Raw genomic sequence first — 47,731 nt, 5'->3', positions numbered from 1 at the left:
AGTGATCCCACTCCGCCGCTGACACCGGCTAAGCTGCTCCCGCCACCTGGGGAAGTTGATCTAGTACAGGTGGGGCGTTTCGATTAGCGCCGTCAACGTAGCAAGTACTGGCGTATTGACGAAAGCTACAATTTCGGCACCTGATTCCAGGTCGGACAGTCGCCAGACCTGCAGCAACGGACGGAAGCGTCGCTGAGCCACGCGAGAGTGGAAGTCCGGACGAGCAGGTCCGCATCCTCAGCGTAGGCCCGTAACGACTGCAGACCAGGATGGGGCGCGGCAGCGGATCCGCCAGCGCGACCAGGTGGAGCACGCAGAAGTAGCAGGGGCCAGCCCGCGGCCGCCGAGTGCAGGTCGCAGTCGAGGGGGTAGTCGACCGCGAGGACCAGCGTCTCCCACGTCGTGGCCGGCTGAACCACGGCAGCAACGCTTCGGGCCCCGCATCGAGATAGCGCTGGGCGCCGGCCACCCGACCGGCGCGCAACCCGCCATCGACGCCAGCCGCATGATCGTCTTGGATCAGCGGCCCTGGCGAGATTGACTTCATCCGGCCGGGGTGCAGCGGGTAGAGACGGTTTGCGCCGGTGCCGGTTCTCAGCAAACGTCCTTCCAGCTTAGCGTTCCGCCTCGTCGCCGCCGGGGGCCAGCGCCAAGTCGCTGGCCACATCCTCGAGAGTCCACGGCAGACTCGGCTTGCCCTCGATTGTAACGCCGTACATCCGCAGCTCGGCGAGTGTCGTGACGTCACCACTAGCTGTCAGGATCCGCTCGACTTTGTCCCAGACTTCTTCGCACCCACGGCAGTAGGCGATGAGGTAGTGCTCCAAGGCCATGTCATACCGGTTTTGCCGCGCCTGCCGGTCCGCCAAGATAACCCGGGCCGATACGTTCCCGGCGTCGACAGCACGTGACAGCAAGCGCATCGCGTCTTTGGTCCGCTCGACTCGGAACAGAGCTGATACCACATCACCGATCAGTGCGGTCTCTCCTACGTCCAACTCCGACTCGATCATGGCAAGTGGTTCATCAAAGTGCTTCTCCCGGATCAACGCGACGAGAAGTCGAGGATCGGTCTTACGCAGCAGGCCTGTCGACTGAACCTCCCGCAGCAGTACTAACGCCTCGTGCGTGCGATCGAACTCCAACAGCAGCTCCGCGGCTCGCACCCGTGCGGCCGGATAGCCGTTGCACGCCGCTTGCTCGAACCAGTACACCGCGCCGCCAGACTGTCCGATCGGCGACTGCCCGATGCACTTGGCAGTATTAGTATTTTGCTGCAACGAGGCGTTCGCCGCAGCGGCCTTCCTCGCAGCCAGCGCAAACCCTTCGGCAAGCCAGTTCATCGCTGCACCCAGGTCGACGCCGTGCCGAGCTGAGTACGCCTCAAGCGCGACTCCGGCGGCATCACCGCGTAGGAACTCAACCACCGGCAGCACAGCATCTGGGCCGACCACGTCGATGACACCGATATACCATCTCAACGCCTCGTGAACCGTCTCGACCGTCCCGCACCGACACAATGCGACTGCGATCCGCCCCGCCTCCGATGGTGACGCAACACCACGTGCACGGCGGAAGTAACCTGCAGCGTTGCCCATGTCGCCCAAGAAAGCAGCCTGTTCGGCAGCCAAGACCCACGAACGATCGTGCCCTCGCACCGCGGCATCGACATGGCACTCCATCGCCCGACGGCGAAGACCACGCTCCACATGAACCTTGGCAACCTCGATCAGCGCCTGTGGTTCGCCGGCGCTCGCAGCTCGCTGCGCGTGGGCCAGCGCTGTGTCGCTCAGACCGGCCAGGGCGTACATACGGGCAGCATAAATCCGCGCCCCTGCCACGTTCAGCTCAACGGCAGAATCGCACCAATTCAACGCCTCCTCAATCTCGCCGAGGCCAAGCAGTACATCAGCGCCGACCAAGTAGGCGTCAGCGTCGCCAGACTGCGCCTGTTCCCGTAGCCACCGGACCGCCGCCGCCTCATCCACATGCTCGATAAGGAGATCGGCGATTCCGGGTAACGTGTTCAGACCTGTCGCGCTCCTCTGCACGACAAGGAAGTTGACGCCCTTCTCGTACCCGGACTCCTCGGCGATCATCTCAGCGGCAACAACGGCAGCGTTCACGTCACCTTGCTTGGACATGCGCCGATAAACATCGATCGCCTTCTGCCGTTGCCCAGCCTCGACGTGTGCGATGGCTTCAAGCTTCAACGACTCCGTATCGCCTGATGCCTTGGCTTGACTCAGCCATTCGACCGCCGCCTCGGGCCTCCCGGCCTCCAGCAGAATCTGCCCTCCGGCCAGCACGGCGGCTGCGACGTGGTGACGAGCAGGAGTCCGGTACAGCTCGAGCGCTTCATCAACACGACCACACGAACGCATCATGTCGGCGAGCTCGCGACGTGCGGACGCCGTAGCATTGTCGCGCACACGCCGGAAGAACGCTGCTGCCTCCCGAAGAAGACCACGCCTCCGGCACTCACGCCCAAGGGGGATCAAACTGCTCGGGGCGGCGAAAGCAAACAACGAGGGCCACAGATGCGGCGCCGGGAGCGTCAGCGCTTCCGCTTCCGTCACAAACTGGCACTCGAGGTAGTCGTTGAGCCGGAACATCCGTTTCGCAGCAGTGTTATCGGCCTCGTTGACCGAGCGCACCAGCAGCATCCCGGTGTCTCCGACACCACAAGCTGTCAACTGGTCGATCGCTTCCTCGAACCAGTCCTCACCCAGCCGCGCCCGCTCCCACTCTGGAAGGTAGCCCACTGCGCCGGCCTGCAGCAGGTCCGTTCGCATCCACGGCTCATGACCGATGATGCGAGCGTCGATGAGGCTCTGCAGGATCGCCCTGGCTGCAGGACTGGCCATCGAGAAGCGGGCCTGGAAGTCTGGAGCCTCAACCAGGTACTGGATCACGTAGCCATCAGCGCCGCGCTCTGCAGCCTCCACGATGCGCGGGTCATCGGACCTTCTCGCCGCGACAACCTCGGTTTCCGTGAAACGCTCCGGAACTCCGACAACGCTGCCAGCCAGCAAATGGCGAAGGTGAACACTAAGGGCCGCTTGCTCGGGCGCCGGCGAGCCCATCAATGTATGCATGTCTTTCTTGCTCAATGTTAGCAAGACCATCATTGGTCCGCGCTGAGCGTCATAGACCAGATCCCGGAGCTCACGAGCTACTCGCTCACCCAGCTCCGGGCCATGATCGAGCAAGTAACGCGCTGCGTTGGGCAGCCACAGCACCGTGCGCGGGGGCAACTCGGCGATCTGCGCCAGCAAAGACTGAGGATCACTGGGACTGGTGCCTGGCCAGATCCACCATCCATCGAGCAGCGGCGCGAGCATGCCCGGCCTGTTCGCACGGACCGCCTCCCACAACGCTCGCTTCATCCCTGACTTCGGGCTGCCCACGAGCGCGACAACGCCGCTCCTGCCGGCGGCGATCAACGAGACTCGCTGCTGGATCTCGTCGTCATGACTGCGCCGGAAGTACCCGGTCAGTTCTGTTTGTGTCGTCGAGTTGGCTCGGCCCATACCGACAATTGAGCGGATCTCCAGTTGGGACGGCGTGCAGTGCATCAACTTCATACCCGCCGACGCACGTGCCGACGACGTCACTGCCCGACCACGGTCGGTTCGTTTCACCTTTTCGCCTCAATTGTCCAGGTCCATCCATACTGTGCGGGTGACCGGCACGACACGCGTCATGCCGTCCTACCAGGACTGCGTCGTCGACCGTGCCCGAACAGCCCTGGTTCAGTCCAGCCCGGTATGCGCCGCCGCGCCGAACGGTCGATCCAGACGTCGAAAGCCGACCCACAGTTCGTCACGAAATTCCGCCAAGGGTCACCTATTAGGGGCATGAACAAGCGACGGCGCACCAAGAAGAGCCACTCAACGAATCGCTTCACAGACACAATAGTGTGAATATTTGTCTTCACTACTCCATTTGCGACGGTCTGCCCTGTCGTCGATGGTCGCTCACGGTGCACATCTCGACCAAGGGCATCAGCTTCGGCCCGGCACAACACTGCTGTCCGTTCACCTCTCGAACACGCCAACCGGGCGACACGGCGGGGAACTCGCCGGTCAACCGGTCGCCGAGAGTGTCGAAGCGGGCTGGGCACCGGCCGCGGCCAGGATGAACCCCCCACTGGGCGGGTGAACCGCACCGAGGACTCCCGTAGCGGTCCCCGACATGCGGCGCGACCTCGGCGCGGCGGTGCAAGTCACGCGGCCGATGCACACGAACAGCGCGCGTCGTCGGCCACGACCGTCAAGCGTCGGCGCAGGCCCGTGTGTCGTTCCAGCTGGTCTATCAGCGCGGTAAGCGAATCGCCGTCCGGCAGCGCCACGGCTCGATGCCTCGTGCTGACGTTCGCTGTCGCGGGCCCGACGCCGACCACACCGACGCCGGCGAACACGCCGAACTGTGTCGCCCGTGGCTGCCAACGCAACAGGTAGGAGGCCACGGACCTCGGCACGGCGTAATTCCTTGGTCGTGGTCTCGGCGGCGTCGTCGCTGATGATGTGGTCGACGCGGGCGCCAAGGGACTGCAGCGCCGCTGAGTCGCGCACCCTCTGGGTGCGCACGCCGAACAGCGGGTTCGCCTACGGCACCCGGTGCCGCGCGGCGACGGAAATCTCTACCTCGGCGCTACCAACCGCCTCACCCTCTCCCCCGACCCAGCACTGGCCGCAACGTTGGCGAAATCGGTGTGCTCGTCACCGACGGTGTCCGCGTGCTCGACCACCGGCTCGCCAACGCGGCGCTACGGCGCCCGCAGGGGGGCTATCGGCCTTCAGCACGACCCGGTGGCTATCCACTGCCTGCTCCCTGTGGTCAGTCGCTCGCGAACACCGAGGTCCGCTCGGTGCCGTTGCCCACCAGGAATACACCGGTGCGAATTTCCCTGGATCGGGTGAGGATTCGGCTTCTCAGCTCCGGCGGCCAGACGGTTTCTGCCGTCCACACCACGCCCACTACCAGGTCAAGGTCGTCGATCTGCAGCTGGGACAGGTCGGCTCCGGAAGCGTCGATCTCGCCACCTGCCGAAGTGAGAGCGCGGGCGTGAGTGAGGGCGTCGCCGAGGGCGTCCTGGACGGCGCTGACGAGTCTGCAGGCCAAATCCCAGTCCACCAGGTCGGAGAGGGTGGAGATGAGGTCGCGGGCACGGGTGAGGGCTTGGGCCAGCTCGAAGAGGTGGGTGAGGAGGTCATAAGTGAGGGTGAGGTCGTGGGTGAGGAGGCGGGCGCTGTCGAGGACCGAGACGAGGGTCTGCTCGATGGTGCGGCCGGTGTCGTAGGCACCGAAAAGGTTGAGGAGAGATCCGGTGTCGTAGGCGCGGCGGCCGAGAGCCCGGGGATGGAGGTCAAGATCCTGGTGGAACGTCCCGGTGTAGTCGTGCACGAATCCAACGTCGCGGGCGAGGCGACGCGCGCTGACGCGCCAGGCGATCAGAGCGGCCGGGTGATTGTGGTATCCGCTCGCGCCGCGTTCGGTCTGCTCGGATGGGGGTGTCGGAGCCTCGGCCGCTGCGTCGGTCATGACCGCGACGAGGGTGGTCGTGGGGTCAACTTCGGCCTGGATGTGCTGCAGGAGTTCGCTGTCCGCGGCGGCCAGCAGCGCGTCGAGCTGGTCGTCATTGAGGTCGTGCTGGTGGTCAGCGTCGCCGACGTTCATCCTGTGCGCCTCCCTCCGGGGTGACGGCTGCGGCGAGATGGCGTTTGAGCTTCGTTCTCGCGGACCGGGCGATGTCCCGGGTTTTCTGCTCGGTGAGGTCGACGAAACCAGGGATATCGACCAACCGGAATCCGTCGGTGAGGAAGGCCATCACCTCCCGCTCGAACGGATTCAAACAGCTGAGAGCATCGAGCACGGTGTGGATCTGCACGGTGTGCTCGCCCAGCTCCACACCGGGAGCTGGCAGGTCCGGTATCTCCACGCCTGGCCAGATGAGGGGGCGGCAGCGCGGCCCTGGCGGGCGCTGGAACCGGCGTAGCGCCACGGTGCGGATCCACCCGCGCTGGTTGACCCGTGACCACTCGTCGGGCCGCGTGGCCATCTCGCGCCACGAATCGACGAACGCCTCCTGCGTCGCGTCGCGGGCGTCCTCCAGGCTGGCCGGGCCGGCCTTCATGACGAACCGGATCACGAGCGCCCACTCGGCGTCGTAGAAGGCGATCCACTGGCTGCGCATCGCCTCCATCCTGGCCGCCTCAGCTTGCGGAAGATAGCCAGGTCGCAGAGGGGCGCCGGCCGCGTCCGGCTGGTGCTCATCGCCGACCATCGGCAGTCGGATCTTCTGAGGGCGTGCTCCCGCCGACCTCGATGGTCAGCCCGCGGGCGCCGAGATCGACCAAGCGGCTCCCAGGTGGGAGGTGGCGTACGTGGTCGGCACGGGCTCGCTCCCGGGCCCGCTGCCACGAGACTCGGCTGCGTGCCCAGACCGTGACGACCGTGCCGATCACGCTTGTGGCCGCAGCCACCGCCGTCGCGAGAGAGACGGGTTCCACCAGCTACCTCCTCCTGCATCCCCCACCTGTCGCTGGGGGTTCGTTGGGTACGTGGCGGAAAACCATCAAGATCGGGGAGCCGCGACCAAGATTTTTCGATCAGTTCTTCGACCCCTCGGGTACGGTGCGCCGGCGGACGCTGAGGCCAGCAGGCGCGTTGGCCGGGATGAGGATGCTGACGATGAGGGGGAACTGTGTCGGTTGAGGATGTGTATCTGCTCGCCTTGCACGAGCCGTATCGGTCGCCGGAGCATCCGGTGGAGATCAACGCGACGATCGTGCTCGCCTCGACGCTGCTGCACCCGACGGTGCCGCAACCCGACGGCGGCCGGATGTACCGGTGCCTGACCGAGTTCCCCCATCGCACGCCCGGCTGCCTGGTGCCGCTGTCGACGTTGACGTTCGAGCTGGCCGGCGGGCAGCTGTGGCCCCAGGTCGCTGACTGGGAACAGGTCGTCGATGCCGTGGTCGACCTCGCCCGGCAGCGGCGCTGTGACGCCATGCCGCTGGGTCTGCCGCAGGTCACGGCCCTGCTGGTGGGCGGTGGCCCGACCACTGTCCACACGCTGCATCACCCGGACGGCTCCCGCTCCCAGGTGGGACCGGCCGAGCGGGAGTACGAGCTTGCCGACCTGACCGGCCACGTGCACCGCATCGCCGCGGAAGCCCCCTTCTGGCCCGGCGACAACCTCGTCGCCCCACCACGGGAGCCACGCACGATGCCGTATCAGCCCTACGAGAGTTGATGGGGCGTCTACGAGCAGGCCCGCCACTCCGGCACCCCGCTCTCGCGGTTCATCCGCGATCGCCTTCCCCACACCAACGCGGTCCTCGCCGACTGGACCCAGCAGCTGAACACACCCGAAGGCGAACTGCCGGCTCCGGGCCTACACGACAGCATCGACTGGGCCCCCGCCGGTCACGTAGAGGGCGGTAGTGTCGACGAGCCGGGCGATCGTGGTGGTCTGCACGCGCGGTTTGGGGCTGGGCGCGGACCTGTTGCAGGGCGCCGTCGCCATCGATCGCTCCGCGAAGTTCAGCTGGCACCAGCCGGCTGCTGGAGGCAACGAGTCGAAGTCCTCGCTGCGCTGCCTCGCTCGCCGACAGACCGGCGACGGCCTCACCACGATGAGCGCACCGTCTTTCGCGGACAAATGGGACCACGGATGGCGCAGCGTTAACTACAGTTTGAGCAGCGAAAGTTACACTTTAAGACAGCGATCTTTACGTTCTGGATGTAACAAACGCTGCGTTTACTTGTTGTAAGTGCTACCCGTTCGGGTAGTATCTGCCGTGTGGAGATGGACAAGGCATTCGAGCTGCTCGGCGACTACGTCGGCGAGCAGTGGGGCATGGTCACCGCCCGGCAGGCAAAGAGCCTCGGGATCGACGCCGTCACGCTCTACCGGCTCAAGGATGCCGGCTTCCTCGACCTCGTCCGCCGCGGCGTGTACGTCGCAACCAGTGCCGCGGTCCACCGGCATCAAGCCGAGCAAGCCGCCTGGCTCGCGCTGCGGCCCGGCATCTGGGCCTGGGAGCGCGAACCTCTCGACCCCGACGACGGGGTCCTGTCTCACGACACCGCAGCCCGGCTGCACGGCTTCGGAGAACTGGTGGAAAGCGAGATCGCCTTCACCGTGCCTCGACGGCGTACCAGCCGCGACACCGACCTGTGGTTCAAGATCGACGACGGCCTCACCGACGAGGACGTGACCCTCGCCGACGGGCTGCCCGTGACGACCATGCTGCGCACCGTCTGCGACCTGCTCGACCAGCACATCGACGGCAGTCACATCGCCACGATCATCCGCGAGGCCGTCGAGGTCGGCCAACTGCGGCTGGACACCCTCGCCGATCGCATCGCCCCCTACGCCCGGCGTTACCGCGTCCGCCCACTCACCGGCACCGCTCTGCTGGAACACCTTCTTGAGCAGATCGGCCTCACCATCGACGACCTCGCCACCCGGCCCAGGCCGGGAAAGCGCACCAGTAGCGGTGCGGACGCGCTCGTTGCGGCGACAGCCCTCGCTCATCTCGGCGGATTGGGGCCGACCGATGACCTGCGAAAGAGTCTGCGCGAGAGCGTCGCACCAGCAACCGCAGGGATCAGCGCCTACCTTCTCGATGCGATGCAGCACAACCCAGCGCTGGAAGACCTTCGAAAAAGCATGCATGCGATAGCGAACCCGGCTGGCGAAGAGCTGAGCCGTGCCCTCGCGACGTTCGCACTGCAAGGTCCCGGTGGCGAAGAACTGAGGCGGCAGATCGCCCGGTCCGTGGCGGCCGGTCCGCCGCTCACCGCGTTGCCCCGGCAAGATGCTTCCCGTGACAAACCGGACGCCAACGACGACTGACGCCTGTGCCGCGTGAGGGACGACCGCCCACGCCAGGCGGTTATAAGAGCTCAATTCTGAACCGCGCCAAGAGCGCGGCCGCGAACACCCCGGGTGTAACCGCGGGCGAGCTGATGGGCCTGTACTACCACCGGCGGCTGCTCGCGCGCGTCTTCCACATCGACCCCGGTCGCTGGGTGCTCAAGGGCGGCCAGGCGCTGCTGGTGCGCTGGCCCGCAGCCCGCTACTCCACCGACATCGACCTGCTCGGCGATCAGGCCGACACCGACGAGGCGGTCGCCGCCTTGATTCATGCGGCCGCGGCCGAACTCGACGATCACATCAGCTTCGAGCACCAGAAAACCACCGACCAGAAGCACATCGACCGGCCCACCCGGACCGTCTACTTCCGCGCGATGTTCGGCAACGTCGAGCTGCGCCGCGACGTCAAAGTCGACGTCGTCGTCTCCGGACACCTGCCCCGCGGCGCCGTGGTCGCCGAGCCTCTCGATGCGCCGTTCAACGTCGAGTGCGACGTCTGGCCCGAGGTCCGGATATTCCCGCTCGAGGACCACGTCGCCGAGAAGATCTGCGCAATGTACGAGAAGCACCGGATCGCCGGCAACGACTCCACCCGCTACAAGGACCTCGCCGACCTAGCCATCATCGCGCTGAACTCCCCGTTCGACGGCGCGATGCTGCACGCCACCCTGCTCGACGAGGCCAGGCGCCGCCGCGACCGCGGGATGGTGCTCGACCTGCCCGCGACGTTCACCGTGCCCAACAGCGCCTGGCGCTCCGGCTACGGCGAGATCGCCAAGAAAGTGCGCGAACTCCCCACCGAGATGAACACCTTCACAGGTGTCCAGCCGCTCATGGACGCCTTCCTCACCCCGCTCCTACAGCCGACCCCGCCCCCAGGCTCGTGGACACCGCAGACCCGTCGGTGGGGGTGACGGCCGCGCCGAAGTAGCTGCCCGAATGCGACACGTAAGACGTCGTGCGTAGTAGCCACCGATCGATGCCGTTCTGTCGCGCTTCGAGCTCGGCGACCTGGGCGAGCACACGTTCCTCGGGGCCGAAGCCCCCGTCCCTGGGGCACCTCCGGGTCGCTGGCTGTACAGGTGCTGGCCGACCTCATCACCGCCGGCGAGGAACTCGCCCTCTTCCCACCCACTGCCGAGACGACAACGGCATGACCACATCGACCCGGAGCGCGCCTTCGCCGACCGCGGCCAAGCATCCGGTCGTTCCCAGCAGGTCAGCTGGTGGCGGGTGGTTTTCCGATCGCGCGAAGCGGTGCGGCGGTCGCGCTCCGCTGCGGCGGCGCGTGGGGCCTTCTACCTTTACTGCTGGTGCCGTTCCCGGCGCGCAGGTTAGCCGAGGAGTGATCCGTTCGACCGGCGCAGCCACCGCCGGCGTGACACTGGTGTCTCCGCGTGGCGTGGGTTGTGCCGGTTGTCCGGTAACCGGGTGCCCGGTCACCGCCGGGACCACGTGTTCGGCGCCGATCGTCCGCACCGCCGGTGTGGTTACCGGGGCCGTGGCGTGCAGCACCGGCAACGTCACCGGAGCGGGTCTGCCCAGGGTCTGGTTGACACCTGACGTGTGAGGCTTCGACCTCGCTTGAGAGGATGTCATCGTGCCCAAGCCCTACCCGCGTGAGTTCCGCGAGGACGTGATCGCCGTCGCCCGTCGTGGTGAGGCCCCGTTGAAGCAGGTAGCCAAAGACTTCGGGATCTCCGAGGGGTGTCTGGCGAACTGGCTTCGCGCGGCTGACGTCGAGGACGGTAAGCGGCCCGGGGTGACCCGGGACGAGTCCGCTGAGCTACGCGAGTTGCGTAAGCGCAACCGACTGCTGCAGCAGGAGAACGAGGTCCTGCGCAAGGCCGCCGCCTACCTCTCGCAGGGCAACTTGCCGGGAAAATAGCCTTCCCTCTCGTCCGTGAACTGGCCGCGGCCCGCGCCCATGTGCGGGTGCCGGTCGCGGTGACGTGCAGGGTGCTGGGCATCTCCCGGCAGGCCTACTACCAATGGTGCGCAGCCCCAGTCTGCCAGCGCAACTGGGACGACGCGCACCTGATCAACGCCGCGCTCAAGATCCACGCCGACGACCCGGCCGACGGATACCGGTTCATCGCCGACGAACTCGCCCGCCGCGGGTTCACCGCCTCGGAGAACCGGGTGTGGCGGATCTGCTCCATGCAACAGATCTTCTCGCTGCACGCCAAGAAAAAGGGCCTCTCCCGCAAGGCCGGGCCGCCGGTGCACGACGACCTGGTGCGCCGCGACTTCACCGCCGACGCACCGAATACCACGTGGTTGACCGAAATCACCGAACACTCCACCGGAGAAGGGAAACTTTACCTGTGTGCGTTCAAAGACTGCTACTCCAACAAGATCGTCGGCTACTCCATCGCCTCGCACATGCGGGCCTCACTCGCCGTCAGCGCGCTACGTAACGCGATCGCACTGCGCGACCCGCACGGTACCGTGGTCCACTCCGACCGCGGCGCCCAATTCCGATCGGCGGCCTACCGGCGCCTGTTACGCACTCATGGGCTGACCGGGTCGATGGGCCGGGTCGGTGCGTGTGGTGACAACGCCGCGATGGAGTCGTTCTTTTCGTTGCTGCAGAAGAACGTTCTCGATACCCGGCATTGGCGCACCCGGGAGGAACTGAGGTTGGCGATCGTGTCCTGGATCGAGACGAAGTACCACCGCAAACGCCGACAACGAGGGCTGGGCAAGCTCACCCCGGTCGAGTTTGAGACCATCTACACGACCGCGTCAGCGGCCTGAGAAACAGTCAGCTCCGGTGTCAACCGAAGTCTGGGCAGACCCGGGACCTCATCGTGTTCGACCGCATTGCCACGCACTGACCCCGCTCTGTCGAAGCGTGGCAACTGTCCAGACGTCGGCTCGGCACTAGCAAAGTCGTTGTGCTTAAGGCAACGTTGCCTGGCCTGCCGAATGGTGCGCACAATCGAAGGTGCGATATTCGCGCGGAGACGCCCGCCCGTTCGAGACCTCACAGCACCCGATACGCCGAGTTTTGAGAGCTCTGGGTGGGCCGGCCCACGCGAAGCCCGTCGCGACGATCCAGCGGCTGGCTATCGACAACTCGCGGCTGCACACCGCGCTTGCCTAGGCGCACCAGGTCACGCGTCTGCCCCGAGCCGCGCCGACCCGACGCAGCGAGTAACAGCGCGGCATGTGCGACGTCTTTCAGCTCGACACAGCGTCCTGACCTGCTCCACCTGCAATGGCGCCGCCGACCATGGCCCGGCCCAGACCCCCGGCCGGTCAGATCCAGGTTTTCAGGGTTGCGGCCAGCGGTTCGGTGGGTCGGTCGATGAGACGGGCCAGGTCGCCGGGGGTGGAAGCCATGGCGCCGTCGCCCAGGTCGGCGTTGAGCGCGACCATGAACCCTGCGGTGCCCTCATCCAGGCCGTAGGACAGCAGTTGCTCTCGTTCCTGTTCGGCGGTGAGCGACTGGTAGACCACCGGGGTGCCGAGCAGTTCCTGTGCGGTGGCGGCGAATTCGATGAAGTTCCAGGCGATGTCGCCGGACAGCTCGTAGGCCTTGCCCTCGTGGCCGGGGGTGGTCAAGACGACAGCGGCGGCTTCGGCGTACTCCTTGCGCGGGGCGGTGGCGAGGCGTCCATCGCCGAGGCTGTTGGCGATGACGCCGTGTTCGCGGGCGCCCGTGAAGTCCTGCTGGTGGTTTTCGGTGTACCAGCCGTTGCGCAGGAAGGTGGCGGGGATGCCGGAGGCGGTGATGAGTTCTTCGGTGGCCTTGTGATCGGCCGCGAGCCGCAGGATGGTCGTCGGCGCCTGCAGGCCCGAGGTGTACACCAGGTGGGCACGCCCGCCTGCCGGGCGGCGTCGATGGCGTTGCCGTGCTGGGCGACGCGGCCGCCCAGGTCGCCGAAGGACACCAACAGCAGCTTGTCGACGCCGGTGAGCGCGGTGGCCGTGCCGGAGACGTCGTCCAGGTCGACGACGCCGGTGCGCAGGCCGCGCGAGGCGAGCGCGGCCAGGCGTTCGGTGTCGCGGCCGAGGGCGAGGATGCCGTCGGCGGGGATGCCGCGGGCGAGCAGTGCGTCGATGGTGAGGCCGCCGAGCTTGCCGGTGGCGCCGATGATCGCGATGGTCACGGGAATCTCTTTCGTCGGGACGGGATCGGAGTCAGTTGCTGATGGCCGGCGCGCGGCCGATGTAGGTGGTGTCCTCGACTTGCGCGGCGGTGAACGCGGCGATGTCGGCGCGGCTGACGGCGAAGCCGAGCTTGTCGGTGCCGAAGAACCCGGCCCGCACGCGCGGTTGCTTTGGGGTGTCCTTGGGGGCGATGAACCGGACGATGGTCCAGTCCAGGCCGGAGCCGGTGACGAGACCGCTCATCCCGGTGATTTCGTCGTAGGCGCGGCGCAGGAAGGTGCGCGGCAGGAACCTGATGAGCCGGGTGACGGGCGTGGGCTTTTCGTGTGGGTCGAGGACGGCGGGCGTGGCGTGGCCGATGTAGCGGCGCACACCGTGGTGTGTCATGGCGTCCAGGATGTGGCCGGTCCCGGCGACCAGCGGCAGACCGGTGGCCTTGCGGTCCATGCTCGGGCCGAGGGCGCTGACGACCGCGTCCGCGCCGGCCACCGCGGAGTCGATGGCGGCGGCGTCCGACATCTCGCCGATCACGACCTTCACCTGATCTCCCCATGAGGCGGGGACCTTCGCCGCGTTGCGGGCGTAGGCGGTGACCTGGTGACCACGCTTCAGGAGTTCGGCGACGGTGAGGGTGCCGATGGCGCCGGTGGCGCCGAAGACGGTGACGTTCATGCGGGTGTGTCCTTGTCGAGTTCGGCGTGGATCTGCGGGAGCACTTTGGTGCCGAGGAGTTCGATGGCGTGCAGGAACTCGCGCTGCGGCATCCCGCCGACGTCCATCTGCAGGATCTGGCGGGTGTGGCTGAGCAGCCCGTGCAGGTGCAGGATCCGATCGGCGATCTCGTCCGGGCTTCCGGCGAAGACCATGCCGCCGCGTCCGAAGGCCGCGGCGCGGTCGGAGCGGGCCGGGGCTGGGCGGCCGAGCTCGGCGAGCCCGTCGGCCATCATGCGGTGCTCGTGCTCGAGGTAGGTGGCGTGGGCTTCCGCGGTGGTATCGGCGACGAACCCGTGGACCGCGACAGCGATGCCGGCCTGCTCGGCGGGGTGTCCGGCCTGGGTCCAGGCCTCGCGGTAGGCCTGCCCGTAGCGGGCCCAGTGCTGCGGGGTGCCGCCGAGGATGCCGAGGAACATCGGCAGGCCGAGTTCGACGGCGCGGTACACCGACTCGGGGCTGCCACCGGTGCCCAGCCAGATCTTCAACGGCTGCTCCGGCCTGGGGAACACAGTGGCGTCGCGCAGCGGGCGGGTGCGGTGCGGGCCGTTCCAGGTGAGGTTCTCCCCGGCGTTGACGGCCATCAGCAGTTCCAGCTTGGAGGCGTAGAGCATGTCGTAGTCGTTCTCGTCGTAGTCGAACAGCGGGAACGTGATGGTGGACGATCCGCGCCCGGCGACCGCCTCGATCCGGCCGGGCGCGATCGCCGCGGCAGTAGCGAGTTGCTGGAACACCCGGATCGGGTCGTCGGTCGACAAGACGGTGACCGCGGTGCTGAGCTTGATCCGGTGGGTCGAGGCGGCCGCGGCGTTGATCACCGAGGTGGGCGAGGACAGCGGCATGGTCCGCATGTGGTGCTCGCCCACGCCGAAGAAGTCCAGCCCGACCTCGTCGGCGAGCTTGATGGCCTCCAGCACGTCGCGGATGGCCTGGGCGGTCGGGCCGCGGCTGCCGTCGGACAGCCGCGGGGTGTTGCCGAAGGAGTAGACGCCGAGTTCGAAGGTCATGGCAGGTTCCTTGAGAGCGGGTTTCAGAAGGCGTAGGGGCCGAAACGGCCCCAGGCGATGACGGCCGCGACGATCAGCAGGACCGCGTTGAAGGCGATGGCCTGGGGTTCTTTGCGGCGAGCGTGAGTGATGATCGCGCCGATCATGATGACGACCAGGCCGGTCGCCGCGAGCGGGGTGAGGACGGGCGCGATGTCGAGCGCCGCGGGCAGGATCAGCCCGAGCGCGGCGGCGAGCTCGGCGACACCGATGAACTTCACGACGCCGGGCGAGAAGTCCTTCACCCACGGCAGTTTCTCGGCGAGTTTGTCCTTGGGCTGGGTCGACTTCATCACGCCGGCCAGGCCGAACATCGCGGCGAGCACGGCCTGCAGGATCCACAAGGTCACGTTCATTGCGCGTCTCTTTCAGGTGAGGGAGGCGAGGAAATTCCGGGAACCGGTCAGGAGCAGGTGACGGCGATCTTGCCGAGGGTGCCTTCGCCGAACGCGGTGAACGCCTCGTGAGCCTGCTCCAGCGGGTAGGTCGCGGTGACCGGAACCCGCAGCGCCCCGGAAGCGGCCTGCCCGGCCAGGACGGTCAGGGTCCGGCTCGTGGGGTCGGCCATGATCGGGTGCACGGTGACGTCCTGGTTCTCGATGGCGTCCGGAGTGAGGCCGCGGGTCGAGGCGATCCGGCCGCCCTTGCCGAGCAGACCGGCCAGCTCGACACCGTCGCCCGCCAGGTGCAGGACCACGTCCACCCCATCCGGGACGATCGCGCGGACCTGCGCGTCGACGTCGCCGGTGTAGTCGACAACGTGGACGTCAGCGCTGGTGAGACCCGTAACGAAGTCGGCCTCGGCGCCGGGACGGGCGGTGGCGATCACCGTCGCGCCACGCGCGGCGGCGAGCTGGACCGCGAGCGCGCCGACGCCGCCGGTCGCACCGGAGACCAGCACGGTGTCACCGTCGGCGACCTGGGCGACGTCGAGGCTGTCGAGGGCGGCGGTGCCGGCCAGGCCAAGCGCTCCGGCGTCCCTCGCCGACAGGCCCGCGGGGATGCGGGCCAGGCCGTAGGCGGCGGGCACGGTCACGAACTGCGCCAGCGTCCCTGCCTGGAGGACCGGCTTCATCACCACGCCGAACACCTGGTCGCCGACCGCGAACCCTTCGACGCCTTCGCCCAGTTCGGTGATGGTCCCGGCGAAGTCCTTACCCAGCACGAGCGGGAAGCGGTGTTCCATCATCCCCTGCACGTGTCCGGCCGCGACCGACAGGTCGAAGCCGTTCACCGACGCCGACGTCACCTCCACGAGTACCTCCCCAGCCTCCGGGCGCGGTGCATCTACCTCGCTGATCTGCGGGTTGGCGGGAACGGTGTCGAGTGCGACGGCGCGCATGATGATCTCCTCAGGTCAAGTGAAACGGCCTTTCCGTTTCCATCGCAGACTGTAACACCACATATGGAAAGGCTATTCCAGTTGTCGCCTATGATGGGCTCCATGGGCAGCGCCGACCACGAAAACCCAGGCCAGAACACGGAGCACGGCGATGGGCAGGACTCGGCGCCGCTGCGGGTGGACGCCGAACGCAACCGGGAGCGGATCCTCGACGCCGCCCGTCGCGTCTTCGCCGCCGACGGCATCGAGGTGTCGATGTCGGCGGTCGCCCGCGCCGCGGGAGTCGGGGTGGCCACCTTGTTCCGGCGCTTCCCCACCCGCGAGGACCTCCTCGACGCCGTGTTCGCCGACACCATGCGCGGCTACGTCGAGGCCGCCGAGGCCGCCATGGCCGACCCCGATCCCTGGAACGGCTTCACCGGCTACATCCGCACCGTGTGCTCCATGCAAGTCGCCAACCGCGGTTTCGCCGACGTGCTGACCATGACGTTCCCCGCCGCCGCCCACCTGGAAGAACAGCGCGCCCTGGCCTACCAGAACTTCCTGCGGCTCATCGAGGCCGCCAAGGCCACCGGGAAGCTGCGCCCCGACTTCGCCGACCAGGACATGGTCGTCCTGCTCATGGCCAACGCCGGCGTCGTCACCGCCGCCGGCGCCACCGCCCCCGACAGCTCAGCCCGCCTGGTCGCCTACCTGATCCAGGCCTTCACCGCGCCTCAGCTCACCACGCTTCCGCCGCCCCCCGACCCCGACGCCCTCGCACACGCCATGCTCGGTCTGGACTGCGCCGGCAACCAGAAGTCCCAGTAAGCCATCCCGCGCAATTGCGCTCGCCGCCGACCGGCCCAGTCAAGGCAGGTCAGGGCATCCAATCGCGGCCGACTCGCCGAGTCCATACGTCCGCACTGGTCGCCTCGATCCCAGTAAGACTGGCAAGCACGGCGCCGGGCAACGCCGCGGCCAGTGTGAGCCGCACTGTTGCGCGCCTGCAGAACGGCGATGCCGCGACGGTCAGCTGGTGGTCACCGACGACCAATGACACGATGCCGTTCTCCGCGCGCACGTCATCTCGGCTGAGACGGACGATTTTCGTGATCGAGATGCCGAAAAGGAGAGTCAGGGCACCAGCGACTCGCACCTGGAGTGGAAGGTCGTCATCGTCGAGGCAGCGGCGTAGGTGCGACAGTCGCTCAGCGGGGTCGAGATAGTTCGCCCGCTGCGGATACGTCGGCGGGGACAGGCGTACACCCGGTGCTGTCATGCCCTGGGCGCGGGTCCAGTTGAGGAACGGGTAGACGTAGCGATAGTGGCCCCGGCCGTGGACCAACTACTCTTCCAACAGCGGCTGAGTCAGGCCCGGCAGCCCGACGCCCAGATCGTCTAGCCAGGCCATCAATCGGGCCGCGGCGTTCACCAAAGCCGGTACCGGCGGTACCGCACTGTCCCCGACACCGCGTCGCGCCACAGCGCGTTGCGCCTTCGGCAGGACGTACCAGCGGACGAACTGCGCGAGAACGCGTGCATGCTCGGCAAGAAGCGCGGCCGGCGTGTCCCTGAGCCAGAGATGGATGCGGCGCAGGCATTCGGCGTTACGTTGCGGCAGAAGTCCGCACTGCACCAGCAGATCGCGAACGTCGTGCACCGCCGACCGACTCGGCAGCTCGTCGAGCCTCTGGTGCGCGACTGGCAGCCGAGTGGCGACCGCTTGCCGCAAGACCGCAGCGCCGCGACTGTGCCTGAGCTAGCCGAGTGTCTTCATCGGGGCGCCGCCGGCCAAGAACGCCTCCTGTAGCGCCGCCCATTCCGTTGTCGCCGTCTCGATTGCTCCTCCGAACAGCCGATGCCACTCGATCCTTAAGGCGCAGAGGGCACACAGTTTCGCTGTATAGGCATCGTCTTCGACTCCGCAACGTCGGCATGAGTAGTCGAACTCCGAGCCGGAGCAAAGCCGCACACCCGGTCGAGGTGATGCCGACCGATCAAAGGCCGAATCTCGCGGCAGATACTGCACGGTTGCCTGGAACGCGGTGTCAAGTAGAAGCACTGACGGCAGACAACGCCGAGGGGCCCGACCCTCCCGGTCGGTCCCGTCCAAAGGAAGGATTACCCACGCTTCGCCTTCAGCTCCAGCCGGGGCGTGTGCTCGCGTCGCGGCGTCGGCGTGCACCGCCAGTCCCCGGCGCCCGAGATCGGCACCGGCTCTCGTCTGCCCTCGGTCGTTCGACTGAGGATGTCATCAAGAGCCCAGTTAAGCCGTTGCCCTGCCGCCGCCGCTCAACTCGGGAGGGCCGACCAGAGCCGGAATGGCGATGTGGCCGTTCGAAAGGAACGACGGGATGGTGGCCAGCTCCTCCGGCCTCACGGCCAGCCGCAGGTCCGGGAACCGGTCGAAAAGCGCGGGAAGCGCTATGGCGGCTTCCAGTCGGGCCAGCGGTGCGCCCAGGCAGAAGTGCACGCCGTGACCGAACGCGAGGTGTTGCGTGTCTTCGCGCGACAGGTCGAACTCGTCGGCTGAGACGCCGTGCTCGGCGGGGTCACGGCCGGCGGCCGCGTAGGCCGCGAGGATCGCGTCGCCCGCACCGACGACGATGCCGTCGTCCAGCGCGATGTCCTCGACCGCGTAGCGCAACGGCAGGTAGGGCACCGGGGCCTGCCAGCGCAGGGTCTCCTCGATCACCGCGCTCCAGGAGTACTCGCCGCGGCAGACGGCCGCCAACTGCTCCGGGTGGGTGAGCATCGCGGTGACCGCGTGGTCGAGCAGGTTGACCGTGGTCTCGTGCCCCGCGGTCAGCATCAGGATCAACGTGTCCACCAGCTCGTCGGCCTCGAGGCGTCCGGCGTCTTCGGCATGGGCCGTGATCAGCGCGCTGGTGAGGTCGTCGCCGGGATCGGCGGTTTTGTCGGCGACGAGGCCCCGCATGATCTCGTAGAGCTCCAGCGCGTTCGCCTGCGCCCGGGCCGGAGTCACCGTGGTGTCGAAGATCGTGTCGACGACCGAGCGCATCGCCGCGCGCCGGTCGGCCGGCACTCCGAACAACCGGCAGATCACCTCCACCGGCAGCGGGTAGGCGTATCCCTCGCGCAGGTCGACCGGCTGACCGGAGGCGGCGGTGCGCTCGATCCGGTCGAGCAAACCGGTCGCGACCTGTTCGACGCCCGGGCGCATCGCTTCCACCTGGCGCGGGGTGAACGCCTTGGCCACCAGCGTCCGCAAGCGGCGGTGATCGGCGCCGTAGGTGGTGAACATGTTGCGCACCGACACCCAGATCCGCAGGGGCCAGTCGTCGGGAACCCGGCCTTCACGCCAGGCGGCCCAGTGCCGGCCCGGGTCCTTCGAGACCCGCGGATCGGTGAGGAGCCGGCGCAGTACGGCCGCGTCGGCGATGGCCCAGGCCCGGACCCCGCCGGGAAGCTCCACCAGCCTGGCGGCCCCCGCGGACCGCAGCAACGCTCCCTCTCCGTGGATGTCCGTCCCGCAGGCGTCCAGCACCAGGGCGTCGCCGTTCGTCATCTGCTCCCCTTCCCGCTCTGAGGCCGGTTCCCGCGCCAGCCACTTCCTCCGCGACGATAAAGAATTCCCGGTCTCCCGAACGGATTCCGGCCAGTCCTGTCACGGCAACGTAAGATCACGGACGCAGCGGTTGCGCCGATCGGCCCACCGCATCCGCGCCACGCGCATTCAGGGGACGGGAACCGTGATACTGCCGAGGTCAGGTTGCTTCCCGCCGGTGAGAACGGGTGGGCGCGGCTGCCCCAGTGTTCCGTCAGGCAGGACGGCGAAGCTGGTGATGCTTCCGTCGCCGTCTGTGTTGAAGTTGGCCGTGTAGAGGGTCTTCCCGTCACGGGACAGCGCGATTCCCTCTGCGCCGTTGGAGCCGGTGGCCGCGGGGGTGCCGAGGGTACGGATGCCGCCGAGGTCCAGCGTGAATGTCGTGATTTGGCCGGGTCCTGTCCCGTTGGCGAAGTTCGCGACGTAGGCCCGATCACCGCCCCGGCTGACCACTATTCCTCGCGGCTCCCGGGCGGGGTTGGGAATGGTGGTCGCGACGGTCAGTCGTGAGGTGCGGTCCAGGTTCAGCAGGCTGATCGTGTCTTCGGTCGAGTTCGTGACCAGCACGCGCCTGTTGTCGGGTGTGATGGCGGGGTAGAACGCACCACCTCCGGTGGCCACGGTCATCATGTACTGGGGACTGCCGTCGGAGGTGACGGTGAACGAGGAGACGTCGCCGGAGCCCATGTTGGCCGTCAGCAACGTGTGTCCGTCGGCCGAGATAGCGATTCCGGTGGTGCCCCGGCCCTGTGCCGGAATGGTGGAGATTCCGCGCGGTCTGCCGTCGGGAGAGATCCGGTAGTGCGACACCGTACCGTCGCCGCCGTTGGTGAAATTGGCGGTGTAAAGGTTTCGCCCGTCCGGGGACAGTGCCACGGCCGACGGTGTCACCGGTTTCGGTGTGGGACCTGCGACCGGTTCGAGAGCGGTCAAGACCCCGGTCGCCTCGATCCTGTATGGAGTGATGTCCGCAGTCCCCCAGTTGGCCACGTAGAGCCATCGGCCGTCATGCGACCGCACCGATCCTTGGGGGTTGACCGTGCCGCTCCCGACCTTTGTGGACGATGCGGGACTCCGCAGGGAACCGTCCTCGTCGATGGTGAACGAGGCGATGGTGTCGGACTTCCAGTTGGTGACGTACAAGGCGTGCGGCCCTGGGCCTGCCTCGTTGGCCGAGGTGTCGCCGGCTGAACACCCGGTAGCGGCCATCAGCAATGTCGCCGCCGTCGCCGCGAGGACCCGGATCCTCATACCCGAAAGCCTTCTTCGGTGCTGGGCCGGCCGCCGCCGGCACCTTCCGGCGTGCGGAAGCCGATCTCTTGGATCACCCAGGTGTTGCCGTCCGGGTCCGCGAAGCCGGCGAGGCTGGCGTAGTCACGGCGCTCGGGATCGGGGCCGGGTCCCCAGTCGCCCTTCCAGTCGTGGACCGGTGTTTTGTGCCGGATGTCGCTGACTTCGACGCCGCGTTCGGTGAGTTCCCGGTGAGCGGCTTCGATGTCGGTGACGGCCAGGTAGGTGGTGCGTGCCGATCCGGCCGGTGCGTCGGTGAGGCCGGTCCCGATCTGGATCGAGCAGGCCGAGCCGGGTGGTGTCAGCTGGACGACGCGGAAACCGGTGGTGGGCGCGAAGTCGACGTCGAGTGTGAAGCCGGCTTGCCGGGTGTAGAAGGTCGCGGCCTGGTCGACATCGGTGACGGACAGCGTGACGACTTGGAGCTGGTAGTCCATCAGTCAGTCACCGGTCCATTCGCGATAGCTGTCGGCGTCCATGAGGTTTTCGAGCTGCCGGCCGAGCGTGGCGGGGTCGGCCTCCACTTCGAACAGCCAGCCACGGCCGTAGGGATCGGTGTTGACGAGTTCCGGGGCCCGGCTGAGGTCGTCGTTGCGGGAGCAGACGATTCCCGTCACAGGGACGACCAGTTCGCTGACGCTCTTGACGGATTCGATCTCACCGCAGGCCTGCTCGGCGGCGACTGCGTCGCGGAGGCCGGGCAGGGTCACGTCGAGCACGTCGCCGAGAGAATCCTGGGCGTAGTCGGTGACTCCTACGCGAATCGGGCCGGCGCCGGGGCGGACCCAGAGGTGGTCCTTGCTGTATTTCAGATCTGCCGGAATATCGGGCATGGTTCCTCCCATCGGAGCACGGCGGTCCTTTCCCCCTACATGTCCACGACCATGTCGGTACGGGGCTGGGCGCAGCAGATGAGCACCTGGCCTTCGGGTGGTCGCTCCAGGGGATCCGGGGAGTAGGTGACGTCGCCGGAAAGCAGTGGCGTGGCACAGGTGTGGCAGACGCCGGTCCGGCAGCTCCATCGGGTGGGGACAGCACAGGCGTCGGCCAGGGTGAGCACGCTGCCCAGTCCGGCGGCGAACGGCACGGAGATGCCGCTCCGGGCGAAGGTCACCAGCGGGCCGGTGCCCGCGGGCCCGGGTGGGAGGTGCACCGGTCGGTGGGGCTTCCCGGTGAGGCCGGGAGTGATGGGCGGCAACGCCCCGAACAGTTCGGTACGGATGCGGGCCGGATCGATGCCGTAGGCACTGAGCGCTTCGGACATGTCGGTCATGAACGACGCCGGTCCGCAGACATAGGCGCTCGCGTCGGCGGGAACGGCCAAGGCACTCAAGGTTTCTTTGCTGATCCGGCCGACCGCGGTACGGGCATCGTGTTGTCCGGCCGGATCAGCGGCGCTGTAGAAGACGTGCTCGTGGGCGCGAGTGAGGGAGGCGAGCAGGTCGCGCGCCTCGGCGGCCAGCGCGTGCTCGCCGGGTCCGCGGGCGCCGTGCAGCCACCAGATGTCGCGCCCGCTGTGCTGTGCCGCGAGCTCGTGGAGCATGGACAGCAACGGCGTGACGCCGATGCCGGCCGAGACGAGCAGGACCGGGGTGGTGTCCTCGTCGAGGACGAAGTCGCCGCGAGGTGCCGCCACGTCGAGGACCGCCCCGGGATGCACGTTTTTCGTCAGGTAACCGCTGACCGTGCCGTGCGGCTCCTGTTTGACGCTGATCCGGTAGGTGCCGGCCGCGGGCGGAGAAGACAGGGAGTAACTGCGCACCGGCGTGGGCTTGCCCGCTGCGGGAATCCGCAGCGTGAGGTACTGGCCGGCGCGGGCCGCGGGCAACGGGTTCCCCTCCACGTCGGCCAGGTGGAGGGAGGTCACCCTCCCCGTTTCGGAAACCACCTTGGTCACCCGCAGCGGCCGGAACCCCGCCCAGGCGGGGCCGGCTCGGGTCGCCGCCGCGCCGGCATCCGAACTGGCCAGCAGCTCGCGAAATGACGCCCGCCACCCCGGGCTCAGCGCCGGGATCCGGATCGCGGTGCGGAGCTTGCCGTGATCGCGGCCGGGCAGGTAGAGCAGCGCGTCGGTGTCAGCCACGGTGAGCGCGTGCGGGCCGGTCCGGATCTTGACGATCGAATCCCCCGCCTGGATGAATCCTTCGCTGATGACCCGCAGGTAAAAGCCGGGCCGGTGGTGGCTGACCAGCAAGGCCGGCAACTCCGGCTCGCCGAGCCGCAGGCCCACCCGATAGCAGGTGACACGCGGTTGGGTGACCTCGAACTCCGCCTCGCCGATCCGGTACCGATCGCCGATGCACACCTCGTCGTCGGGCAGACCGTCGACGGTCAGGTTCTCCCCGAACTGGCCGTAGGTGAAGCCCTTCCAACCGAAGTGCCGCCGCCAGTACCGGTAGGAGTCGATCTGGTAGACCAGTACGGCCCGCTGCTCACCACCGTGTCCGCTCGTGTCGCCCTGCCCGTCACCGTCGATGTTGAGCCGTCGCGCCATCCTCGGCCCGGCGACCGGTTCCTTCCACACGGCGGTGTGCACGGTCACACCGCGCCAAGGCACGTCCTTCGGCAGCCCCACGTTCACCGACACCAGCACCGTCACGACCGATCCGCCTCGTCGAGCGTGAGGTTGCGGTCGACGCCGTGCGGCACCACGGTCTGGCCGGGTTCCAGCCTCAGCCGGACGGCGTCCAGGTGTACCTCGACCTTGTCCGGTTCGAAGGACACCAAACCCGAGACACGCCCGACTTCGGGATAGGCGTCCTCGTAGGACCACGCCGCCTTGCGGGCGCCGGCGATGTCGTAGTAGCTGCACATTCCCTTGTAGGGGCAGAATGTCCGTCCCTGCGCCGGAGTCAACGCCGAGACGTCGACGTCGGCGCGCGGGACGTACCAGCGGGGCGCGAATCCCGATTCGTACAACGCGAGCGGGTGGGTGCTTTCGGCGACCACCCGGTCCTCGTGACGCACGACGAGGTGACGGCTGGTCTGCCGGATGTCGATGCGGTGGTAGCTGTCGGCGGCGTGGCCGACGATCCGCTCGTCCTCTTCGAAGAAGGCGTCCATCGCGCGCCACGCGAACGCCACCCGTCCCCCGAGGTCGACGGCGTGGTCCGGCAGGCCGGTGTGCTGCCAGGCCGCGCGTGGCGTGCTGTGTGCTCCGGCTTGGACGGTGAACCACGCTGTCGGGCCGAGGTCACGGTGGCGGGTGGTGTGCTCGCTGGGCTTGAGCGTGCTGTCGTCGACGGCAGCGAGCGGGAAGTAGGCGACCGGGTAGCGGCCGGGCTCGTGCAGCAGCACCACGTCTTCGCTGTCGGCGACCCATTCGCCGCCGAACCGGACCCGCATCCGGCGGCGCAGCCGTTCGGCGAACAGCAGCCGCTCCGGCAACGGGCCGGGCACGAGGAAGTGGCCGATCGCGCCCGGTGCGAGCGGTCCCTGCTGCCAGGACAGGCCCATGGCCCTGCTCCTTTCCGTCCGGTTACGACAGCGCCTTCTCCAGGAATCCGCGGATGTGCCCGGCGGCGGCGTCGAGGTGGCTCTCCAGCAGGAAGTGGCCGCCGTCCAGCAGGTGGATCTCGGCGCCGGGCGCGTCCTGGGTGAACGCCTGAGCTCCCTCCGGCCGGAAGATCTCGTCGTTGCGGCCCCACACGGCCAGCACCGGTACGCCGCCGGCCCGCAACCACGCGTGCAGTTTCGGGTACAACGCCAGGTTGGCGGCGTAATCGGCGAACAGGGCCAGCTGGACCAGGTCGTTGCCGGGGCGGGACACCTGGGCGAAGTCGTGCTCCCAGGTGTCCGGGCTGACCAGGCTTTCGTCGGGCACCCCGTGCAGGTACTGCCAGCGGATGGCCTCGTACGTCAGCGCCTGCCGCACGCCGGCCTCGGTGTCCGGGTTCCGGTCATCCCAGTACTCCCGCACCGGCCGCCAGAAGTCCTCGCTGAAGCCGGCCTCGTAGCCGTTGCCGTTCTGGGTGACGACCGCGGTGACGGCATCGGGGTTGCCCAGGGCGAGCCGCCAGCCCACGGGCGCTCCGTAGTCCTGCACGTACAGGGCGTACCGGTCGACGCCAAGCTGGTTCAGCAGGTCCGCGGTCAGCCCGGCCAGCGCGTCGAAGGTGTACTCGAACTCGTCGGCGGCGGGCGCATCGGAAAATCCGAAGCCGAGGTGGTCGGGGGCGATGACGCGGTACCGATCGGCCAGCAGCGGGATCAGGTGGCGGAACATGAACGAGCTGGCGGGGAAACCGTGCAACAGCACCACGGCCGGTGCCCCGCTCGGGCCCGCCTCACGGTGGAACAGCCGCTGACCGTTCACAGTGGTGTAGCGATGATGGACGGTGGTCATGCCCGCACCCTGCAAGCAACCGGACGGAGGTCGCATCCCCCGTTAGGTAGCCGTAATGAGTAGTCCGGGGCCGGCGGCGTTAGCTTGGATTCGTGCAGGTGCTTGGAGGCTTGCCGGGATCGTGGCACACGCCGGAGCTCACCGGCCGCCACACCGAGTGCGGCGTACTTGACCAGCTGGTCGAGGCGATCACGCACGCAGGTGAAAGCCGGGCACTGGTGGTGCACGGCGAGGCGGGCGCGGGCAAGACCGCGCTACTGGAATACCTGCCCGAGCACTCGGCGGGCTGCCGGATAGCCCGCGCCGCCGGCGTCCAGTCGGAGATGGAGCTGGCCTTCGCCGGGCTGCACCAATTGTGCGGGCCCATGCTGGATCGGCTCGACGCGCTACCGCCGCCGCAGCGTGACGCACTGCGGATCGCGTTCGGGCTGAGTGCCGGACCGCCGCCGGACCGGTTCCTGATCAGCCTGGCCGTGCTGAGCCTGCTGTCCCACGTCGCCGCCGACCGCCCGCTGCTCTGCCTGGTCGACGACGAGCAGTGGCTCGACCGGGCCTCGGCGCAGGTCCTCGCGTTCGTCGCCCGCCGGCTGGGCGCCGAATCGGTCGGCCTGGTCTTCGCGGCCCGGGTACCCAGTGACGAGCTGACCGGCTTGCCGGAGCTGGTGGTCGCCGGTCTGCCGGAAGCCGATGCCCGCACGCTGCTGAACTCCGTGCTCACCGGTCCGCTCGACCAGCGGATCCGAGACCAGATCGTCGCCGAGACGAGGGGCAACCCGCTGGCCTTGCTGGAACTGCCCCGGGGACTCTCCGTGGCGGAGCTGGCCGGCGGGTTCGGACTCCCCGGCGCGATGCCGCTCGCGGGCAGCATCGAGGACACCTTCCGGCGGCGCGTCAGCGCGCTTCCCGACCCAGTCCGGCGCATGCTGCTGGTCGCGGCGGCCGACCCGACCGGTGACCCGGCGTTGGTGAGCCGGGCAGTCGAACGGCTCGATATCAGCCCCGACGCCGCGGCGGCGGTGGCCGACACGGGCCTGGCCGAGTTCGGGACCCGGGTCCGATTCCGCCATCCGCTGGCGCGCTCGGCGACCTACCGGTCGGCCTCGGCCAACGACCGGCGGAAGGCCCACCAAGCTCTGGTGGAGGTCACCGACCAGCGGCTCGATCCCGACCGGCGTGCGTGGCATCGGGCGCAGGCAGCGCTGGGGCCGGACGAAGACGTCGCCGCCGAACTCGAACGCTCGGCCGGGCGGGCCAGGGCACGCGGAGGTCTGGCCGCGGCCGCCGCCTTCCTGCAGCAGGCGGCGACGCTGACGCTGGATCCGGCGAAGCGTGCTGAGCGGGCGGTGGCCGCCGCACAGGCCAAAACTCAGGCGGGTGCCTTCGACGTCGCGGAAGACCTCCTGGCCATGGCCGAAGCCGGGCCACTCAGCGACTTCCAGCATGCCAACGTCGACCTGCTCCGGGCGCAGCTCGCGTTCAACACCAGCCGGGGCGGTGATGCCGCACCGCTGCTGCTGACCGCGGCCCGGCGACTCGAGCACATCGACCCGGACCTCTCCCGCGCGACCTACCTCGACGCCCTGCTCGCCGCCATCTTCACCGGCCGCCTGGCCGCCCCGGGAAGCGACGTGCTGGACGTGGCCCGCGCCACCAGCGCAGCACCGCCCCCACGCACCGCCCCGCGCGCCCCCGACCTCCTGCTCGACGGCACCGCGGCCGGTCTGAACGTGAGTCACGCGGCAGGGGTCCCGATCCTGCGCACGGCCCTCGAAAACTTCGGCGTCTCCATGTCGGCCGAAGAGGAACTGCGCCGGATGTACCTCGCGTGCATCACCGCCATGCGCCTCTGGGACGACGACCATCTGGAGACGCTCTCCACCCGCTACCTCCAGCTCGCCCGGAAGACCGGTGCGCTCAGCGAACTCCCGCTCGCGCTCACCGCCCGGGTCTACATGGTGTTGTTCGCCGGCGATCTGACCACAGCCGCGGCGCTGACCGACGAACTCCACGCCATCACCGAGGCGACGGGCAGCGGCCTCGCGCCGTACTGCGCACTCGGTCTCGCCGCCTTACGCGGAGACCAAACACGGGCCTCCGCCCTGATCGACGCCACCATCAAGGACGTGACCCGACGCGGGGAAGGCATCGGGATCACCTTCGCCGAGTTGGCGAACGCCACCCTCCACAACGGCCTCGGCCACTACGACACGGCCTTGGCCGCAGGCCTGCGGGCCACCGCCTACGACCACGATCTCGCCGCCCTCTGCTGGTGCCTGGTCGAAGTGATCGAGGCCGCCGCCCGCTGCGGAACGCCAGCGACCGCGACCAAGGCCTTCCGGCAGCTCACCGAACTGACCGACGCCACCGGGACCGACTGGGCGCTGGGAGCCCAGGCCCGGTCACACGCACTCCTGACCGATGGCAAGACAGCCGAGCGCCGGTACCGTGAAGCGATCGCCCGATTCGGCAAGACCCGGCTCCGCGTCGACCTCGCCCGCGCACACCTGCTGTACGGTGAATGGCTGCGCAGAGAACGCCGCCGCATCGAAGCACGCGAGCACCTGCGCACGGCCCACGACATGCTGGAGGCGATGGGCATCGCAGCCTTCGCCGAGCGGGCCGGGCGTGAACTGCGGGCCACCGGCGAGACCGCCCGCAAACGGACGATCCCCGCCACGCACCAGGAACTGACCGCGCAAGAATTCCAGGTCGCCCGGCTGGCCCGGGACGGGCTGTCGAATCCGGAGATCGGCACCCGGCTGTTCATCAGCGCGCACACCGTGCAATATCACCTGCGCAAGGTCTTCGCCAAGCTGGGCATCACCTCACGCAGCCAGCTCGACCACGTCCTGCCGCCGGCCGCCGGTCGTCCACAATAGACACAGTGCGGAACAGCGGTACCGGTCCTCCTCTCCCGGATGTTACGCAAGTCTGACGCATGATCATGACGTCGCCGGCGAGCCGGGTATCCCGCATAGGCTTGCGTTGAGTTCTCACCCCTATGCGGGAAGTCACCGAACGCCTAGGAAGGACGACCTCTGTGTCGAGCAAGCTGAGCACCGCTGTGTCCCCGCACGTTTCCGGCGAACGGATTTCCGCCACCGGCCGATGGGGCAGCCGGTACGCACTTGTCGTGGTGCTGGCCTGGATCGGCTCCGGGAAGTTCGTCAAGATGGAGGCGCACAAGCTCATCCTGGACAGTCCACTGATGAGCTGGCTCTACGACTTCCTCAGCCGGAACGCGGTGGCCGACTCGCTCGGCACGCTGGAGCTCCTCGCCGCGGCCCTGATCGCGGTACGTCCCTTCTGGCCACGCGTCTCGGCAGCCGGGAGCGTGCTGGCCATCATCTTGTTCCTGGGCACCTTGAGCTTCCTGTTCACCACGTCGGGGGTGGTACAGGAGCTGGCCGGCCCGCTTCCGGTCCTGTCCGGCAATCCCGGCCAGTTCCTGCTCAAGGACCTCGTCCTGATCGGCGTGGCACTGTGGACACTCGGCGACTCCCTCATCGCCGCACGGGCCGGCGCACAGCGACGCGCACACCGGCTGTAACACCCTGTCGTGCCTCGCGGCCGGCTCGCCGCGAGGCGCGACGTTCACAGTGCGATCTCCGCCAGCCGGTCGATCTCGGCGATGTCGTCGGTAGCCGGCATGAACACCAGCTCGCTCGCCCCGATGCCCGCGAACGACGTGATCACCGCCCGGATGGCTGCCGGGGTGTGGGACATCGTGTCGAGGACCAACGTCGCTGTGTCCGTGCCGGACGCAGCGTAGTAGTCCCCCGCGTTGGCTCTGGCCCGCTCGATGTCGTCGAGCGCGTAGTACGCGAGCGCGATCAGCCGTGGCGAGCCGGTGCGGCCGCCCTCACGCCACGCGTCCCGTGCGGCATCGAACATGGGCGTCACCATTGTCGCGGGGACAGGTCCCGCGATGTACCCGGCGCCCCATTCGGCCATGCGCCGCAACGCCTTCGGTGCCGTGCCGCCGAACACCATCGGCACCGGACGCGTCCCCGCGGGCACCGCGGGACTGGATCCGCCGCCGACCGGCTCGCCCCGCCAGACCCGGTGGTACGTCTCCAGATCCGCGTCCATCCGGGCGCCGAGTTGCCTGCCGGGGAGGCCCTCGACCACGTAGTCGTCCGCCCGGTTGCCACCGATGCCGGCACCGAGCGTGAGGCGTCCGCCCGACACGCCGTCGATCGCGGCGACCTCCTTGGCGAGCAGGACCGCGGGCCACACGGTGGGGAGCATGACCCCGCTCAGCAGCCCGATGGTGCCCGTGGCGCCGGCCGCCGCCGCGAGGGCGACGGTGTCCTGGACTCCTGGGTAGGCGATGCGGCCGACGGTGCTGAGCGTCGCGAACCCGGCGTGCTCGGCTCGCGCCGCCCACGTGGGCAGCAGCTCGGGGTCGACGTCTCGGATCTGGTTGGGCAGTCCGATGCCGATCTTCACCGGGCCGCCTCCTGATGGGGGTGTCCGCCGCCGGCACGCTGGCGGGCCACCCGCCGGCGGACCTCGGGGACCACCTCGTCGGCGAACACGCGGACCTGCTCGATCGTGGGCGTGGCCGGCCAGAAGATCATCGTGTCGAAGCCGAGTCCGACAGCCCATTCGGTGAGGGTGTCCACCCACTTCTCGACGGGGCCGTCAAGACCTTGACCGCGGGGGTCGCGGCCGATCGAGCCCAGGATGTTGTAGAGCCGCCCGATGTCCCCGGGCCGGCGACCGGCCGCGACCGCGGCGGTGTCGATGATGCGCTGGGCGTCGGGCACCGCCTCGGGCGGCAACCCCGTGTTGATGGGGCAGATCCAGCCGTCGGCGTAGCGGCCCACCAGCTCGAGCATCTTCGGACGCATGCCGCCGACCCAGACCGGGACGCGGTGTCCGGGCGCCGGGCCGGGGCGGAAGGCACGCACGGAGTGGTGGGAACCCGAGAAGGTGACTGTCCTGTCCTCGGCCGCGGCGTCCACGGCGCGACGCAGGATCTGAACGGACTCGGCGGCCGCGGCGACCGCGGCACCGCCGGTGAGGCCGGCGCCACCCATGCCTTCGACCATCGGCGCGTACCCACCCGCCCCCACCCCGAGGTCGAAGCGGCCACCGCTGATCGCGTCCAGGGTGATAGCCGCCTTGGCGAGCATCGCCGGAGGCCGCAGGGCCAGGTTGAGGACGTCCGGGATGAACCGGATGCGGCGCGTGCGGGCGGCGAGGTGGGTGATCAGGGTCCAGGTGTCGAAGTAGGCGGGCTGGTAGGGATGGTCCTGGATCGCGACGAAGTCGAGCCCGGCCTCCTCCGCGGCAACGGTCAGTTCAGTGACGCCCGGGAGGTCACCGGCATCCGGAGCCACGGACAACCCGAACCTCAAGGGGGCTCCGTAGTCACTCATAGAAGGGCCACCTCTGCCAGCTGTTGATCACCGGGGCAAGCACCTTTTCCTCATAGGCGAGGTGCTCGAACAGGTGGTCGCTGAGCCGGTCGAGAGCCTCGGCGAGACGACGCCTGCTCTGCTGGTCCGCCGCTGAGCCGCCGGCGGCCTCGGTCGCGGCCTCCACCTCGTCGAGGAGGTCGGAGACCGTCCGGTGGTCGGCTTCGAGCTTGTCCACCACGGGGCTCAGCTCGGGCGCCGCCTTGCGTACCGACGGGAAGAGCATGGCGTCTTCGCCGCGGTGATGCAGGTGGACGAAGCCACAAGCCTGCAGGCAGTTCACCCGCAACTGGAAGATCACACCGTGGGTGCGCAGGTGGCTCACCCCTTTCCGCAGCGCGGCCACCCCGGTTCCGGCATTCGCCTGGGCGGCGAGGTCACGGCACCGCCCGATGTCACGTCGGACGATGTCGTGCACCGCTTTGAACTCCTGCAGCAGCCGTCCTGGCACTGCGTCTGTCTTGGTCATGGTTCGGCATACCTCCTGCCACCGATGGTACTCAAAATAGACGGTCTGTCGAGACAACCGTCTAAAATGTTGATCGTCTTCTGGATGGAGTACGATAGGGAGATGTCCACCACGGAGGACCTGGGGCTCGCCTTGGGGCTCGTCTACCGCTCATACGCCAAGGCGTCCACGACCGTGCTCGACGAGCTACCCGGAGGCACCCGCGGGTACCACGTGATCTCCGACGCCGTGCACGGCCGCGCCGGCAGCCAGGTGCAACTCGCCCAGCGGCACGGGGTCAACAAGACCGTAATGACCTACCTGGTCGACGACCTCGAGACCGCGGGCCTGGTGCAGCGCCGTCCCGACCCCGCCGACCGCCGCAACCGCGTCATAGTCGCCACCGACCGCGGCCGGGAACTGTGGGAGCGGGTGCAGGAACGCCTCCGCGAAGTCGAACGGCACGTCATGGCCGGGCTCACGACCGAGGAGCAGAACCTCTTCTGCGGACTGCTGACCCGCGTCGCCGACCACGCGAACCAGACCGACCCGACAGCCGACCCATGCGCGGTCGGCAAGGACATCGAAGCCATCTCCGGCAGCGGCGACCGGGACCCGGTCAGCTAAAAAGCGCGGCCCTTCCCAATCGCCGACGACAGCCATACTTTTATGTTTTTGCCACTGCAGATATTTTCGCCTGTGAACGCAGCACAAGGCACGAGCTATGGTCTTCCGATATCGCCTTCCGATGTCCAATCCCAGCGGCGGACTCGAGCAGGCTGACGAGGCGCCGCACGAAGGTCTCATGCGACCGAAACGGCGCCGAGACGACGATGACGCCGCCGTCGACGATCTCGATCCGCCGGCACGCCCCTCCGGCATCGCCTCGTACGCAGCGGCCGTGATGCCCTCGGGCGACAGGTGCAGCCAGCGGTCACAAGTGACTTTTCCTGTCACACCAGGCGATCGGGCAGTGCGAGGCGGTAGTCGGCCGAATCCGCTGCCGCCGTCGAGCGTGCTCGCCATCGCGATGGCTTGGCGGACTGCCCGCCAGCACCTGATCACCGACTCCGCGGAACAGCCTGCTACCAGCCGATGCCGTGGTGATGTCTAAAACTGACAGAGGTTGTCGGCAGTCCGGGTCCCTGACCAAAGGGAGGCCCATGACTGAACGAGCATGGAGCGAGAAGGACCTGGTCAGGCGCGCGAGCCGGCGCCTGGCCGTCCTCCATTACGCCGAAGAGATCAGCGGCAACGTCGCCGCGACCAGCCGGTACTACGGCATCAGCCGCACCGTGTTCTACCGGTGGAAACACCGCTACGAAGACGAGGGCACGACGACCTGAAGGACCGCTCCAGCGCCCCGCAGCACTGCCCGACCATCACCCCACCCGAAGTGGTCGAGAAGATCATCCACCTGCGGCAGCACTACCACTTCGGTCCGCTGAAGATCGAGATGTACCTGCGTCGCGGAGGGCCAAGGTATGTCACGCCCCGGCGCTGCCGTCGGCGAACTCAGCGCCATGACCGGGTCCGGGCTGCGCACGCAGCCCGAGCCTCGTCAGATCCTGCACTCCTTCCGCGAAGGAAGTCCAGCTGCAGCTGGCGAAGACTCCGCGAACAGTGCGCTGACTTTGTTCGGACAGCGTGGCGGCTTCGCGCGCGAGTGCATGGCCATCAGTCGAATTGAGCGCTTCGCGCACATCGTGGCCTGACAGGGTTCGAGCGGTGGCGACTAACAGGTTGAGATACCCGTGATGGGCTTCCCCGGTTGTCGGATCGATGTGCCGGATCGCCCGGTTCATGCCGGTTGCTTTGAACGAAGCCTGCGCGGCGCTGATTGCAGTGAGAAAGTCGGCGACGTCGTCAACGCCTGGGTAGCTCGCATCCGACAGGCTGCCGCAGCGGAACTTGAGCCGACTGCCGTACTCTGCGACCCTCCGGACGGCTTCCAGCAGCCCAGGACCGCGACGGGCCTCGACGACGCTCACAACGTCGTCGGGAATGAACTCCATCACCCGGTCCAACCAGAAAGTGTCGACGTCCGCTGGGGCCGGCATCTCCACAATGCGCAAAGACAGCAACTCGGGGCGGGACTCGGCGATCGAGATCGCCTTCGGGACTCCGCCCAGCCCCGTGTCGATAATCATCGACACCGGGAGCGGCTGCTTCGGCCTCACCCGGATGAGCTCGGTGATCAGCTCCGGCAGCCCGGAAGCCTGGAAGACGAAGAGACCCAAGATATCGGCGTGGGAGCCGTCGAGAGCATCCACGTACTCACGGATCGAATCCTGCATGCTGCTGCCGGCCGGCGGGACTAGGTCGGCGAACTGTCCCAGCAGCACGGGAAGGTTTGCTGGGATACCGGAGTGCCTGACCAAGGGTCTGACGACTTCGTCGCCGGTCGCGCTTTCGTCATCGCGGGGATCGCGAAGGACTCCTAAACGTGAGGGGGTGACCACCTGATCTTGCTCGGTGTTTTGTCTTCTGGGGAGAAGAAGGGGCGTCGTGCTCGTCGGCTGGGCGGGTTCCAGCGCTGCGATTCGCCGCACGATCTCGGCCGACTCACGGCCCGCTCGTCGATCGAGGACGATACGGAGACGCGCGGCTGCGATCTGCTCTGGGGTCACCTCCGTTGGTTCGTTCATGCTGGTTGCTCGCCCTTGTTGCCTTTGGCTGCGTTCCCGCCCGCGTCAAGTGCGTCCAGTTCGCGGATGAGGGGGTTGAGGACACGATCGGTGAGGGCCTCGAGGAGGCAGCGCTCGTCGGGTCCGGCGAGCTCCGAATCGGCCAGGGCTGTCATCAGTTCCAGGCCGGCGACTCGCTTGCGGGGCGATTCATCGACCACGTATGCCAGCACTTCGTAGAACCGTTTCGACCACTCTTCCCGGCGGCCTTGGGCCTCCCGCTGCTCGGTGGCCCGGTCGCCGACCTGGCCGTTGCGCCGGACGCCCACCAGCGCGCCACCTGCGGTCAGCATGCCAACGAACAGCGTGGCACCCAACTGCAGCCACGGGTTCATACGCATCGGTCCTCGATCTTGAGACGGCGGCAGCCCGGCGGCGGTCATGGTCAGCGTACAGCGCAACGCGGCCGGATCTCCCTGGCGACACGCAATGAGGCCACTGTGTATCGCGAGGTCATCGTCGGGTGACTCCCACTCACGGCGCCATTCATCGATGAAAGTACTAACCCCGTAGCAGTTCGTGCGCGAACCCTTCACTCGTCGGTCTCTCGCGCCTTTCGCCGACACAGTCCGCGCACACGTCCAACATTGCTGGAACGACGAAAGATCGTGGACGTGACGCACTACACCGCTCGCTCGCCATCGAGGGGAGCAACCGACGTGCCCGACACGCCTGACGACACCACGGACCCGACACCGCCGAGCGCCCACGTGGTTCTCGTACGTCGCGGCGCCGACGGGTGGCGCGTGGTCACCATTGAGGCTCCCGGCAACGCCTACCAAGAGGAGCCCTGCCTGCGCTGCCCCATGGCTGCTCGACTGTTTCACGGGAAGGCCGGCAGCGCCCCTGATCACGCGCATCGTCAGCGGGTCGGCGGAGGTCCCAAGATCTCGATTCCGTTCAGCGCCGCCGCGTGGCCGAGCGCGGCGGGGTCGATCGGCCCGGGATCGGGCAGCCTCCGCTCGCGTGCGGGCTCACCGGCGGCCGCGGCGAACTTCTCAAAACCGCTCGTCGTAGCGATCCATCAGGTACCGACGAGCCGCCACGTGCAGCGTCACCGAGTCCACAACCGCAGGCTCCCACATGCCCAACAGCCCATCGACCGCGGTGCCCGCACATGCCGATGAGCGGACGCCGACGCCACCGCGAGGTCGGCGGCATCGTCGCTACGCTCACCGCGTATTACGCGGAGACCTTTGGCAAGGCCGTTGACAGCCGGCTGAAGCTGAGATCCTGGAACGGCACGGGCAAGATGAGCGCAAGCGTTTCCGGGCCGGCGGGCAACCGCGGCGGCCTTGCCGGCGTGCTGGAGGCATGACGTCGTCGAGGTCCTGGCTGCCCGAGGCGGCCTTGTTGTGGCTTCCCCTGGTGGTGCTGGTCGGCGGGCTCGCGGTGGTGTGGACCGGCGTCTCCATGGCCGTGGATGTGAACCGGTCGGCGGGGCTCTTCCCGGGGCGGGTCGTCGCGACCGACGTCCGGGAGCACCTGACCGCCGACGTCGAGTACACCGGACCCGACGGAGTGACGAGGACCGAGACCTTCGAGCACCACCAGGGGCGTGTGAACGTCGTGGGGCGCCGGGTGCAGATCCGGGTGTGGCCGGACGAACGACGCGCCGAACTCGACGATGGTGACAAGCACACCCCGGTCATCGTGGCCGGCAGCCTGCTGACTCTGCTCGGCGCGGGCGGCACCGTACTGCTGTTCCTGTGGCATCACGGCGTGAGGATGGAGAAATCCTGGGCACGGTTCGAAATGCGGTGGCGGTGGCGGCTGTCTCGCTGGCGGTGATGTCTCTTCTCTCTGCGCGCCGTCCCGGCGCAACAGTGTCGCAGGTATGGACAGCAACGCACGAGTTTGTTCGGTACAGCAAAGAAAGATCATCCGGGAACCATCTGTTCGAGTTAGATGCTTCGCCGGCGATGCAGGAGGTACGCCGATGAGACCTGGCGAAGGGATCGCCCTGACGGTGTTCGTGGCTTTCGGGGTGACGACGGCGATCATCAGGTTCCGGTGGCCGGAGAAGTTCGAAGGTCTCCGTCGGGTCCCGCCGCCGGACCCGGCCCACGCACGCCAGTTCGCTGCGCTGCGGGACGAGGACTACGACCTCGTCCTGCGGGGCGGAGCCCAGGTGAACTACCTCAAAGCGACGTGGCCGTTGGCCACCCTGCTGGTCAGCCGCGGCCAGATCGAGCTGCGCGTTTACAGCGTTGAACCGATCCGGATCGTCCGCGCCGAGGTGACCGGCCTGTGGTGGGTGCGCTACCCGTTCGGCCGCGGCCTCAGATTCCACACCGCGTCGGGCCGGTTGGACAAGGTGACCGTCTGGCCGCCGGGCAACGCCGGGGAACAGCTGGCCGAGCTCGGCTGGCACTGAAGGCAGTCGATCACTGCCGTGCGGTGCTGGGGCGGGAAGCCGTATCGGACACGGAACCGCCCGGCTGAAGGGCGTGGGGTTGGTGGAGGTAAGGCGGCGGGCGATGGCGGCGGGCGGCGGCGCCTTGGGCGAGCAGGGTCGGAGCGGTCGGGTCGGTGCGCTCCTCGGCCCCGCGGTGACTTCCAGGTGAACGCCCATGCCGCTGGTCGAGCGGTCGCAGGCGTCCGCCCCTGCCGATGAGCGTGAGATCGACAGCCGCCGCCCTGACGAGGCTGCCGACCGTTCGATAGCGGAAATCTCGTTCCTCCGAGAGCTGTGCAAGGCGACCGCACAGATCACCGATCCAGAACTCGAAGTGCTGGACCACGGTGGCTGGCGCGAACGCAAAACCGCAGCATGGCTCATCGCGGTATCCCGCCGAACCCGGTTCCGGGACAAGATAGGCGCCCTCCTTCACGCCAGCGAGGGCCCGTAGGCCGGTAGGGCACACTGCGTCGCGTTGACCCGCCTCGGCACCGAAGCCGACGCGGCTCCCCTCATCACCTACCTCGACCGATACTTGCTCCGCCCGGATCTCGACTACGACCAGCACGCCGCCCTGGGCGCGCTGTTGTGCATCGACGAGACACTCGGCACCGACCACACCGCACGCCTTATCCAACCCGGCGGTCTCTGGTGGCGCTGGTGCGACGCGCTCTCCGCCGGCGCACGGCTACGGTCGCCACAGGACGCGCAGTGGTTCATCGGCCAGCTGCGTGCGCTCGCCATGGAGAGCGGCCGTGCCGCCCGATCAGCACGAGAATGAGGACCATGGGGTACCACCTGCAAGCGGTCATTTCCACCGGACCTATGCTCCGCACGTTGGCGAGCGCGGTGGAGAGCACGCACGTCGTCACGCTCGGCCAGCACCTATCGATGCTGCCGATGACCGACGCGTTGTTCGACGCGATCACGGCCGGCGGAGAGGCCTGCCTTGACGGGTCCTGGAAAGGCGCCCGCCGGATCAGTCGCGCGCTGGCCGCTTGCTCGGTGGGTGATCCTGTTGCCTACGTCAAGGCTGACTACTTCGGTGGATGCGGAACCCATCCGCGCAGGAGTGGGACGGTGGTCAGGTGAACCCAACCAGGCAACCGGGTCATGCTTCTCAAGGTTAGAAATCACGAGTCTCCGCTCGGCCTCGGTCAGACTTTCCTCGGGCAGCACGAGGTCGAGGCTAGACGACGGGACAGTAGCGGACTCGGTCATGCGCGGTGCGTTATGCGGCAACTGGGCGCACGTCCTGGAAAATAGGGTGGTAGCCGCCCGCCCGGCGACGATTTTTAACTGCGACCCACCGAGATCGATGAGGCCATTGACCTTCTGCGACAACCCTCTGGTACGTCACCAGGCGTTAGCTAGCACCGACAGCAACGCCTGGTCGAGCAGATCGCTCACCGCGACCAGCACCACAATGCCCACAGCAGCCGATCGGCACCGATGAACCGCAGCCCTTCACCGAGGCTGGCCACATAGCCGCTCGTTGAGCCCTCGTCGACTGACACGCTGCTACGGGCCAGCGACGGGAGCAGGAAGGCGACCAGGGCGGCTGCGGCGCCGAAGGTGGCCCCCTGATCACGCGGTGCACCCACCAACTGACTCGCGACCCTTCGATCACCGTCGCCTGTTGCGCTACCCGAGCGGTGAGTACGTCATATGATCGTGGGCCTATCTCCAGCATGGAGCAAAGGTAATTTTGCTCGAGACTACCCAAATCCCACAACGACCCGACCAACTATAGCGGGACTCGCGAAACTGGTTCATTCACTCAACAGATTCGACCCGCCAGGCAACACATCGCCTTTCAGATATTCCGACAGATCACCATTTTCACTCCAAAACCACAACCGATGGCAAACCTTGCATCGCACGGCCAACTGCGCCCTACCCAGCAATATCTCCGGAGAGACATCCACGTCGAACTCATCGTGCGTCAGAACAAAAAGGCTATCGTGAGGATCGTCATCACGAAGGATGGTTCCACACTTGCATCGCATCTTCGCCATCATCAACCACCAAAGAATCTGACTTCACCAATGAGTTCATCTTTACCCCAGCTTTTGATCATACCATTCACTCGCCTGAGCGCCTCCTCCGCGCCGCCGAAATCGGCCGCGGAAAGCCCGGTGCCCCGCAGATCGACGATCACGCCGCCGCCGTGCACCTGGGAGTACTTCTTCGCAATCTTCCCCAGCATGGAATTGATAGAGGTCCCCGTCGGCGAGTACACGTCCCAAAGCACTCCGTCGACCACCAGGTCGCTCGTCCCGCCACCGGCACGGGTGCCTACCGGATCCCGCAGTGTGACCCTCGAACCTGCTCCCGCCATTTCCTCGGCGGCTCGGATTTCCGAGGCCGACGGGTTGGTTGCCGTGATCTCGAGCAGCCCGATGTCGGGCAGGTCGGCGAGGTGGGCGGCTTCGTTGGCCAGTGCTCCCGACTCCGCCGCCGCTTCCTGCGCAGCACTGGCCGCCCGCCCGAGCTGCGCGGCAGCGCCGGCACCGGCGGCGTCGAGCAGGCCCACCCCCGCGACGTCGGCCGCTTCCGTCAGGGCGGCGGCCCCCGCGCCCGCGCGCAGCTCGGCGGCCCCGCCGGCGAGCAGGTCGGCAAGTTCGCACTCCGGGCAGACCAGGGAGGCGAGCAACACGAGCAGCCCGCCGAGGTCCGGATCCGTTCCGGCGGTGACGAAGTTGGTGAAGTCGTCCCGGAGCGCGGCCATGTAGTTCGGGCTGAACAGGTTCCGGTAGTCCAGGCACCGCGCCAGCGTCGGGTCGCCCTGCGGAATGTGCTGTCTGCAGATGTCCTGCAGGTGGCCGAGGATGCGTTCCTGGTCGGCCTCGGAGCCACTGAACAGCAGCACGCAGTCCTGATTGCTCAGCAGGTTGACGGCCTCGACGTCGCGGGCATTATCGTCGCAGTCGGCGCGCCGCTGCTGGATGAGCTGCTGCTTTTCCGTCGCGGCTTTGTTCGCGACACTCTGCCAAGCGTCCTTCGCGGCCACAGCAGCCGCAGCGGCGTCCTTGCCGGCTTGGATCGCGGCGTCGTACGCGATCTTGGCCGAACTCGCGGCATCGTGGGCGTAGCCCGCGGCGGCGTGGGCATAGTACTGAGCCGTCGCGGCTGAGCGGCCGGCCCGGTCGGCGGAGACGACGGCGGACGCCGCCGCGCCAGCTGCAGTGTTGGCCGAGGTCTGGGCCTGCTGGGCGGACGCCGCGGCGCGAGTGGCAGCGTCCTGGGCCTGCCGGGCGTAGTCGGCGGCCTGGTTGGCCGCCGTGGCCGCCTGATCGGCGTACCCGGCGGCTTCGTCGGCGGCGTTGCGGGCTCGAGCCGCCGCGGCCTGAGCTTCGTCGGCGTCGTGGGTGGCCGTGGCCGCGGAGCTTGCGGCCTGGGCCAGCAGGCCGTCGATGGCAGCGTTGTGGGCGGCCGTGTTCTGGTCGCGGCGGGCGGCGGTGTATTGGCCGACGGCGATGAACTCGCGCAGCAGCACCGGTGGTCCATCGAGGGCGGCCTGGGCCGCGTTGACGACCTCGCGCGCTCCCGCGGCACGAGCGGCGGACTGGATCTGGCTGGCCTTCAGCTGGTCGTCCATGCCGAGCGCGACGAACTGGCCGTTGTCGAGGAACTCCCGCAGCGCTTGGTCGGTGCCGGCATCGAGGGCCTTCTGGCCCTCCTGCACGACCACGGTGCGACCGGCCGTGCGAGCGGCGGACATGACTTGGCTGACCTGCAGGGTGTCGTCCTGTTCCCGACCGGGGTAGTCACGGCTGCGCAGGAAGTTCCGTACATCGGTGTCCGAACCGGCCAGTGCCGCGTTCCCGGCCGTCTGGAAGCCGGGCGCGCCGGTGTCGACGAGCTGGGCGAGGACGGCGCGGTCGTCCTGCCCGGCGGCCGCGGTCAGGCCGGTGGTGATGAAGTCGACGACCTCGTCGTCGGACGCCGACAGCGCGGCGAGTGCCGCGGCCTTGGTCCAGGGGCCGCCCTGGCCGGCGAGGGTCAGCGCGACCGTGCGGGCGTCGGTGAGCACGGTCGCGCGAGCGGTGCCGGCCGCGGTGGCCTCGGCGATCAGCCGGGTGGTCTCGGCGTTCCAGGTGCTGACCTGGTCGAGGTCCCACCGGGGCGGCACCGGGCGCGCGGAAGCCGCCGACGCGGCGGCCAGCGCGGCGTCGTCGGCCTGCTGGCCGTTCAGTGCGATCCGGTCGTCGTCGGCCTTGCGGGCGGCCTGGGCGATCCGGGCCGCTTGGTTCGACGCGCCGACCGCCGCGTTCGCCGCTGCGGAGGCGGCGTTCGCGTGGGCGGTCGCCTTGGCCGCCGCGTCCGCGGCTTGCCCGGCGTGCGCGGCCGCGTCGTCCGCCGCGGCCGCTGCTGCGGTGGCGTCGTTGGCAGCGGCGGAGGCGGCATCGGCGGCCGCGCCGGCGTCCGAGCCCGCTTCGTCCGCCCAGGACTGGCTGGCCTGCGCAGCAGCGGTCGCCCGCGCGGCCTGGGCACGGGCGTTCGCGGCGGCGGCCTGCGCCTGCCGGGCATCGCCGCCCGCAGCCGCGGCGCTGTTGGCCGCGTCGGTGGCGGCCTGCGCCGCCGTCCGGGACTGGGTTGCGGCGTCCCCGGCCGCCGAACCCGCATCCTTGGCTCGTTGTGACGCGGTCCGCGCTGCCCTGGCCGCGTCGGCGGCCGTCGACGCGCTCACCGCCGCGTCCCGCGCGGTCTGCGCGGCCTTGGTCGCGTCCGCAGCTTTGACCTTGTCGCCGATCGCTGCTGCCGCCGCGTCGTAGGCATGTGAGGCGGCCGTCCGCGCCTGGCCGGCCGCGGCGGCCGCCCGCGCGGCAGCCATCGCCGCGGTGTGCGCCGAACGGGACGCTGCGTTGGCCGCGCCGATCGCCTGCCGCGCGGTGAGCGCCGCCTGGTCGGCCGCATATGCGGCCCGGTTCGCCGCATCCGTGGCCTCGCCGGCATGTCCCTGCGCGGCCGCCGCGGCGTCCTTGGCGGCTTGGGCAGCCTTCATCGCGGCCGCGGCCTCCACGACCGCGCGGTCGGATTCCTGCTTCGCCTGCTCGGTTTCGGTCGCCGCCTGGTCCGAGGCCGCCTTGGCCGTGGCCACCAGTTGCGCGATGGACGTCGTTTCCGCATCTCGCGCCTGCGCCACGGGCAGATCGACGCCGAGGAACTGATTCAACGTGTCCACGGTGCCCGCGTCCAGTGCCTGCTGCCCGGCCTTCTTCACCTCCGGACCGCCGCCGGACATCGCCTGGCTGACCTTGACGGTCTGGTCGATTTCGAAGGGGGCCTGCCATTCGGACTGCAGGAACGACTTCAGCGCGTCGTCGGTGTCGGCGTCCAGCGCCTGCTGCCCGGCCTCCTTGACCTGTGCGCCGCCAGCGGACATCACCTGGCTGACCCGCACGCTCAGGTCGATCCCGTACGGCGCTTCCCAGCCGGTGTCCAGGAACGCGCTCAGCGAGTCTTCGGTACCGGCGTCCAGCGCCTGCTGTGCCGCCGATCGCGTTGCCGCTCCCCCAGCCGACATCAATCGGCTAACCTGCACACTTCGGTCGATCGAGACGTCTACGGCCTTCAGCGATGTCAAGAACCGCGTCACGTCCGTATCCGTGCCGGCTAGAGCCGCCGCCGCGTCCTGCCTGGTCGCCGGGCCGCCGAACTGCCACAGCCGAAGCACCTTCAGGCGGTCCGAGCCCGATGGGCCGGCTTCCACCGACGCCGCCGCGACGATCGGCTGGCTCTGCGAGGCCACGGCGGCCGGCGGGGTGATGATTCCGCCGACGCCGAGCGTCGCCGTAACCGCTAAAATCAAGCCAGCACGAAACCGAGTTTTGACCGTACGCACGTGAGTCCCCCTCTTCGGACTGCCGCAGTGAATAGACTCACCCGACCGGCAATTGCGCAGCTTGCTCAATACCAGAGAAGCAACATTCGGTCAACCGCCGAAAGGCCGCAGCAGTCATCACGATACCAAAATGAAGCGCCCCAGGGTTCCGTTGTCATATCGGGCCATTTGGGGCGCCGTCATTCCCGAAAGGACGAATGCAGGAGCGGGGCCTCCACGGCCAGCCCAACAGTCATCGCCGCCAATCGGGGTGCGCAAACCGGAATTCCGTCGCTCATAGCGTTACTGGACAACGCGGAGCAGTCAACCGCCATTAAGAGGTGATCGAAATCACAATACTGTTTCCAGGATTGGGTGCTTAGTCTCGCGCTACGTGCATCGTTTGATGTCGGTGCACATATTGCCTGTTATGTCGGATTTGCCATCTTGTAGGGGGAATCATGCGCCGGTTGAACCGGACGTTTCTCGGCACCGCGGCAATCGCGGCGGTCGCCGTTGCCGTAGTGAGCATCGCTACCGTCCCGGCAAGCGGTGCCGCCTCGGCTGCGGACGAGCAGCCATCCGCGGTAGAGAGCTATATTTACCCAGGAGCAGACGCCGTCTTGGCCAGTGACCGCGTGCAGCTGATCAGCGGCGACGGGCACATCCTCTACAAACCATGCCCTTCCCCGGAAACACCCGGACTGATCATCGTGCGGAGCACGGACCGGATCGGCTCAGCCAGTACCGGAAAGCTGTGCTTCGAGGTCACCGCCGCCACCGGCCATCTGACGTTGAAGATCCCGAACGTCTACGCCATCCGAGGTGACGGCACGTCCAGCGCTGCCGGCCACAAGCTCAAGGCCCAGCTCACCACCGATGCTGGTGCACATACGACTGTGGACGTCAATCCAAACGGCGACACACAGGTCGGAATCGCGACCACCCCACCCGGCGACGCGACTACGCTGCTCCAATTGGACGCATCGCGCTGACAGGCGGCCGACACATTTCACTGCCAGCGACACAGCTGGTCCGCCCATTTCGTGGGCAAGGATTCCGTCGCCCAGGCCGATGCACTCACGTTCGCCGACTTGCCAAACGGGCGACGAGTCGAAGCCAACCAACCACCTTTCAATAACCCGCATACATAGAGGACCTCCATGCCATTTCTCCATCATCGGAGCAGATCCCTCACGGCTGCCCTGATCGCAGTCCTGAACGCCGGTTTGCTGATCTGCACCCCCGCCTTCGCTCTCAGCGGCGGAACGCAGGTGACCGACAGCGCCTACGCGTTCGTCGGCCGGCTCGAGGTCGGGAGTCCCGGCGTCGACGGCAACGGGTGCAGCGCCGCCCTGGTTGACACTTCCTGGATCGCCACGGCCACGTCGTGTTTCGGTGGCACGGGCCTTCAAGCGGGCGCCCCGCCCAAGCCGACGACGGTCATTCTGGGACGTACGGCAACCAACACCGGTTACACGGCACAGGTGACCTACGTGGCACCGACGTCCGACCGGGACGTGACCCTCGGGTTGCTGAACGCGCCGGTGACCGGAATCACGCCAGCCACGGTGAGTACGACCGCGCCCGCCTCAGCAGAGAGCTTGCTGGTCGCCGGCTACGGGCGCACCGCGGACACCTGGGCCCCCGACCAGGCCCGCATCGCGCCCTTCACGGTGAATGCCACCACCGACACCACCGCGTCCGTGACCGGTGCCGACGGCGTCGACACGTGCCAGGGCGACGCGGGTGGCCCCACGCTCCGCCAGCGTGCAGGCACCGTGGAACTGGTAGCGCTGCACAGTACGACGTGGCAGCACGGCTGCCTGGTGAGCCACGAGACCCGTCAAGGCAGCACGGAAGCCCGCGTCGACAACATAACCGACTGGATCCGTCAGCAGACCGCGACGATAACCATTCGCAACGCCAACGGACTGTGCATGGACCTCGGTTCGAACGCCGTCGGCACCAAAGTCGTCACTGTCACTTGTCAAGCCGGCTTCACCAGCCAGCAGTGGCGCGTGCTTTCCGATGGCACTATCCGCAACTACAACGGTCTCGCGATGGACATCGGCTCCAACGCCGCCGGTGCTCTGGTGGTCACCGCCGTCGTTCAGTCCGGCAACCCCAGCCAGCGGTGGCAGGTTTCGTCTGACGGCACGATCCGCAACGCCAACGGCCTGTGCGCGGACATCGGGGCCAACGCCGGCGGTACGCCAATCGGCACCGCGACCTGCGGCGTCGGCAACGCCAGCCAGCAGTGGGCGGTGGGTGAACTGCATGCGTTGTCCGGGAAGATCCGCAACCACAACGGTCTGTGCGCCGACCTGACCTCGAACAATCCGGGTAGCCGGATGATCACCGCGGTCTGTCAGCCCTCCGGTTGGCCGAGCCAGCAGTGGACCGCCCCGATCGACGGCACGATCCGCAACGCCAACGGCCTGTGCCTCGACCTTGGCTCCAACGCTCCCGGCACTCCGATCGGAACCGCCGCCTGCCAGGCGGGCGGCGGGACTAGCCAGCAGTGGCGCGTGCTGCCCGACGGGACGATCCGCAACTACAACGGCCTGACTATGGACATCGGCTCCAACGTCGCGGGCACGACGGTGGTCATCGCCACCGCCCAGCCCGGCAACCTCAGCCAGCAGTGGACCATGGGCGGTTAGCACCGCAGACTCGACCACCGAAGCACGGTGTGGCCTGCTGTCCTGTATTCACGACCGCCGAAGCGTCGGCCGGCCCGGGTCGCCCCGGATGGCCGACGCTTCGGCGTCGAAGGACTGCCGGTCCACTACCCGAGCAAGGGGAACGCGGTCAGGTGCCGGCGCAGGACCCGGGCGTCGGAGTCGTCATTGGACAGGGACGCCTCGTATGCGGCCTCGAACTTCTGTAGCAGGCCGGCATCGGCCCAGTCCCGGCTCATCCAGTAGTTCAGGTGGTAACGCGGCGCGAACACCGGACCAGGTCCGCTGACGAATGCCGCTCCCTTGGCTTTGACCCAGTCGTAGGCCACTCCCGACGAATCGACGGAACGCACGTCGTCCGGGTCGGCGCTGTTCGCGATCAGCACGACCAGCTTGACGTTGTTCCGTTCGAGGAAACCGGCGTCGAGGGCGTTGTGCGCCGCCTCGACGGTGGCCAGACCCGAGATGTCGATGACTTCTTGGCTGACCTGGAACGGGAACGCGCCGACATCGCCGACGACGATCTTGCCCGGCGAGAGCCGGGTGGCGGCCACCGCGGCGCCGAGCGCCTGGTGCGCGGCTTCGAGCCGGTACCGGTAGGCCAGATGGCTGAGCAGGTCGTTCGCCTGCCCGAAGCCGATGACCGTGGAGAGGCCGACCACGGCGGCCAGCACCGCGACGTGTGTCCGGCGGGAAACCCCGATGACCACGGCCGCCGCGACGATGCCGGCCCCCACGACGGTCGCGTTGGTCGGGTGCGCCAGGTCCCACACGAGCGCCGTGACGGTGGCGAGGGCCAGCCCGAGCAGGGTGAGGTTCCGGTGCTGGACGTCCGCGCCCTCACGTGACGCGGTGAGCGGCCGAGTCAGCGTGACGAGGGCGACGGGCAGCAGCAACTGCCAGTAGAACCGGTGCCCGGGGTCCATCACGAGGTTCGACGGGCGGTAGACCCCGAGCACGACAAACGCGGAGAGCACCGCGAGCACCAGCGGAACCGCGTCGCGCAGCAAGTCGGCGAGCGAGGTCGTCCGAGTGGCCCGGGTGCGCCGGTACCAGGCGACACTGATCGCGACACCCATCAGGACGGGCACCACCAGTGGCGTGATCGCGAGAGCGAGCTCCGCGAATTTCTGCAGCGCCGGGGTGTTGTCGGTCGTCTTCTTGTAATAGGTGTTCGGGAAAAACTGGCCGAAGTACCACCAGCGAAGACACCAGTACACGACCCAGCCGCCCAGGACGAGCACCGCACCGCGCCAGGTTCCTCGGTCGCGCCAGTCGATGAGCAGGGACCACGCGATCGCCCCGCCGGCGAAGACGATGCCCTCCGGCCGGCTCACCGCCAGCGCGGCCGCCACCACGAAACCAAGCGGGCCCAGCTTGCCGCGGCGGTGCAGGATGCCGAACAGCCAGGCAATCAGCAGTGCGAAACTCGCCGTCTCGAGCCCGAGGTAGAGCTGGAGGTAGAACACCGGACTGGCCAGTGCGATCGCCAAGAGCACGAACTCCTGCGCGCGGGGCAGTCGAGCTTTGCGCACTACCACCACGAACCCCATCACGATAGCGACGGACACGAGCTTGAAAAACAGCTCTGCCGACATGCCGACCAACGCCGGGATGATCGAGAGGACCGCGTAGAGCGGGTTCGTGTATGCCTCGACCCGGGGGCCGGCCGGGTTCCAGTTCCAGACGCCCGCTTCGACCAGCGACTTGCCGTAGCGCCAGGTGATGAACGAGTCGTCGAGCGTTCCCCGGATGAAGAGGAATGTCATGACCAGACCGGTCAGCGCGAGCACCAGGTAGGCGCCGCGCCACAAGAGATTTCGGCGCCCCCCGGTCACCGGTGTCCCCCGCTCGGCGACCGGCGGTTCGGCCAAGGAAGACTCAGCCACAGGAGAGGACGTCACGCCGCTCTTCCCTTCGGGCACGACTCGATGAGACCAGTTCGGAATATCATTACTCCCCCTCGCACCGTTGCGGTGCCGGACATCTTGCTCGGTTGTCACCGCCAAGTTTACTGATCACGAAGGGTGATTGAACAACTGAGTGCCCATGGCAGGGTGGTTCTGGCACCTAAGGCGACCGCGCCGACCTCACGCCACCAGGGACAACCGCAGGTCCCGCCGATCGGCGTTACCGGGGCTGGCGAGGGCGATCTCCTGCCCGACACCACGTCGGAGGCGCGCGATCAACGACCCGAAGACTACGTTTAGTGACAGGCGTCGAGGTCGCTGCTGCTTCCGATTCGGCGCGATCCCGAACAATCCCATCTCGGCGGCCTGCGCGCGCAGGTCGGCGGGGACGGCGTCCGTGGTTTTGATCCGCATTGCCCGACGTCGAGATCACAACCGACGACCAGTGCGAGTTCATGCGATCACGGGCATACAGTGCGACACGAGCCCACATCCGGTAACTGGAGCCCCATCAGAACCTCGACGCGATCTTCTGCACCAACGACGAGATGGCCCTCGGTGCAGTCGACGTCGTCTCGATGTCCGTCTCGGCGGCCACCGCTGCCACCGTTGTAGTCGGCATCGACGGCGTGCTGGAAGCCAAGGCGCTGATCGACGCCGACGACAGTCCCTTCTGAGCCACTGTCGTTCAGGACACCCACCGCCTCGCGGTGGCCACCGTCGATCTTCTGGTCAAGTTGCATCGCGGCCACAAGGTGCCCAAGCGAACGATCCTGAACGCCGAGGTCTACAAGGCCGGCTGATCTCGGCAGAGCATCGACCACTGAGCGGAACGCACTCTTCTGCGGCTGGTAATGCGTGCGCATCCGATCAGGCCGACGAGCCGGCTGAGGATGCGACTCCGGGGAGCTGGCCGATCGCGAGGCTGCCAAGCTGTGCTGCGATCTGTCGCCTCGATGGCTAGTGTCCTGCGCCAGAAACTCGTGCGATATATTTGCGCAGGGAGTCGAGGATCTCCTCAGCGGTCTTCGTCCAGGTGAGGGGTTTCGGGTCCT

At 67.9% G+C, this 47,731-nt stretch carries 42 protein-coding genes and 2 pseudogenes; 17 read left to right on the top strand and 27 right to left on the bottom strand.

What is annotated here, in order from left to right; translation table 11 throughout:
* Window positions 1-614: 614 nt before the first annotated feature.
* The 4 genes from AB0M59_RS49325 to AB0M59_RS49310 all read right to left on the bottom strand — a co-directional run bounded on the left by AB0M59_RS49325 (window position 615) and on the right by AB0M59_RS49310 (window position 6,199).
* The gene (locus AB0M59_RS49325) at window positions 615-3,644 is read right to left on the bottom strand and encodes a hypothetical protein (RefSeq protein ID WP_364629919.1); all 3,030 of its coding nucleotides are present in this window, start codon (window positions 3,642-3,644) and stop codon (window positions 615-617) included.
* Between the two features lie 584 nt (window positions 3,645-4,228).
* The gene (locus AB0M59_RS49320; protein ID WP_364629917.1) at window positions 4,229-4,549 is read right to left on the bottom strand and encodes a lantibiotic dehydratase; all 321 of its coding nucleotides are present in this window, start codon (window positions 4,547-4,549) and stop codon (window positions 4,229-4,231) included.
* Window positions 4,550-4,842: 293 nt separating this feature from the next.
* Entirely contained in the window at window positions 4,843-5,682 is an 840-nt protein-coding gene (locus AB0M59_RS49315) for a hypothetical protein (protein ID WP_364629914.1), read from the bottom strand.
* A complete protein-coding gene (locus AB0M59_RS49310; RefSeq protein WP_364629911.1) occupies window positions 5,663-6,199 on the bottom strand; it encodes a hypothetical protein in 537 nt (178 codons plus the stop codon). Before AB0M59_RS49310 ends, AB0M59_RS49315 begins: the two co-directional genes overlap by 20 nt.
* A gap of 510 nt (window positions 6,200-6,709) precedes the next feature.
* Here AB0M59_RS49310 and AB0M59_RS49305 point away from each other — a divergent pair.
* The 4 genes from AB0M59_RS49305 to AB0M59_RS49290 all read left to right on the top strand — a co-directional run bounded on the left by AB0M59_RS49305 (window position 6,710) and on the right by AB0M59_RS49290 (window position 11,650).
* Window positions 6,710-7,261 (top strand): hypothetical protein, encoded by a 552-nt coding sequence (locus AB0M59_RS49305; protein WP_364629908.1) that lies wholly within the window; start codon window positions 6,710-6,712, stop codon window positions 7,259-7,261.
* A gap of 555 nt (window positions 7,262-7,816) precedes the next feature.
* Window positions 7,817-8,869 carry a type IV toxin-antitoxin system AbiEi family antitoxin domain-containing protein gene (locus tag AB0M59_RS49300; protein ID WP_364629922.1) on the top strand — a complete coding sequence of 351 codons (1,053 nt, stop codon included), beginning with the start codon at window positions 7,817-7,819 and terminating at the stop codon, window positions 8,867-8,869.
* A 113-nt stretch (window positions 8,870-8,982) separates the two neighbouring features.
* Window positions 8,983-9,804, top strand: coding sequence for a nucleotidyl transferase AbiEii/AbiGii toxin family protein (locus AB0M59_RS49295; protein ID WP_364629905.1), 822 nt, complete (start codon window positions 8,983-8,985; stop codon window positions 9,802-9,804).
* A 686-nt stretch (window positions 9,805-10,490) separates the two neighbouring features.
* Window positions 10,491-11,650 (top strand): IS3 family transposase gene (locus tag AB0M59_RS49290; protein WP_364629902.1). Its coding sequence is split into 2 segments (ribosomal slippage): window positions 10,491-10,769 and window positions 10,772-11,650, totalling 1,158 coding nucleotides; the frame shifts between segments, so codons are not numbered across the junction.
* Window positions 11,651-12,154: 504 nt separating this feature from the next.
* On the opposite strand, the gene AB0M59_RS49285 is transcribed toward AB0M59_RS49290, so the two are convergent.
* The 6 genes and pseudogenes from AB0M59_RS49285 to AB0M59_RS49260 form a co-directional block, all read right to left on the bottom strand.
* Window positions 12,155-12,706, bottom strand: coding sequence for an SDR family NAD(P)-dependent oxidoreductase (locus tag AB0M59_RS49285; protein ID WP_364629925.1), 552 nt, complete (start codon window positions 12,704-12,706; stop codon window positions 12,155-12,157).
* A gap of 65 nt (window positions 12,707-12,771) precedes the next feature.
* Window positions 12,772-13,008 (bottom strand): annotated as a pseudogene (locus AB0M59_RS49280) (NAD(P)H-binding protein); the annotation flags it as partial.
* A gap of 31 nt (window positions 13,009-13,039) precedes the next feature.
* Window positions 13,040-13,681, bottom strand: coding sequence for an NAD(P)H-binding protein (locus AB0M59_RS49275; protein WP_364629899.1), 642 nt, complete (start codon window positions 13,679-13,681; stop codon window positions 13,040-13,042).
* Entirely contained in the window at window positions 13,678-14,727 is a 1,050-nt protein-coding gene (locus AB0M59_RS49270) for an LLM class flavin-dependent oxidoreductase (RefSeq protein ID WP_364629896.1), read from the bottom strand. The genes AB0M59_RS49275 and AB0M59_RS49270 overlap by 4 nt, the downstream gene beginning before the upstream one ends.
* Window positions 14,728-14,750: 23 nt before the next feature.
* Window positions 14,751-15,122: a DoxX family protein gene (locus AB0M59_RS49265; protein ID WP_364629893.1), complete on the bottom strand. Its 372-nt coding sequence runs from the start codon at window positions 15,120-15,122 to the stop codon at window positions 14,751-14,753.
* A gap of 47 nt (window positions 15,123-15,169) precedes the next feature.
* Window positions 15,170-16,108 carry an NADP-dependent oxidoreductase gene (locus tag AB0M59_RS49260; protein ID WP_364629890.1) on the bottom strand — a complete coding sequence of 313 codons (939 nt, stop codon included), beginning with the start codon at window positions 16,106-16,108 and terminating at the stop codon, window positions 15,170-15,172.
* A gap of 102 nt (window positions 16,109-16,210) precedes the next feature.
* Between AB0M59_RS49260 and AB0M59_RS49255 the strand changes: the two genes are divergently transcribed.
* A complete protein-coding gene (locus AB0M59_RS49255; protein ID WP_364629887.1) occupies window positions 16,211-16,918 on the top strand; it encodes a helix-turn-helix domain-containing protein in 708 nt (235 codons plus the stop codon).
* A gap of 49 nt (window positions 16,919-16,967) precedes the next feature.
* On the opposite strand, the gene AB0M59_RS49250 is transcribed toward AB0M59_RS49255, so the two are convergent.
* The 9 genes from AB0M59_RS49250 to AB0M59_RS49210 form a co-directional block, all read right to left on the bottom strand.
* Window positions 16,968-17,435, bottom strand: a complete 468-nt coding sequence (locus AB0M59_RS49250) for a hypothetical protein (RefSeq protein ID WP_364629884.1) — start codon at window positions 17,433-17,435, stop codon at window positions 16,968-16,970.
* Window positions 17,436-17,750, bottom strand: coding sequence for a hypothetical protein (locus AB0M59_RS49245; RefSeq protein ID WP_364629881.1), 315 nt, complete (start codon window positions 17,748-17,750; stop codon window positions 17,436-17,438). It lies immediately after the preceding gene.
* A gap of 606 nt (window positions 17,751-18,356) precedes the next feature.
* On the bottom strand, window positions 18,357-19,619 hold the full coding sequence (locus tag AB0M59_RS49240; protein ID WP_364629878.1) for a cytochrome P450: 1,263 nt from the start codon (window positions 19,617-19,619) through the stop codon (window positions 18,357-18,359).
* A 168-nt stretch (window positions 19,620-19,787) separates the two neighbouring features.
* Complete coding sequence (locus AB0M59_RS49235; RefSeq protein WP_364629875.1) at window positions 19,788-20,801, bottom strand: beta-propeller fold lactonase family protein; 1,014 nt, start codon at window positions 20,799-20,801, stop codon at window positions 19,788-19,790.
* A gap of 104 nt (window positions 20,802-20,905) precedes the next feature.
* Complete coding sequence (locus AB0M59_RS49230; protein ID WP_364629872.1) at window positions 20,906-21,385, bottom strand: VOC family protein; 480 nt, start codon at window positions 21,383-21,385, stop codon at window positions 20,906-20,908.
* Window positions 21,386-21,388: 3 nt separating this feature from the next.
* A complete protein-coding gene (gcvH, locus tag AB0M59_RS49225; protein WP_364629870.1) occupies window positions 21,389-21,781 on the bottom strand; it encodes a glycine cleavage system protein GcvH in 393 nt (130 codons plus the stop codon).
* Window positions 21,782-21,816: 35 nt separating this feature from the next.
* On the bottom strand, window positions 21,817-23,547 hold the full coding sequence (locus tag AB0M59_RS49220; protein ID WP_364629867.1) for an MOSC domain-containing protein: 1,731 nt from the start codon (window positions 23,545-23,547) through the stop codon (window positions 21,817-21,819).
* Window positions 23,544-24,404, bottom strand: coding sequence for a DUF427 domain-containing protein (locus AB0M59_RS49215; RefSeq protein WP_364629864.1), 861 nt, complete (start codon window positions 24,402-24,404; stop codon window positions 23,544-23,546). Before AB0M59_RS49215 ends, AB0M59_RS49220 begins: the two co-directional genes overlap by 4 nt.
* 22 nt (window positions 24,405-24,426) lie before the next feature.
* A complete protein-coding gene (locus AB0M59_RS49210) occupies window positions 24,427-25,293 on the bottom strand; it encodes an alpha/beta hydrolase (RefSeq protein WP_364629861.1) in 867 nt (288 codons plus the stop codon).
* A gap of 92 nt (window positions 25,294-25,385) precedes the next feature.
* Between AB0M59_RS49210 and AB0M59_RS49205 the strand changes: the two genes are divergently transcribed.
* A complete protein-coding gene (locus tag AB0M59_RS49205; protein ID WP_364629858.1) occupies window positions 25,386-28,172 on the top strand; it encodes an AAA family ATPase in 2,787 nt (928 codons plus the stop codon).
* A 161-nt stretch (window positions 28,173-28,333) separates the two neighbouring features.
* Window positions 28,334-28,843: a DUF417 family protein gene (locus AB0M59_RS49200; protein ID WP_364629856.1), complete on the top strand. Its 510-nt coding sequence runs from the start codon at window positions 28,334-28,336 to the stop codon at window positions 28,841-28,843.
* A 44-nt stretch (window positions 28,844-28,887) separates the two neighbouring features.
* Here AB0M59_RS49200 and AB0M59_RS49195 read toward each other — a convergent pair whose 3' ends face one another.
* From AB0M59_RS49195 to AB0M59_RS49185, 3 genes are read right to left on the bottom strand one after another with little or no spacing between them, the layout of a single operon-like run.
* The gene (locus AB0M59_RS49195; protein WP_364629853.1) at window positions 28,888-29,745 is read right to left on the bottom strand and encodes an LLM class flavin-dependent oxidoreductase; all 858 of its coding nucleotides are present in this window, start codon (window positions 29,743-29,745) and stop codon (window positions 28,888-28,890) included.
* Entirely contained in the window at window positions 29,742-30,680 is a 939-nt protein-coding gene (locus tag AB0M59_RS49190) for an LLM class flavin-dependent oxidoreductase (RefSeq protein WP_364629850.1), read from the bottom strand. Before AB0M59_RS49190 ends, AB0M59_RS49195 begins: the two co-directional genes overlap by 4 nt.
* The gene (locus AB0M59_RS49185) at window positions 30,673-31,188 is read right to left on the bottom strand and encodes a hemerythrin domain-containing protein (RefSeq protein WP_364629848.1); all 516 of its coding nucleotides are present in this window, start codon (window positions 31,186-31,188) and stop codon (window positions 30,673-30,675) included. Before AB0M59_RS49185 ends, AB0M59_RS49190 begins: the two co-directional genes overlap by 8 nt.
* Window positions 31,189-31,290: 102 nt before the next feature.
* Here AB0M59_RS49185 and AB0M59_RS49180 point away from each other — a divergent pair, with 102 nt between their 5' ends.
* Both AB0M59_RS49180 and AB0M59_RS49175 read left to right on the top strand, forming a co-directional pair.
* Window positions 31,291-31,794, top strand: coding sequence for a MarR family transcriptional regulator (locus tag AB0M59_RS49180; protein ID WP_364629845.1), 504 nt, complete (start codon window positions 31,291-31,293; stop codon window positions 31,792-31,794).
* A gap of 536 nt (window positions 31,795-32,330) precedes the next feature.
* Window positions 32,331-32,513, top strand: coding sequence for a helix-turn-helix domain-containing protein (locus AB0M59_RS49175; RefSeq protein WP_364629842.1), 183 nt, complete (start codon window positions 32,331-32,333; stop codon window positions 32,511-32,513).
* Window positions 32,514-32,654: 141 nt separating this feature from the next.
* On the opposite strand, the gene AB0M59_RS49170 is transcribed toward AB0M59_RS49175, so the two are convergent.
* Window positions 32,655-33,815 carry a hypothetical protein gene (locus AB0M59_RS49170; RefSeq protein ID WP_364629840.1) on the bottom strand — a complete coding sequence of 387 codons (1,161 nt, stop codon included), beginning with the start codon at window positions 33,813-33,815 and terminating at the stop codon, window positions 32,655-32,657.
* A complete protein-coding gene (locus AB0M59_RS49165) occupies window positions 33,812-34,237 on the bottom strand; it encodes a hypothetical protein (RefSeq protein WP_364629837.1) in 426 nt (141 codons plus the stop codon). Before AB0M59_RS49165 ends, AB0M59_RS49170 begins: the two co-directional genes overlap by 4 nt.
* Before the next feature lie 734 nt (window positions 34,238-34,971).
* Here AB0M59_RS49165 and AB0M59_RS49160 point away from each other — a divergent pair.
* The 5 genes and pseudogenes from AB0M59_RS49160 to AB0M59_RS49140 all read left to right on the top strand — a co-directional run bounded on the left by AB0M59_RS49160 (window position 34,972) and on the right by AB0M59_RS49140 (window position 37,347).
* Window positions 34,972-35,172 carry a hypothetical protein gene (locus AB0M59_RS49160; RefSeq protein ID WP_364629834.1) on the top strand — a complete coding sequence of 67 codons (201 nt, stop codon included), beginning with the start codon at window positions 34,972-34,974 and terminating at the stop codon, window positions 35,170-35,172.
* 50 nt (window positions 35,173-35,222) lie between these two features.
* The gene (locus AB0M59_RS49155) at window positions 35,223-35,645 is read left to right on the top strand and encodes a hypothetical protein (RefSeq protein WP_364629831.1); all 423 of its coding nucleotides are present in this window, start codon (window positions 35,223-35,225) and stop codon (window positions 35,643-35,645) included.
* A gap of 148 nt (window positions 35,646-35,793) precedes the next feature.
* On the top strand, window positions 35,794-36,231 hold the full coding sequence (locus tag AB0M59_RS49150) for a hypothetical protein (protein WP_364629829.1): 438 nt from the start codon (window positions 35,794-35,796) through the stop codon (window positions 36,229-36,231).
* 196 nt (window positions 36,232-36,427) lie between these two features.
* Window positions 36,428-37,036 (top strand): annotated as a pseudogene (locus AB0M59_RS49145) (DUF6000 family protein).
* 5 nt (window positions 37,037-37,041) lie between these two features.
* Complete coding sequence (locus AB0M59_RS49140) at window positions 37,042-37,347, top strand: hypothetical protein (protein WP_364629827.1); 306 nt, start codon at window positions 37,042-37,044, stop codon at window positions 37,345-37,347.
* A 928-nt stretch (window positions 37,348-38,275) separates the two neighbouring features.
* Here the strand turns inward: AB0M59_RS49140 and AB0M59_RS49135 are convergent.
* Window positions 38,276-42,103 carry a hypothetical protein gene (locus AB0M59_RS49135; RefSeq protein WP_364629824.1) on the bottom strand — a complete coding sequence of 1,276 codons (3,828 nt, stop codon included), beginning with the start codon at window positions 42,101-42,103 and terminating at the stop codon, window positions 38,276-38,278.
* A 440-nt stretch (window positions 42,104-42,543) separates the two neighbouring features.
* Between AB0M59_RS49135 and AB0M59_RS49130 the strand changes: the two genes are divergently transcribed.
* Window positions 42,544-43,077, top strand: a complete 534-nt coding sequence (locus tag AB0M59_RS49130) for a hypothetical protein (protein WP_364629821.1) — start codon at window positions 42,544-42,546, stop codon at window positions 43,075-43,077.
* Window positions 43,078-43,356: 279 nt separating this feature from the next.
* Window positions 43,357-44,748 carry a ricin-type beta-trefoil lectin domain protein gene (locus tag AB0M59_RS49125; protein WP_364629819.1) on the top strand — a complete coding sequence of 464 codons (1,392 nt, stop codon included), beginning with the start codon at window positions 43,357-43,359 and terminating at the stop codon, window positions 44,746-44,748.
* 125 nt (window positions 44,749-44,873) lie between these two features.
* On the opposite strand, the gene AB0M59_RS49120 is transcribed toward AB0M59_RS49125, so the two are convergent.
* Both AB0M59_RS49120 and AB0M59_RS49115 read right to left on the bottom strand, forming a co-directional pair.
* The gene (locus tag AB0M59_RS49120) at window positions 44,874-46,769 is read right to left on the bottom strand and encodes a hypothetical protein (protein WP_364629816.1); all 1,896 of its coding nucleotides are present in this window, start codon (window positions 46,767-46,769) and stop codon (window positions 44,874-44,876) included.
* Between the two features lie 87 nt (window positions 46,770-46,856).
* Window positions 46,857-47,090: a hypothetical protein gene (locus AB0M59_RS49115; protein ID WP_364629813.1), complete on the bottom strand. Its 234-nt coding sequence runs from the start codon at window positions 47,088-47,090 to the stop codon at window positions 46,857-46,859.
* A 134-nt stretch (window positions 47,091-47,224) separates the two neighbouring features.
* On the opposite strand from AB0M59_RS49115, the gene AB0M59_RS49110 reads away from it, so the two are divergent.
* Complete coding sequence (locus AB0M59_RS49110) at window positions 47,225-47,353, top strand: hypothetical protein (protein ID WP_364629811.1); 129 nt, start codon at window positions 47,225-47,227, stop codon at window positions 47,351-47,353.
* Window positions 47,354-47,731: the final 378 nt, after the last annotated feature.

It is taken from the genome of Amycolatopsis sp. NPDC051371, from assembly GCF_040682155.1.
In the GTDB taxonomy this organism is placed as follows: domain Bacteria; phylum Actinomycetota; class Actinomycetes; order Mycobacteriales; family Pseudonocardiaceae; genus Amycolatopsis.
This window is presented reverse-complemented; position numbering and strand designations above follow the sequence as displayed.

Coding starts and splice junctions, on each gene's coding strand:
- AB0M59_RS49240 (WP_364629878.1), bottom strand. CDS start 19,619: ATGACGAACGGCGACGCCCTGGTGCTGGACGCCTGCGGGACGGACATC.
- AB0M59_RS49260 (WP_364629890.1), bottom strand. CDS start 16,108: ATGCGCGCCGTCGCACTCGACACCGTTCCCGCCAACCCGCAGATCAGC.
- AB0M59_RS49275 (WP_364629899.1), bottom strand. CDS start 13,681: ATGAACGTCACCGTCTTCGGCGCCACCGGCGCCATCGGCACCCTCACC.
- AB0M59_RS49270 (WP_364629896.1), bottom strand. CDS start 14,727: ATGACCTTCGAACTCGGCGTCTACTCCTTCGGCAACACCCCGCGGCTG.
- AB0M59_RS49215 (WP_364629864.1), bottom strand. CDS start 24,404: ATGGGCCTGTCCTGGCAGCAGGGACCGCTCGCACCGGGCGCGATCGGC.
- AB0M59_RS49190 (WP_364629850.1), bottom strand. CDS start 30,680: ATGAGTGACTACGGAGCCCCCTTGAGGTTCGGGTTGTCCGTGGCTCCG.
- AB0M59_RS49210 (WP_364629861.1), bottom strand. CDS start 25,293: ATGACCACCGTCCATCATCGCTACACCACTGTGAACGGTCAGCGGCTG.
- AB0M59_RS49175 (WP_364629842.1), top strand. CDS start 32,331: ATGACTGAACGAGCATGGAGCGAGAAGGACCTGGTCAGGCGCGCGAGC.
- AB0M59_RS49165 (WP_364629837.1), bottom strand. CDS start 34,237: ATGACCGCCGCCGGGCTGCCGCCGTCTCAAGATCGAGGACCGATGCGT.
- AB0M59_RS49150 (WP_364629829.1), top strand. CDS start 35,794: ATGAGACCTGGCGAAGGGATCGCCCTGACGGTGTTCGTGGCTTTCGGG.
- AB0M59_RS49230 (WP_364629872.1), bottom strand. CDS start 21,385: ATGGACTACCAGCTCCAAGTCGTCACGCTGTCCGTCACCGATGTCGAC.
- AB0M59_RS49255 (WP_364629887.1), top strand. CDS start 16,211: ATGGGCAGCGCCGACCACGAAAACCCAGGCCAGAACACGGAGCACGGC.
- AB0M59_RS49110 (WP_364629811.1), top strand. CDS start 47,225: ATGGCCCTCGGTGCAGTCGACGTCGTCTCGATGTCCGTCTCGGCGGCC.
- AB0M59_RS49265 (WP_364629893.1), bottom strand. CDS start 15,122: ATGAACGTGACCTTGTGGATCCTGCAGGCCGTGCTCGCCGCGATGTTC.
- AB0M59_RS49140 (WP_364629827.1), top strand. CDS start 37,042: ATGGGGTACCACCTGCAAGCGGTCATTTCCACCGGACCTATGCTCCGC.
- AB0M59_RS49295 (WP_364629905.1), top strand. CDS start 8,983: ATGGGCCTGTACTACCACCGGCGGCTGCTCGCGCGCGTCTTCCACATC.
- AB0M59_RS49180 (WP_364629845.1), top strand. CDS start 31,291: ATGTCCACCACGGAGGACCTGGGGCTCGCCTTGGGGCTCGTCTACCGC.
- AB0M59_RS49185 (WP_364629848.1), bottom strand. CDS start 31,188: ATGACCAAGACAGACGCAGTGCCAGGACGGCTGCTGCAGGAGTTCAAA.
- AB0M59_RS49160 (WP_364629834.1), top strand. CDS start 34,972: ATGCCGATGAGCGGACGCCGACGCCACCGCGAGGTCGGCGGCATCGTC.
- AB0M59_RS49130 (WP_364629821.1), top strand. CDS start 42,544: ATGCGCCGGTTGAACCGGACGTTTCTCGGCACCGCGGCAATCGCGGCG.
- AB0M59_RS49300 (WP_364629922.1), top strand. CDS start 7,817: ATGGACAAGGCATTCGAGCTGCTCGGCGACTACGTCGGCGAGCAGTGG.
- AB0M59_RS49315 (WP_364629914.1), bottom strand. CDS start 5,682: ATGAACGTCGGCGACGCTGACCACCAGCACGACCTCAATGACGACCAG.
- AB0M59_RS49310 (WP_364629911.1), bottom strand. CDS start 6,199: ATGCGCAGCCAGTGGATCGCCTTCTACGACGCCGAGTGGGCGCTCGTG.
- AB0M59_RS49115 (WP_364629813.1), bottom strand. CDS start 47,090: ATGCGGATCAAAACCACGGACGCCGTCCCCGCCGACCTGCGCGCGCAG.
- AB0M59_RS49170 (WP_364629840.1), bottom strand. CDS start 33,815: ATGAACGAACCAACGGAGGTGACCCCAGAGCAGATCGCAGCCGCGCGT.
- gcvH (WP_364629870.1), bottom strand. CDS start 21,781: ATGCCCGATATTCCGGCAGATCTGAAATACAGCAAGGACCACCTCTGG.